Below are 57671 nucleotides of genomic sequence, written 5' to 3' on the forward strand. Positions count from 1 at the left end.
AACAGACTTATTTAGTCTAAGGGGCGGGCCAACTTCACCGATTTCTGATGTCCTCTTGCTCACACTTTCGCCTGTTACAGAACCGTTTCTACAAAACTTTCCTTGTTTCTTTAGATTCACTTCGTCGATCGGTACGATCGACTGATTGTCGGTACGATCAACTGATTGTCGGTACGATCAACTGATTGTCGGTACGATCAACTGATCATCGGTACGATCAACTGATTGTCGGTACGATCGCCCACTTGTCGGCTCGATCGCCCACTTGTCGGCTCGATCGCCCACTTGTCGGTACGATCGCCCACTTGTCGGTATGATCTAATCAATGACGTGGCAATCGCCTGACTCACTCTTTTAAGATACAAGGGGCGGGTTTTACGAGAAATATATGAAATAATTTAGTAGATTCATAAACCCGCCCTCTTCTCTTCGCGGTTCCCTAATAAAAGGCGGGTTTATCCATATCCTTCGTTACTACAAATATTTTTCGTAAAATCCGGCTGTACCAACCATATAACGATATGTGAAAATGCAGCAAAATCCGAGCCGATAGAATCTATTTTAAAAAAATGATTAATTACATTGTTAAACGTTTACTAGGACTATTCCCAGTCCTTTTCGGAATCACTCTGCTAGTATTTATATTTTTGCATTTGATACCAGGAGACCCAGCTACAGTGCTTTTGGGAGAACGGGGAACTCCCGAACAGGTGGAAATTTTGAGAGGGAGATTAGGTTTAAATCAGCCTTTGCCTTTGCAATATTTAGCTTTTTTATGGAGTTTGCTGCGCTTGGATTTGGGAAATAGCATTATTAGCGGTATTCCGATAATTGATGAAATTACAAGTCGCTGGCCTGCTACTTTTGAACTGTCTGTGGTGGCGATGTTGGTGGCACTTATTATTGGAATTCCGGCGGGGATTTTGGCGGCTGTTCGGAAAAATAGCTGGCTGGACAATCTCGCTATGAGTGGTTCGTTAATTGGCGTATCTTTGCCGGTTTATTGGTTGGGATTGATGTTGATTTATTTGTTTGCGGTTTATCTGAAATGGCTGCCTCCTAGCGGGCGGATTAGTGTAGATTTGGGGTTTGGTTTTAAGTCGATTACGGGTGTTTATGTTTTGGATTCTTTGCTGAGGTGGGATTTGGCGGCTTTTCGGGATGCGATCGCCCATATAATCCTTCCAGCTTTGACTTTAGGAACTATTCCCCTGGCTATTATAGCTCGCATCACTCGTTCTGCGATGCTGGAAGTGCTTTCTCAAGATTACATCCGCACTGCGAGGGCGAAGGGATTGCCGGAATATTGGGTGATTTTGAAACACGCTTTGAAAAATGCGTTTTTGCCGATCGTCACAACTATCGGTTTGCAGTTCGGCACTCTTTTAGGCGGCGCTATTCTGACTGAAACGATTTTCTCGTGGCCGGGAATTGGTTCTTGGATTTATAGCGGTATTCTGACGCGGGATTACCCAATTGTCCAAGGAGGAGTAATTTTTGTGTCTGTGACTTTTGTACTGATTAATCTGGCGGTTGATATTTCCTATGCTTTTTTCGATCCGAGAATTCAGTACCGTTAATTTAAAGGAAATCAGACACGAAATGCTTGTTTAACATCCGGCCGCAAGAGGTAGTAAATGCTAGCCACAGCAAAACCCAGAGTTAAAAAATTGACTGCTGTACCGCCGCTGCCAAACATTTTGGCAATTTGCGCGAGGGTGGCGATGATATGGACAATTAACGTTCCCGTCCAAGCCCAATTTTTGAGTTGAAACAAACCCCAAGTTAAGAGTAAGGAGAGGAGGCCTAAAATAAAACTGATTCCCGCAAAAATTGCAATGAAGCCCCCGATTACAGTGCCAACTTTCGCCCCGCCGACAGCCGCACCGATACCGCCAAAAATGCCAGCAAAAAGTAAGATGAACAAGCCGTCAAGGAGGCTGAAGACGCCGCTAATTAGCTGCAATATTGCCAAAACTGTTACGCTTTGAGGACGATTCATTGTTTTTATTTTCCATTTTTAACGGATTTGAAAAATATTTTAACCTGTTGTGGGGACAGGGCGGATATGTATTCAGGACTTACGCACCGCTAACCGTGAAACCGGGTTTATGAGAATTAAGTGTGTCCATACTGTGTCGTTACGAGCTTAGCACTGGCAGATCCCGCTGCGATAGCTAACACGAGTCCGCAATGACGTACTGTAGTCGATCGCCCGCTGCCCGATCGGCCTTTGTTGCTGCTGAGGAGCACGCCCCGATCTCCCAAAAATGATATTATTTATTAAAATATATTTTTATTTGCCAGCAGCCGGGAGCGATTTTGTTTAGATCCACCTCTTTTGGCTGAAAAAACTTAACATTTTTTAATAACTTGCAAAGATTAGCTATAATTGTTTACAGGTGCGGGTTGGGGAACTTTTTTGAAATCACCCGATCGGATGAGTCTGAAAGACGATGCCAAGCATCAGCAAAAATTTTACCTTTAAGGTAATCCTGAGATTAAATTAGGTGAGTCGGTATGATCGTTAGCCCTAAAAAGGAAACTGCTCAGGTCAAGGTGGAAGATACTCAGACTGTAGACACCAATCAGACTGTAGACACCAAGGCCGCAGAGACCAAAATTGCAGATAAAAAAACCGCCCAAAAGCAGTCTCCGAAGAAACCCGCGCGCAAACCGCAGCGGTGGGCGATTGGGTTGGTTGCAGCCGGGTTGCTAGCTGTACCGACCACAATATATATAGCAAAAAGTCGATCGCAGCCGAAAGTAGATGCGATCGCCACTATGACAGTGCCGGTGGAGGCGCAAAACCTCACGGTGCGGATCACCTCTAGCGGCACAGTGCAGCCGGTACAGCGCGTGAATCTCAGCCCTAAAGGCTCCGGCCGGATCGCAGAATTATTTGTCGAACAGGGCGATAAAGTCGAAGCAGGACAAATCGTGGCCCGCATGGAAAGCCGCGATGTAGAAGCTCAACTCGCTCAAGCTAAAGCCCGCGAAGCTAGCGTGCGAGCTAGACTCGCCAAAATTGAAGCCGGGAATCGATCGGAAGACATCGCCAGCGCCCGAGCGCGCTTAGATCAAGCCGAAGCCAGTCTCGCGCAAGCCCAAGCCGGCAGCCGCGTTGAAGAAGTGGCAGGAGCCAGAGCCCGCTTGCAGCAAACTCAAGCTGGCTTGCAACGACTGCGAGCCGGCAGCCGTGTTGAAGAAGTCAGCCAAGGGCGAGCTCGTTTAGCCCAAGCTCAAGCTCGTTTAGCAGACGCTCAAACTGGTAGTGTCAAACAAGAAATTGCCCAAGCACAAACGCAAATTGACTCGAGTAAAGCCCAAGCCGAACTAACAGCTCAACGGGTGGAACGCAACCGACCTTTAGTTGAAGAAGGTGCTCTGGCTAAAGATAAACTGGATGAATTAATTAAAGAAAATCGCACTGCCCAAGCTAAATTAATAGAATCTCAAAGACGCCTGCAACAACTACAAGAAAGTCGGGAGTCGCAAATTAAGCAACTGCAAGCTGCTGTGCAAGTCGAGCAGCAAGCATTGAACCAATTGCAAAACGGCACGCGCTCCGAAGAAATTGCGAGAGCCGAAGCAGAAGTTGCCGAAGCTAGAAGCAAATTAGCGCAGCTAGAAAACGGCAACCGTCCAGAAGAAATCGCCAAAGCCGAAGCAGCAGTTGCTGAAGCCAAAAGTCAATTGGCCGCACAAGAAAACGGTTCTCGCCCGGAAGAAATAGCTCAAGCTCAAGCTGAATTAGAGGAAGCTCAAGCTCAAGTCCGCTTTCAAGAAGTGCAGTTAGAAGATACGAAAGTTCGCGCTCCTTTTGCTGGAATTATTACCCAAAGATACGCCATTCAAGGAGCTTTTGTAACTCCGGCCACTTCGGCATCGGAAGCTACTTCGGCAACTTCGACATCGATTGTCGCTCTAGCTAGAGATGTGGAGGTTTTGGCGAAAGTCCCGGAGGCTGATATCAGTCAAATTAAATCGGGTCAAGAAGTTGAAATAGTGGCTGATGCTTATCCAGATAAAGTGTTTAAAGGTCGCGTTAAATTAATTGCGCCGGAAGCTGTTAAGGAACGGGATGTGACGCTATTTCAAGTGCGAGTTGCCATTGATACGGGCAAAGATTCGCTGCAATCGGGGATGAATGTAGATTTGAGATTTGTTGGTCAAAAGCTGAGCAATGCTTTAGTTGTGCCGACGGTGGCAATTGTGACTAATAAAGGTCAAACTGGTGTGCTGGTTCCTGATGAGAAACAACAGCCGCAGTTTAAGCCTGTTACGGTTGGATCGACTATTGGCAACAAGATTCAGATTTTGGAGGGTGCAAAAGCGGGCGATCGCGTTTTTACCGAACTTCCTCAAGGTAAAAAGCTGGAGGATATTATCAAGAATCAGAAATAGGGCATGGGGCATAGGGCATGGGGTATTATTTATCTCGATCGCTCTAGGGTGTTTTCTTTCCCCGGAGATCCCCCCTAACCCCCCTTAAGAAGGGGGGGACAAGAGCAGTCAAAGTCCCTCTTAAGAAGGGGGGACAACAGTATTCAAAGTCAACCCCTACTCCCCTTATTAAGGGGGATTTAGGGGGATCGAGGCTCGGCTACAAGCGAGTTTATTATGGGTTTAAATATTAAGTTGACACCAATAATCCCAATCCCAAATCCCAAATCCCAAATCTAAAATCTAAAATCGAATAATCCAATCCCAAATCTAAAATCTAAAATCTAAAATCGAATAATCCCCAATCGAAAATCTAAAATCTAAAATCTAAAATCGAATTATGGATATTGTTGAAAGCGTCAAAATGGCTGTCACAACTTTGATGGCAAACAAGCTTCGCAGCACCTTGACGATGTTAGGAATTATCATCGGCAATGCTTCTGTCATTTCGATGATCGGTATCGGCGAAGGAGCTCAAACATTTATCGAAGGACAGGTTAACTCTCTGGGTTCAAACTTGCTATTTATTATTCCCGGAAGTCCTGAAGCACAAAGCCGCCCGGTGATTCCGCCCCAGACTTTAGTAGTGGAAGATGCAGAGGCGATCGCATCTCAAGTTGCTTCTGTCGAAGAAGTCGCACCAACTCTCAATGATAGTCAACTCGTTACTTACCGCAACAAAAATGTCTCATCTTCCATTGTCGGAACTACCCCAGAGTTTCTGACAGTCAGAAGCTTTGATGTTGCCCAAGGTCGATTTTTAAACAAATTAGATTTAGAAAGACAAGAAAATGTGGTTGCTTTAGGATCGGAAGCAGCCGAACAATTGTTTGGTAATACACCGCCACTTGGTCAATACATCCGCATCAAAAACTCGACTTTTCAAGTGATTGGTGTCATGCAGGCTAAAGGCTCAAGTTTTGGCGACAATCAAGATATGAATGTTTATTTGCCGCTGACAACAATGGCAAACCGAATTGTTGGTCGCTCGTCTCCATACGGTACAAAAGTAACATTTATTTCGGTTTCCATTAAAGATGAAAGTATGATGCAAGCAGCCCAATTTCAAATAGAAAATTTGCTCAGGTTGCGTCATAAAATTACAAAAGAAGATGATTTTACTGTTCGCAACCAGAAAGATTTAATGAATACTTTGGGCAGTATTACTGGTGCTTTGACGTTGATGCTGGCTTTCGTGGCGGCAATTTCGCTGTTTGTCGGCGGCATCGGGATTATGAATATCATGCTGGTTTCGGTTACTGAACGCACGAAGGAAATTGGGCTGAGAAAGGCGATCGGAGCTTCTCAGCAAGATATCCTGATTCAGTTTATGATCGAGTCTGTGATTTTGTCAGCGGCAGGCGGGGCGATCGGCACTGGATTCGGTATCGGCGGCGTGCTTTTAGTCGCTGCTTTTACTCCTCTGCAAGCTAGTGTTTCCCCAATGGCGATCGCACTTGCAGTCGGTGTTTCCGGTAGTATCGGCTTATTTTTCGGCATCGTACCTGCAAAACAAGCTGCTAAATTAGACCCGATTGTGGCATTGAGAAGTGCTTAAGAAGTCAATAGTCATTAGTTATTAGTCATTGGTTATTTGTTGGTTTCAATTACCAATGCCCGATGCCCGATGCCCGATGCCCGATGCCCAATTCTAAATTTCCAATTCCCAATTCCCAAATTATGAATTTTATTGAAAGCGTCAAAATGGCCGGTCAAACGCTACTAGCCAACAAAACTCGCAGCAGTTTAACAATGATCGGGATGATTGTCGGCAATGCCTCAGTAATTGCGATGATTGGAATTGGAGAAGGAGCTCAAAAATTTGTAGCAGGACAAGTTCAATCCCTGGGTACAAATGTATTAATCGTGAGGCCTGGAGTTCCCAACGCGAGGCGAAGTACCATCTCAAGTGCGCCTCAAACTCTCGTACTGCCAGACGCAAAGGCGATCGCAACTCAAGTCCCATCCGTTCAAGGCGTGTCAGCAGAACTTAACAGTTCCGAAATAGTTCGCTACAGCAACAAAAATGTTTCGTCTCTAATTTTTGGCACAATTCCAGAGTTTCTAGAAGTTAGAAGCTTTGAAATGGCAAAAGGGCGGTTTTTGACCGAACTTGATGTTAAGCAAAGTAACCAAGTTGTAGTGCTCGGTTCAGAATTGGCCGAGAAACTTTTTGGCAATACAAATCCCTTGGGCGAACAAGTGCGGATCAAAAATGTCAGCGTCAAAGTAATTGGAGTATTGGCGCCCAAAGGCACATCTTTTGGTACGAATTTTGATAATTCCGCCGCTGTGCCGATCACCACAATGGCCAATCGCATAGTCGGGCGCACATCTCCCTACGGTTTGGCTGTCACATCGATATTTATTTCGATTAAAGATGAATCGCAAATGGACGCGGCGCAATTTCAGGTGGAAAACCTGCTGAGATTGCGGCACAAAATTACTACCGAAGATGATTTTACTGTCAGAAATCAGAAAGATTTAATGGCAAGAATGGGGGCCATTTCCGGCGCTTTGACTCTGATGTTAACTGCTGTTGCCAGCATTTCCCTATTAGTCGGCGGAATTGGGATTATGAACATTATGCTTGTGTCCGTTAGCGAACGCACTCAGGAAATTGGGCTCAGAAAGGCGATCGGCGCATCCCAACAAGACATCTTATTTCAATTTATTGTCGAAGCTGTAATTTTATCCGCTGCCGGAGGGATAGTCGGTACTTGCGTAGGTGTCGGCGGTATCTTGCTTGTAGGTAATTTCACGCCTTTGCAAGCTGGAATATCACCCGTGGCGATCGCCCTGGCTGTCAGTGTATCCGGTGCAGTAGGCCTCTTCTTCGGCGTTGTCCCCGCCCGCCAAGCCGCCAAACTAGACCCGATCGCAGCTTTGAGGAGTGCTTAATAAATATTTACTTACTCAGTTACACAATCCGCGCCTTTTATGCTGGTAAAAAGTATCTTGCTCTAAATATAAAAAAACTGTTTTTTTTGTGAAAAATTAGCAACCTTGCAGTATCTGAGTCAGTTTTAATGTCTGTATATTTACGGATATTCAAAGCGCAAAACTTCATAAAAAGCCCGTTAAATTTTAAATAAAGCTTGGTTGTGACGTTTACGTCTCAACCAGAAAGTTTAATATTATTAAATAAGGGGTAAACACACCTAAGCATCTACAGATGGTACGAACCTTTGCGCTTTAATCAAAATATCCAATAAATAAACATGGCATCCCTGACCCCCAGTCCTAACTTTGACTATCTTGAAGGAACCATCCAACCAGACAGATTTAACGCCTTGGATGGCAACGACATAATTTATGCCAACAGCGGAGACGACTATCTCGAAGGCGATGTCGGCAAAGACAAAATCTGCGGCGACCAAGGCAACGATACTATCATTGGCGGTGCAGACGACGACATCCTCTGGGGGGGCAAAGGCAGCGACCTAATTAGTGGCGATTCCGGCAACGATCTCATCTACGGTGGCGCAGGCAGCGATACCATGAGTGGTGGCACAGGCGATGATATATTTGCCATTGCTAAAGGCAGCGGTGGCCCAACTGTAGTCACAGCCGACTACATCGCCGACTTCGGCAACGGGAATGACAAAATTCGATTGCTAGACGGCCTGGGCTTTGAAGATTTAAACATCCAGCAAGGCACCGGAGTCAACAGCAACAGCACCGTAATTCAAGACAAACTCACGGGCGAGTATTTAGTAGTATTGGCAGGAGTCAACAGCAACACAATCAACCGCGACCAATTCACCAATCAGCTATCGGGAAACCCTGTCATTGAGTGGAACGGAGTCATGCTGAATGCAGTGCGGACAGGCAACACCGCGCCTCCCCTCGCCTCACGCAACATGGCAATGGTTCACGCAGCCATTTACGATGCTGTTAACTCGATCAGCAAAAAATACAGCCCTTACCAGGTCAACATAGATGCACCAGCAGGCACATCAGCAGAAGCTGCCACAGCCGCAGCCGCCCACCGCGTCTTAGTCAGCGTCTACCCAGCGCAAGCAGCCACATTCAACGAAGTATACGCATCATCTCTAGCAAAAATTCCCGACGGCAAAGCTAAAGAAGACGGGATTGCCCTCGGACAGCAAGTTGCCGACCAAATTATCAGTTTGCGGAATAAAGACGGCATCGCCAAAGTAGTGGAGTACAACCCCTCAAGCAACCTTGGCAGTTGGGTTCCGACTCCCCCCGCCCTTGCCGCCCCGCTGGCACCACAGTGGGGAGAAGTTACTCCCTTTGCCATGACTAGCGGTTCTCAGTTCCGCCCGCCCGGCCCGCCCGCCCTTGACAGCGCGAAGTACGCAGAGGAAGTTAACTACGTCCAAGAAATCGGCAAAAGTGACAGCCTCACACGCACCCCAGACCAAACAGTCATCGCCAAATTCTGGGCCAACGGCGCTGGGACGTTTACCCCTCCGGGTCACTGGAACCAAATCGCCGAAGAAACAGCGACTCTCACTGGTCAATCCTTAGAAGATAGCGCCCGCTTATTCGCCCTGCTGAATATTGCTCTCGCCGATGCAGCTATTAGTTGCTGGGATGCCAAGTACCAGTACAATTTATGGCGGCCGCTGACAGCTATCCGCCAAGCTGACACAGACAACAATCCCAACACGACAGCCGACCCCCTGTGGACGCCTCTGCTAACTACTCCGCCGTTCCCTGAGTATACCTCGGGCCACAGTACCTTTAGTGGTGCCGCTGATCCTGTTATGAGTGCTGTATTTGGTTCAGATTACGGCTTTGCCGATCGAGGTGATCCATCTGTCAACACTTTGCGAACCTATCAAAACTTCAGCGAAGCGGCCGACGAATCGGGTATAAGTCGAATTTACGGAGGGATTCATTTCATGAGTGCTAACGTAAATGGTTTGAGTGCGGGTAGAAATCTGGGGAATTATGTTCTCCAGAATTTCTTAACAGCCTAGGAAAGTTGGGACGGGTTTACGAGATTGCTGAGATGTTGCACCATTTTCAATAATCTTTTTAGGAACAGGCAAGATGCCTGTTCCACAAGAAATCAACTCTTTGTGGAACAGGCATCTTGCCTGTTCCTAATTATTCCAGCAGTTCTACAGTGCCGAGATACCCGTCTACTCGCACTTTTTGACCGTCTCGGAAGCGAGTTGTAGCTTCAGAAATATTCATAACTGCGGGAATTTTGTACTCGCGAGCGATTATTGCTCCGTGAGATAGTTGGCCGCCAACTTCGGCGATAATTGCTGTTGCTCCTAATAGCAGCGGTGCCCAACCTGCATCGGTGTAAGGAACTACTGCGATCGCATTTTCTCCTAAATCCGTGCTCGCGGTGCGGCAAATCTTGACAAAGCCTTCGACACTACCAATACTTGCTGGAATTCCCTGGATGATATTAGTTTCCGATGTTGCGGAGTCGATCGCCCTTCTGTGAGAATTTGGCAGCAAATTGCCGTAGACAACAGGGGGAATCGGGCGATCGCGATCGGCTTTTAACTGTTGGCGCCTTTCCCTAATTGTATCTTGAAAAGAAACACTCGCGCCGCTGCGAATCCACTGCTGAATCTCCCCAAATTCCAGATAAAAAATATCCCCGCTTTCCTGAAACACCTGCATTGCCAATCCGCAAGCTTCAATCTCCAAAAAAGTCCACCGTAAATGAGCCAACAACCGCGCGTAAATTTCGCTAATTTCGTTTTTGACAAGAGCTCTTTCTTGACATTTATCTAATCGCCACTTCTGCGAAAAAGTCAATTTTGTTTCACGCTTTTCAACTACTAAATTAGTTTCGGCTTTTTGAGCCATATTTATTAGCAACTTTTGATAAACTTCCGGTTGTTCTCGCCAAGTAGGAACCGCAATATCCGTTCCCACCTCGCTCAAATATCCGTAAATATCAAGCCACTTTTCAAAATCTGCTTGTAAAGCCGGAGTTTCCGCAAATGTCTGTGCTAAATCTGCGACTGAACCAGTTTCGTCAGGCTGCGAAACAGCAGCTTGTCGCAATTTCTGAGCCAACTGCTGTAAAGCTCGCACCGAAGCAATTTCAGGAGCGCTGTCATTAGCCAGCCAGTCATCATTAACGCGAAAAATTGCCTTGCGAATAGCCAGCCCGATCGGCCCTAATATATTGTAGTAAGTAATCGGTTTCAGCCACTCCTGAATTTGCTCCGCTCTCTCCAACAATTCCAACAAATATTGATAATCGAGCCTTGGGCATTGGGCATTGGGCATTAATATTTCTTCTTCGCTCCAACCTCTTCCTTCTTCCTTCTTCCCTCTTCCTTCTTCCTTCTCCAAACTTTGCAGTGCCGGGAGGAAAATAGAACTACGATCGCCCTTAAATTCTGCATTGAGCGCCCTTTCTCGCTGCACCAGACGCCACAAACCAGGCAAAGAAGGCAAAATCTTCCCCAAAGGCGGCTTGCCCATCTTTTGCCCTCTCAGCAAAAATTCCAAACCCTGCTCCGGCAATCCCATCATCCGAAAGATTTCGCCCAACAAAGTCGCATTAAAATAGGCGTGAGAACCCAGCAAAGTTGCCGTTTCATTAAAGTTTAAGCCACTGGCGCGATCGCCCAAAACCACCTTGAAAATCTCCCCCCAAACCCCACAAGTCAGCGGCCGGTTAATCGACCAAGTTAGCGGGCGAATTGCACCGGGAATCACTTCTGCTGCAATAGTGCGCGTCCAAAAAGGCTGCAAATTAGTAATTGGGCGGCTTTGCAAAATCCAAACTTTTTCGCCATCCCAACTCCATTCAATATCCTGCGGGACTCCGTGAAAAAATGCTTCAATAGCTTGGGCTTGTTTCACCAATTCTGCTAAAATGGATTGAGCAATAATTGAATTACTTTGAACTTCAGTTAATTTTTTTTCTAATGATTCAGGTTGACTAAAATCAATTTCTAAATGAACCGGAGTACATTGTCCGCCGACAACAGCTTCTGCTCCTCCCGGTAAAGCTTCAATAATTACCTGGGAACCGCCATCTAAAGGATTGCGACTGAACATGACTCCCGCAAATTGGCTGTCAATATAAGGCTGAATTAATACAGCCATTTTGGTGTCTGGCAATTGTCGCTGTCGGCGGTAAGCCACTGCTTCGGAAGTCCAATAAGACTGGCGGCAGCGATTAATGCCGTCGAGTAATTCTGCTTCAGTGAAAACAGGGCCAATAGTTTGATATTGTCCGGCGGCTGAACTCGTATCGCCATCTTCTCCTGCAGCAGAAGAGCGCACAATCATTCGATTTTGGATTTTGGATTTTAGATTTTGGATTACAGAATTACTGATTAACAGTCGATCGGCATTTTCCTCATTCCTGCTTCCTTCTCCCCTCTTCCTTCTTCCTTCTTCCTTCTTCCCTCTTCCTTCTTCCTTCGATGGCAATATAAAACCAGCAGGTACATTAAACCCGGCTCGTTTGAGTTGAGACAATTTAGCCGCTTTATCACCGCAGATTGCAGCATCTAACGAGTCATCAAGAGAAAACAATTGTTCTGATTTAGATAAAGCCATATCATCACCTTGACTGAAATTAATTGCTGCTAACAACAAAGCTAATCCTGCTGCTGCTAAAAATTCCGGCATTGATTGTCGCCACACCCAAACCCAGATTGGGGTACACAGACACCCGCAACGGGAAGCAAAGAGTCTCGCCCGATCGCCCTCACCCCACCACCGCTGTGCCAAACCCCACACCAGCAGCCCCCAAATGCCCGATGATACAGCCACCGGCGGCGAAAATACCAAAAGACCCCAAACAGCATTGGTCACGCCTCCACCTCCGGCGATCGCATATCTGCCCGCAACTAGAGGAATTAACAGGGCGATCGCGATCGCAGGTGCATCCGGGAAGCAAAATCGCCCCGCCAAAACCGGCAAAATACCCCTGGCAATTTCCGCCAACACCGCAGCAATTCCCGCTAATTTCCCCCCATGAATGAAAGCAGCCGACACGCCCACATTCCCCGTGCCCAGCGCCCTCAAATCTCGGCGGCTAAACACTCGCACCGCCCATCCCGTTAGCGGTAAAGCACCCAAGCTGAAACTAGCAGCCAACAGCAATGCTATTGTCCCCAACCGCATAAAATCAGCTCTCCTATTTTCAACCTCTAAACATTATGACGGCAATTCTGTCAATTTTTCTGTCTTCCGATATATCAACCAAACGGCATTAACACTTAAGATAATGTAAAAGTAGAGTAGATAAGGATTTAACTATCATGACAGATGTCAGCTTGACGACCCCAATAGCAGTTCTTGTCGCTGGCTTTATTGCCGCAGTTACGATCGGGTCGATCGCCTGGTACAACTCCAAGCGCCCACCCGGTTGGGAATCCAAAGAACGCCCTGATTTTGTACCGAAAGTTGATAAAGACGATTTGATTGCTGATGTTTCTGACTCCAAAGGTAAATAAAACAAAGTTTCTTTAGAGGAATAAAAGCAGGACTTGTGCATTAATTAATGAGAAAACTCGGTCAGTGCGAGTTTGTCATTGCCAGCCGGAGCGCTGCAATTTCAATGGTTCATTTTCCCATTTTTTGCACAAGTCCTAGAAATTTAAAATCCCCATCTAAAATATCAAATATCGGTAATGTGCGCCCTAAGCATCCTAAATATACAGGGCTTACGAAAAAAGTAAGTAGTTTTACATGATACATATAACGTAAGGTGCGCCATAAGCACCATAGATATACAGGACTTACGAAAAAAGTAATTTTAGAGGATTAATATAGGGTAAGGTGCGTCCAGCGCACCTAGAGATTCTGCGTCCAAGACAGATATAGAATTTCTGGGTAAATCTTGTGAATATAGTGTAGGGGCTATTCTGAAAAAACCCCTACAAATCGGCGATACCGCGCCAGTTATGCTAGCTTATTTTTGCAGCGGATTGAGTTTCGTAACCGAGCTTTCCTTGGCATCTTCAGCGCTATCTTGGAGGAAACCAGAAGCATCCTTAAAGGCGGCGCCTACTCTCTCTAAAATATTGGCATCGGGATCGCTGCGATCGAATACGGGTTGAGCCTTAGCCGGCTGTCCGTCTGGCGCTTCTAACAGAGTTTTATCTCCGCCGAGTTCGAGGTCGAACTTGTCAGTTTCCATCGGTGCAGAACCCGGATAAAGCAGCTTTGAGGAATTAGATTCAGCGGTAGTCGCAGCCAGGAGACGATCGCCGATAATCGCCAAATCAGCCCGATTCTTTTCTGCTTGAGCAGGGGACTGATTTACTTTAGGATCTGTGGAGGTTTTATAATTCGTGTATCCATCACCGCCACCCTTGTGAGGGTTATTCATTCCTCCAGCTTGAACGGGAGGATTCTCAGGCCGAGCTCCTCGAACATCGCCCGCATTGCAAGCGGTACTGGTAAACAGCAGCACACCTGCCATAAATACAGTCAACAATTGACTCAAAAATTGACCGATACGCAGTCTTTCAAAAAAAGCAGTTACAGTGTTCACAAAACTTTTCCAATTTTTTACTACTACTTGTTAAGAGTAAAAGTTAAGTCCCCATCCCTGCCTCTAACGGCGGTGATATTTTGGTGCCGGTTGCTATCGACTTTTTTATAACTTTAGAGGGATTTCATCAACGGCGGAGATTTTTCCAAAGCCAAGCATAATCATAGGGTGCGCCAGTTCCAATAGTTGCTGGAATTGAAGAGCTTTTTTGTTTCTGACCCACCCTACAAGCTCCTAATTAGGGAATTGTTCTACTTTCGCTTCAGCTTGCAAAGTTAGCACACCAGCTTCCACATTTAGCTGCTGAATTCGCAGGGACATTCCCTCAATTTCAAAATTTCGCAAGTTTAAAACCTCACCAGCCTTGTCCGCCAAAGCTGCTGTTAACTCCGGCGAAAATTCCTTGTTTTCGGGATACTCGACATCCTGAAGAGAAATTGCCCAACCGCCCGCTGCGATCTCAGGTTTTGCTGTAAAATAAATTTTTTCAGTTGAGGCAGTTTCCCGTACCAATACCTCAGCATTTAAAGCGATTTTTCCGGCTAGCAATTGGCACTCAATAGTTTTAACGTCTATTGTCAGCAGTTGTCCCTCAACAGTAACTTTTAAGTTTTTCAGTTTCCTGCTGATGTATTCGGAATTAAAAGCGCGGTTGATATCGCTTTCTGTTAAAACTGCGCGCGCCCCACCGAAGGCAGGCCCGTTCAGTTCAATTTTACCAAACATAGCGGTGAGGGGATTGACAGCAATATCCTTGACGTGAATTTGCAATTCTTCCACGCGCAAATCTTGTTGCATTACCAATCCTTTGCCCTCAACCGCAACGGCCTCTACTTCTCCCTGGGCTAGCTGGCCCGGATCGGTGTTAACTGTGACAGACAAAGTTTCGGATTCGTCTAATTTGCTAGCAATAGCAATCTCGGCCACTTTGTCGATCGCCTGTTCCCCTAAACTTCTATTTTGTTGAAGCACGCTCAGAATTCCTAATAATATTGTTTTCAAATAGTAGTTAATACCTAATTGAGTTAGCGTCTTCCTCTTGGGAGGTTTCTCGTCTGAAAAAAACTCAGCCAAAGACAGAGGGTTTCCAGAAAATTGCTAAAATTAATCAGGTAGTCTTCGGCGCACTCTACATTGACCGAAAGCATCCAGGATACAAGCCGCCGGATTCATTCCTTCGCAGACTCAGGACGGAGAAATAAAAAACCTGTATCCGATAAAGGAACCCCCGAACTTATCCGTGGGTCAATTCTAAAATCTAAAATCTAAAATCTAAAATCTAAAATCGATTGACTCGGTTGCGAAGCGGTAAAAACTCAAAAACTCGGATTTTTGCCAAAAGTCTTTTCGAGAAGTTCGATCGCCCGCTACAATTAAGTTAAGAGCCGGCACCGCCATTTGCAATGAATTCAGAATCAACTCTCGCTAGACTACAAGCTACACTTCCCGACGGAAAACTGCCTTCTAGCTACGGGGTATACTTCAAAAACACCCTAGTAGCCCTATGTCACGCCCTAGAAGACCACATTTTGCAAACCAGTGGCGGGGACAAGAGTGAACTCCAACCCTTAGTTTTGGTAACGTTTCAGCAGGGTAAATGGTATTTACAGGAAGCCGATCGCTACCTAGATATTGCTAATGCCTCTAGGCGCGTTGTCATCGGTGCAGTAGCCGACAGCGGTTTCGCTACCCACAAAACCGGGCAATTAGAAAATGTATCTTTAATAAATCTTGATGAGAGCGATCCCATAATTCAAGAATGGAATTTAATCATCCTCGCCCCGACATACAAAGCAATGGTGCTTTGTCGCGAACTTTCAGACCAAGAATACTTGCCAGAAGGCAAGCCTGAAGTAGATACAGAACGAAAGTTCTACGGCTTGTGGTCGTTTGACCAGTCTTTGGTGTCGGCTGCTGCTGAAATTTTTATAGAACAGACGCGATATTACAACTCTCCCTTGGCCGACAGTTTGCTGGAAATGTACCACGAAATCCTGGCAACCAAAGGCCCGCCCTTGGCCGACATTAGTGGCGTGGTATCGCGGATAGTCACTTACCTGCAAAGTTCTCAGCAGCAAATGGTAGCAATTAACCGCCAAACCCGCGAGTTGTGGGAATTGGAAGGTCAAGCTTTGCGTGTCAGTCGTAATTTGAACGCTAACAAACTTCAAGCTTTTCTGCGAATGGCCCAGCGCGTGGACGAACGCGATACCTCAAATCCTACAGCGTCCTTGCAGGTGGCGGCTTTGTCGGAAACTTTGGGTCAACTGCTGGATTTGCCGGCTTTGCAGTTGCGGAGGCTGCGGCTGGCTGGATTGCTATTTCGAGTCGGCTTAATTTCGGCCCCGAATGAGGTGTTCGATCGCACTCCCGATGCTTTTGACGAAGCAACTTTCTCGTTTTGGCGCGATCGCAGTTTCATTGGTTCCCAACTGCTGCAAGCAATGCCGGAACTAGCACCTGTAGCGGAAATTGTCAAGCATAAACTCGAATATTGGGACGGCAGCGGCAGGCCAGAGGGTTTGCGAGCCGAAGCGATACCGATGACTTCGCGGATTTTGGGGTTAGTCGCTTATTTTCAAGAACTGACTCAACCACGTGGCGATCGTCCGGCTTTGAGTTTGAGCGAAGCTTTGGAACAGTGCCGCGAACTGTCGGGCACTCGCTTCGATCCGGCTTTGCTGGAAACTCTCAGCAACGTCGTCAGAATGACAGAAATTGGTTTGATGGAGTTACCAACTCGCCCAAGCCAACTGCCTAACGTGTGGTTGGAGGAGGGCGATCGAACGACCTCGGCCGCTCCGGCATTATAAAATAACTCGACTGTTGACTGTTGACTGTTGACTGTTGACTGTTGACTGTTGACTGTTAACCAACAACTGACAACCAACAACTGACAACTGACTAATGACTAATGACCTCGAAGCCATACGCAAAGGCAAAATTTTGATGTTGGCCGGCACTGATTTAGCCGGCCAAGACTTAGCGGGAGCGGATCTCGCCGGTGCTAACTTGTCTCAAGCCAACTTGAGTGGAACTAATCTCGCCGGCGCTAACTTGCAGCGGGCCGTATTGCGAGCCAACCTCCGCGGCGCTGACTTGAGCGGCGCCAACCTGCGAGGGGCAGATTTTCGGAATGCCGATTTGCGGGGAGCTTCCTTCGCTAACGCTTTAGTCCGCGACGCCAGTTTTGGGGGTGCTTTTTTGACGGGGGCATCCATCGGCAATTTGGATTTGAGCGGTGTCGATTTGCGGGGCGCCGATTTGCGGGGCGCTGCTTTGGCTAGGGCAATTTTGCTTGGTGCCGATTTGAGCCATGCCAATTTATCCGGCGCTGATTTATCGGGAGCTGACTTGGAAGAAGCGATCCTGAATGGAGCCGTATTGCGCGGCGCTAACTTGACCGGGGCTAATTTGCTTTGCGCCATGATCGAACAAACCGTTTGGGATGGAGCTTTGCTCGATCGCGCCTGTCTCCAAGGCACCCCCCTGAGCCTTTAAATTTCAACAATGTTGTTTTGAAGACAGACAAAAAACAAGATCTGCTTATGATGTGAATAAGCACAAGCTATTTTTACATTTCTTAATATGAGGTTATAATGGCGACTGTAGATGAGCAAACGAATAAATGGTAGCAGCTTTGTTTAGCGGTACATCCTTTCAAGGTCAAAGTGGCGATCGCCTTGTTAGTAAAGTAGCAGGAGCTGCGATCGCAGCCTTATTCAAGCGTTCTGAAAAGGCCGAGGCCAACATCCGAGTCGAACCAGTAGCCAAACTCTTGCAGGGAAGCATCGACGGTTTCGACTTCGTTGGCAAAGGTATGTTGATGTACAACGGCCTTCGCATAGAAGTGATGGAACTCTATCTGCAAGCACTCTCCATTGATTTTGGGGCGATTTTTGCAGGTCAAGTGAAATTGCGGCAGCCTACCCAGGCAAATATGCGAGTAGTCTTAAGTCGATCGGATTTAACCACCTCATTCAATACACCTTTTGTAGTTGAAAAACTCCAGAAGCTGAAGTACCAAGAGCAATCTCTGCACTTTCAAAACACTGAAGTCAGCTTCGGAACCGACAAATCAATTCGGCTTCAGTCCGAAATTACCGTAGGCGAGGCCAGCGAACCGGTCAAAATAGATATTACAGCTCAATTGCAAGTAGAAGACCGACGTAAAATCCAATTTGTCAGCGTTACTTACGGCGGTGACGGGCAAGCAGTAGACTTGGGTCAAGCTATAATTGCCCACGTAAATAACTTGCTAGACTTAGACAAATTTGCCTTAGAAGGCACTCAACTGCGAGTAGACCGCTGCCGAGTTCAGAATGACGAGCTGGTTTTCTACGGTTGGGCTGGTATCGAACAGTTCCCCAAAGGCAAGCGCTAAACCTCAGCAAGCTGAGGTTTGCCCAGCCATCTAGTTTGGAAAAAGAGCATTTTTTAGTTAGCAAACAACCCGCATCGGCGGGTTTTGCTTTAGATTTTAGATGGGAGGAAAAATCTAAGATATAAAATCTCGCATCTAAAGTCGATCGACGCAAAATCAGCACTGAGGTTGATTCGATCTGGCAAATTATTTTGATAGATTTAAATAATAAATTAAACCACCCTCAAGAATAAAGATGCTCGGATTTTATTTATTTTGTATCTACGTTGCAGTCTTGTCCGTGTTGGCCGGGCCGAACCACCGCCGGTCTGAGAAATGGTGGGTAGAAATTGTCACCGATTTGCCCCACTGTACCTACTATTTTGGCCCCTTCGACACCGACAAAGAAGCTTCCAGCAATATTCCAGGCTACATCGAAGACTTGGAAAGCGAGGGAGCTAAAAGGGTTAGTATCCGCATCAAACGCTGTCAGCCTTCGCATCTTACCATTTGCGAAGAAGAATTATCAGCAAGTGTAGAGATTTAAAAAAGTTGAGTTTTGACTTAACTCAAACCTCAACAATAATATAAACACACTCTTCTTCTAGTCCTTACCTTGCGGACTTTGTATGTCTAGCAGTCACTTACCGCCACCCAGCCTAGAACTCTTCTCCACCAAAATGCTGATTTGATGCAGCACTTACTCTCAAAAATTACCTGCGTCAAATCAGCACTGAGGATGAGGCGATCGAGTTATTTGCCCGGATAAGTTGATAAGAGTAAACACTACTTAAGTATTCCCAGAGGTAAATATGTTTGAAATCTCTATGTTGGGTATGTTTTTCACGGCTTTTTGGCTACTAGCTCAACCTGCTAGCAGCACTCGACGCGACGAATGGTGGGTAGAAGTTGATACAGATTCGCCAAAGCGTACCTATTACTTCGGGCCCTATGACAGCAGACAGGAAGCTTCCGACAACTCGAACGACTACATCCGAGACTTGGAAAACAAAGGATCTAAAAAAATTAGCATCAACATCAAACAAGGTAGCCAACCTACTCAGCTAAGAGCTAGCGAAGAGTCTTGAGAAGGTGGGAAAGTGCAAATTACGGGCGAAGAAAAGTTGACTTATTAACAGGGTATTTTTCAAATGAGATCGCGCTTGCATACAGTAGGGACACAACAATGCTGTGTCCCGATGAAATAGTGAAGAAAGGGTATTATCTGCGTCCGAGAAATGCACGTTTTTTCAATTAAAACAGCAGGAGTCCCGCAGTCTAACGGTACTCCGGTGAGTGACGGGAGGAATGCGCGTGAGGCTCAAGAGCTGAACAAATTATCTATAAAAACAACAGAATTTATTCCATACGTAATACAATCTTGTCATGAAACAAGTCCTGACAGTATCTACAATTATTTATGTTATGCCTGGGAATTGTCACCCTTGATTTAAAACATCGGTTTTAACTAGATAAAGAGAAAAGCCGATCGCCAAAAGATACAATTAAAGTGCGATCGGCTAATTGCGAGATCCATTTTTCCGGTATACCAGATTCTCCGTAAAAAGCCCCCGCCAACTGTCCGTAAACCGCACCAGTTGTATCCGCATCGTCGCCCAAATTCACAGCCAACAAACAGCCTTCGGCAAAAGAAGAACTGTTGTAAAACGCCCAAAGTGCCGCCTCCAAAGACTTGACAACATAACCAGTACCTTTAATTTCAGGAGGTTGTCGCAATTTAAAAGAACCCGCCGCAATCTCATCAATCTCTGCTACCAGCGGATTTGCGGCCCAATATCCCGAAATAGGACAATATCTTTCCGACAGCAACACATCTTTAGCAACTCCATTCACCGCCCCCGCAATTAAAGCACCCAAATAACGGCAAGCATCCACACAAGTAGCAGCACCGTGAGTAGTTCTCGAACTTTCTCCAGATTTTTCTATGACTTCCAAAGGATTTGTAGCATAAAACAAAGGCACGGGAGCCAAGCGCATAATCGAACCGTTGCCAGCAGTCTGAGCATCGGTAAAACCGCAGTAAGGTTTTCTTGTATCTTCAAACTTCCAAAGAGCTTGCTGAACCGTATTGCCAATATCAAAACACTCGCCCGTACTGCTCAAATGTCCGTCTCGCCACCACCGCAAATAAGTTTCTAACTGATGGACTGGATCGAAACCTTGCTTCTCAATCAAACTTTGGGCCAAACAAAGCGCCATCGAAGTATCATCCGTCCACTCACCCGGTTGCAGTCGAAACGGGCCACCGCCAATCATATCGTTAATAGGTGTAAAAGTTCCGGGGCGACAGAACTCTAAACTTGTTCCCAAAGCATCGCCAACTGCCAAACCGAGAAGACTGCCGCGATAACGTTCAATTTGTTGCATAACGTAATTAAAAATCAATAATTAGTAAGCCCGTTATTATTGAATTATCATATAGCAATCCTTGCAGGAGTCGTGAATTTTTTACCCCTCCCCAACTCTCCCCGAACTCGCGGGGACGGAGTAAGAAATTCACAAATGATGCGAGGATTGCTATAGCTTGTCAAAACTATTTCTCTCTTCTCCTCTCTATTCTCTTTCTCTGTGTCCTCTGCGCCCTCTGCGGTTAATAAAAAAAATCTTGTTCACAAACGAAGCTGAGCCAAAAGACCGATCGAGCTAATATTGATGTTAACCTGTCCCTACCTGAACTCAGACCTGTCCATGACACCCGATGCCACCGCCGGAGCCGCTGCCGCCCCTCAATCAACACCCGAAGTCAGCTTGGAGCTGCAAGTCAGACTCAAAACCGAAGATGGACAGCTACTGTTGCTACTCCCCCCAGAAACCAATAGCGAACCCGCAACAGCCTCCGCCTCGACTTGGACTGAACTTTGGCAGCAGCTAAAAGTCAGACTGAACGCAGGAGAACGCTTTTGGCAGCCAAACGCAGAAGTACAATTGATGGGGAACGATCGACTTTTAGATATCCGCCAACTGCAAGAAATCGCCGATGCCCTCTCCGAAGTGGAACTGCAACTCAAACGAGTCCACACCAGTCGCCGCCAAACCGCCGTTGCCGCAGCTACAGCAGGCTATTGTGTAGAACAGCAGCCTCCGGTTTCTTCCCTGAATAAAGCCGCCGCTGAAAAACCGCAATCGCTGGCGGAACCTTTATATTTGCAGATGACAGTGCGATCGGGCGTAGAAATTCGCCATCCTGGCACCGTCGTACTTTTGGGAGACGTAAATCCCGGCGGCTCAGTCATCGCCGGAGGCGATATCCTAGTTTGGGGCCGTTTGCGGGGAGTCGTGCACGCCGGTGCCGGTGGCAACACCAAAAGCGTGATTATGACCTTGCAGATGGAACCGATGGTGATTAGGATTGCTAAGTATGTTGCCAGAGGCCCAGAAACCTCACCCGCTCAGTTTTTCCCGGAAGTCGCCTATGTGACGCCCCAAGGGATTCGGATCGGTAGAGCCTCTGATTTTGACAAATCGCAGTTAGTCGGGGGTAATGAGTAATCGGTAATTGGTAATTGGGAATTGGTAATGGGTAATTTGTAATACTATTTCTCTTTAAGCCTGCACTTGATAATTTTTCCCTTGGCTAAATCAGCCACTAAAGGACGATTTTAAAATTAAGCGCAGCTTCATATAGAATTAGTATTACAAGGAGAGTTTTGAGTTTTGAGTTAATTCACTGAATAACAGATTGCTGCCAAATTGCCAAATAATCGTTGCTAATCATCAACCGATAATAAGACCAATTACCCATTGCCAATTACCAATTACTAATTACCAATCACAAATCACAAATTCCCAATAAATCTAAAATCGCTTATGGCTCGCATTATTGTTGTTACATCAGGGAAAGGCGGGGTAGGAAAAACCACCTCCACAGCCAATCTCGGCATGGCTTTAGCTAAGCGGGGGCGCAACGTTGCCGTAATTGATGCCGATTTCGGTCTCAGAAATTTAGACTTGCTGCTGGGCTTAGAAAATCGGATTGTTTACACGGCATTAGAAGTTCTCGCTGGAGAGTGCCGATTAGAGCAAGCTTTGGTGAAAGATAAGCGGCAGCCGCGCTTGGTGCTGTTGCCGGCTGCCCAAACTCGGATGAAAGATGCCATCAGCGCCCAGCAAATGAAGCAGCTTGTGGGGATGTTGGGAGCAAAATACGACTATATTTTGATCGACTCTCCTGCTGGAATTGAACAAGGTTTTCAAAATGCGATCGCGCCGGCTCAAGAAGGGATAATTGTCACCACTCCCGAAATCGCTGCTGTCCGCGATGCCGATCGAGTCATCGGGCTGCTGGAAGCCAACAATGTCAAGAAAATCAACCTGATCGTCAACCGGATCAGACCCGCAATGGTGCTGGCAAATGATATGATGTCGGTGCAAGACGTGCGGGAAATCCTCGCCATTCCGCTGTTAGGCGTGGTTCCCGACGACGAGCGCGTCATCGTTTCCACCAACCGAGGCGAACCATTAGTATTGTCGGAAACGGCCTCTTTAGCTGGAACTGCCTTCGACAATATTGCCCGCCGCTTAGAAGGCGAAAAAGTTGAATTTCTAGATCTCAATCCCCATCGAGAAAACTTCTTTACTCGCCTCCGCAAGTTCTTAAATACTAAAATTATGTGATGTGCTGCAATATGGGCGATCGATCTTTAACAGCAGCGACTTCATCAAAAAAACTAGCCCAAATTTTCCCCCAGTGACACCAGTTCCCAAAAAGAATGAAACTGTAGGTCAACTTTAAACCATTAGGGAATGAGTGATTCCCCAATCGAAAATCGAAAATCGTATAACGTTTTCTATGCCTAACCCTTGACAAATCAGCCTGACCCATGATACACACACTTCTCGAACGACTTTTCCCGCGCACCCCTGACAACAGCCGCGACGAGGTAAAACGGCGCCTCAAACTGGTTCTAGCCCACGATCGCTCAGAACTCAGCCCAGAAATGGTTGAGTCGATGCGCCGAGAAATTCTAGAGGTGGTGTCTCGCTACGTGGAAATCGATACCACTGGGTCTGAGTTCTCGCTGGAGAGCGACCAGCGGGCCACAGCACTAATTGCAAATCTTCCGATCCGGCGAGTCAGGATCGAGCATCCACCGGAGAATTTGCCCAAGAATTTGCCCCCGAATCGGTCCGAAAATCGACCCGAATATGTACCGGAGTATGTAGTCGAAATTCTCCCCGACACTACGGAGTGATAGGGATTAAGATTTTATTGTCAGGCAAAGAGTTCGATTCGAGCCGATCGGCATTTAAATTAAACTATAGCAACCGCTTTCGTCGGTTAGAAAATAGACTACAATTAGTGGCCAGTTTTGCAGAGCGATCGCGCCGACTTTTGGGCCCAAACTGTACATTTATACATCCTTCATCAGGTCATCCGAGCGATCGAGTTAAATGGCATGAAGAAAATCGAAGCCGCTCAAGAGTTGGGAATCCGTCGCAACACCATCGACGCCACAAGTCGATGGTATTGCATCACAGGAGACTTCCAAGCGGAGGGCCTTGTGGAAACGGCCTGGTAATGGTCACTTGCATCACAAAACAGAGTCAAGTTCCGAGAGTTCAAAATACACAAGCACAATAACCCAAGTTGAGAATACACAACTGTGGGAGGCAGGGCATGATTACTTTGTACTCAGACCCAAAAAATAATTAAGAGTTGTCATCCCTATTGACATCTGCACAGTTAGCTAATATTCTTATTATTTAAGATTAAAAATTCTACAACTATTTCCAGCAAAAACTTAAAAAAGTTTTCAAGTCCGCGCCTCCCTCCATAACCACTTCTAATAAAGAGGAAGATTGAATCATGGCAGTATCTCTGAGCAAAGGACAACGGATATCGCTTGAGAAAATTTCACCCGGTCTCTCAGAAGTATTCATAGGACTGGGATGGGACGTTAAAGCTACAGACACGGGCTCTGACTTTGACCTAGACTCATCATTGTTCCTCTTAGGTGCTAACGAAAAATTAATTTCTGACAACCACTTCATTTTTTACAACAATCTCACAAGTCCAGATCCCGACAAATCAGTGCAGCACCTGGGAGATAATCTCACGGGGGCCGGCGAGGGGGATGATGAAGTTATCAAAATCAACCTCAAAAAAGTGCCTAATGATGTCCAAAAAATTCTTGTAACTGTAACCATCCATGAAGCACAGCAACGCCGTCAAAATTTTGGTCAGGTGCAAAATGCCTTCGTGCGGCTCGTTAATGCCCAAACACAACAGGAAGCTGTTCGCTATGACCTGGTAGAAGATTATTCCATAGAGACAGCACTGATCATGGCTGAACTCTACCGGAAAGACGGCGAGTGGCGTCTCAATGCAGTGGGCTCAGGTTATCAAGGTGGTTTACAAGCATTACTCGATCGCTATAGCTAAAAGGTAAAACACATGGGAATTAACCTACAAAAAGGACAGCGCATCTCGCTTTCCAAAGAAGCACCCGGGCTAACAAAACTGATGTGCGGATTAGGGTGGGATGTGGCGAAACGCTCCGGTGGAGGTTTGTTTGGGGCTTTTAGCAGTGCTCCCGATTATGACCTGGATGCCTCAGTGATTTGTTTAGATGGAAATGACAAAGTGAATGATATGACCAATATCGTTTATTTTGGCAATCTCTCCCACCGTTCAGGAGCTATTACGCATCTAGGTGATAATTTGACTGGAGCGGGAGAGGGAGATGACGAGCAAATTCTCGTCGATTTATCTCGAATTCCCTCGCAAATTGTCAAACTGGTTTTTACAGTTAACATTTACGATTGCATTGCACGCAAGCAAGACTTCGGACAAGTTCAAAATGCGTTTGTGCGTTTGGTTAATACGTCTAATAATCAAGAACTTGCAAAATACAACCTCTCAGGTTCTGAATACAAAGGCATGACGGGGATGCTGATGGCAGAAATCTACAAGCATAATAATGAGTGGAAAATGGCAGCCATCGGTAACGGTGTTAAGGTTAATGGGTTACAGGAACTTGTGAAAACCTATGCTTAACAACTCCTTCGGTACATAGATGCTCCTTACTTCCTGGAATCAGAAGTGGACAACAACGATGAATACCCTTTGTTTTGTTGAAATACCTGAAGTAATCAGCGTAATTTACATGAGATGAAAAATACGTTATGTTACGAGAAAAAATTCTTACACTCAGTCAATGTCGCTGTACGATCGCCTAGACTTAACCAAACACAATCGCAAGCTAAAACTCCCCCTCTCTCAACGGCTAAACCTGACTAGAACCCCCAAACTCCGCTGTCACGGCTGTCGTTCCCGTACCCAGCCTCAGTGGGAGTTTTGCCCTTCCTGTGGAAGAGTTCTAATTGATAATGATAGCGATTTTCGCCGTTGTATTTGGGTAGATTTATCAGGAATGGATGTCGCACCCGAAAATAAAGAAGCGATCTTTTCCTTACTGATGGACGCTTTCTCCAAACTCTACGGCGCATTTAGAAGCGTCAAGGTATTTTTGACCTCCGATCCCCCCGATCGCAAAGAGTGGGGCGAAGATTTTACTCATGTTTATATATTCGTTGATAGCCAGCCGGTTGACTATCTCGGCGTGGCTAGCTTCAAATCGGGAATGGTTACAGATCGGGCGATTATTCGGATTGACCAAGTATTCTATGCTTCTTACAATGCCAGCCTTAGTCTCAATCAACTATCTAACTTAATTGCAAATACCATTGCCCATGAAATAGGACATACACTAGGACTCGATCATTCTGCACTTCCGACCGATGTCATGCACAATGGACTCCTTCATACTGTTCATAGCTTAATGCCTCCCTCATTTCACGCAGAGCAAATAAACTCAATGAACAATGCTATTCGCAGATATCAAGCCTTGAATAATTGATGGGCTAGAACCAGGAAATAGCTGAATTTAGAGATCGAATTCCCCAGGATTAATGCCCACAGCATGGCAAGCTTCTTTGACAACCTTCTTTTCATCTTTGTCAAAATTACCATCCGCACCACCGATAATAATGCCAATTTGGATGACGGCACGACCTTGGTCTAGTTTTTTATTAAGTTTCCCTATCGCTTGGATAGCCTCAATTTTACCAAAATCGAAGTCCTGTGAGAGCTTCTCACAATAAAAATCAAATTTTTGCTTCAACTCCGACGCCGGAAAAATTTGGAGTGTTTCATTGGAAATTATTAGAGCCGCCGTTTTTTGTCTTTCCTCGGTATTGATAGTGCCATCAGCAGCAGCAATCAATGCACATATTGCCATTGAGGCTTCAGCAAACTCATTATTTTTAAACTTGGAAATGTTGGTTTGCAGAGAATCGTTCATTTGCGATACGTTCTGCTTTAATTTCTCCCAGAAACTCATTTTTTCTCCTATTTGGTGAATGAGATATGATGTTTGCGACCGGAGTCCGAGTAATCTAACCTGCTCTTAACTTGCCAAGCAATTGCCGGCTCCTGTAAGACGCTCAAGTTTATGGATTATACTTCTGTAGTTTATCATGTTTCTTGAGATTTTAGATTAATCAAGTCAATTTTCATAACTAATCGCTCTTTCACAGGTTTTTTCGTGGACTATCTTACTTAATAACTAATCGCTCTTTCCAGAGGATCTTGTAACTGAAGTTCTAAGGGTCGATCGGAGCGAATTTCTAAACCGGGTAACTCATGTTTGACTAACATTTTTTCGCCTGTTTCAGCAGTGGCACTCGACCAAAGTACCCAGCGACTGCCAGGGGAAAGAGTGTTTAAACTTGCAGAGTTTTGAGTCAGCCAAATTATCGGCAGTTTCGACCGATTATCGATCGCATCTTCCCCAGCATTAACCGCCGCTAAAGTTTCCAAAACTACCCGGTTCCCCGAAACAAGTCCAGTCCCGGCAGTCCAAAGTTTGACGTTTAACAGGCGCTTGCTAGCATAGAAGTAAAGAGACGCAGCTACTGTCACGGCTCGTTCAAATTCTTCTGGCTGCCACGCCGCAGCGCTGTCGAGAGCAATAATAATTTCTTGACCGCCGGCTGCAACTTCTAACTCTCTCACCCGCAGTTCTCCGTAGCGGGCGCTGGTGCGCCAGTGAATCAGGCGGGTGGGGTCTCCGTGGCGGTAAGGTCTCAGGTTGCGGGTGAGACCTTCGGTAGCAGTTTGCGATCGACTGCGATTGTAAAATTGCGGGCTGTCTTCTTGACCGATGCGATCGATCAAAGGACAAGTGCTCAACGGCAAAACCTTTGGATACACAACCGCCACCGCTTTGACTGCGCGGCTGCGTCTGCACCAAAACAACCCTAAAGGTGCCGCCGTCCTCAAGTTTATCTCTTGCCAACGATAGACGCCGCGCTGCCGGACTTCGAGATAGTATGTATCCCTGTATATACTGTTCGGCTCTATGACTTCGATCGGGCGGGCGACGGGTTCTCCCAATACAAACGGCAAGATGTCTATGACTTGTAACAGAGTCTTAGGTTGGCGGGCGCGATTTTCGATTTCTAGTTCAACGGTGATTTGATCGCCCGCACTCACCGGTTCGATCGGGCGGCGACGGACTTCCAAGGCACGGAGCGATTTTCCAGGCAAAACCGCCGCTACTCCCAACAACGCCAAACCCCCACCGCTGAGCACGTACAGCCACCCAGACATTGTATTAGTTGCTGACCCAAAAAAGAAAACCGTCATCCCCGACAGCAGCCAACCCGCGTAGGCAGGTGTAACAGCGCGATTTTCGAGCCAGTCGGCGATTTTGTGACCGATGTTCATAGGAGTTGAAATTGTTAATTACTCGATCGCCCCATCAAGCCTAATTGTAAAATATTCTCAGCATTTAACACCGAATTAGCTGCGAGCGATAAAATTAGAAATCGGGCCTTTTTTCGCAATTAATACATTGACCGCGCCCAACAACGGATACAAGCCCCAACACTCGCTTTGTGGACATACCCCAATTTTAGAGCTTAGTTCAAGCTCCCAGATTAATCTGTCGAGTAAATCTAAAATCTAAAATCTAAAATCTAAAATCGATTGACTGGAGACCAAAAAATGAACCCATTAAACAATCCTACACCCGTTCAACCAGAGGCTCAAGGCCGCCGACGAACACCGCCACCGCCCCCGCCCTTGGCTGCAACTCCCGCACCGCCTCCAGCGCCGAGTGTGCCCCCCGCAGCCCAGCAGCAGCGGCCTGTTGAGACACCCGTCAGTACGATCGAACAAATGGTCAGAGATGCCCATGCAGCGAGCGCTTCCGACATTCACATTCGAGTCGGCCAACTACCTCGATTTCGGATTCGGGGCGTGATGCAAGTAGCAACTAACCACCCCAAAGTAACCCCAGAAATTTTTGAAAATTACCTAGCCGAAATTCTCACCCCCGAACAGCGAAAACAGTTTGCAACTACCAAGGAATTAGACTCAGCAATTTTTTACCCTGGCTTCGTGCGGTGTCGGCTAAACTGTTTTGATTCTCTCAGCGGCGGTGCCATAGTATTGCGGTTGATTAGTTTGGAAATACCTACTATCGATTCCTTGAGGTTGCCAGAAGTTCTCAAAAATATCATTTTGCGATCGCAGGGATTAATATTGGTTACGGGGCCTACCGGTTCGGGGAAATCCACAACCGTAGCTGCGATGATCGACCACCTCAATCAGATGGAGCAAAAGCACGTAGTTACAATTGAAGACCCGATCGAATTCATTCATCCTTCTAAAAAATGCTTGGTCAGCCAGCGGGAAGTCGGCTTGCATACCCACGAGTTTCAGCAGGCTTTGCGCGCAGTTTTGCGGGAAGATCCCGATGTAATTCTGATCGGGGAAATGCGCGACAGAGTTACCATCAATACAGCTTTGCAAGCAGCTCAAACTGGTCACTTAGTATTGGGAACTCTCCACACTCGCAGCGCCATTAACGCTATTAATCGGTTGTTGAACCTCTACCCACCTGAAGAACAACAGGCGATGCGGCTTCAAATTTGCGATTCTTTAGTAGCGGTAATTGCCCAACTTTTGCTGCCAACAGTTGACAACCGTCGGGTAGCAGTTCACGATATTTTGGTGAATACACCTGCTATGCACGATTACTTGATGAAAGGTGCTGATGATGAAGCTTTCCGGTTGATGGAACATGATACTTACGAAGGAATGCAGATTATCAACCAAGGTCTTTACAAACTGGTGCTAGAAGGCAGAGTGACGATCGAAGAAGCAGCAAAAACTTCTCCTGAAGCCAGCGATTTAGACCGCCGCTTGCGGACAGGAGGCTACGATGTTGCCGACGCTCGCGGCTTTGAAGGCAGCAAAAAAGAACGCACCGTTCGCGCCTAGTAGCAGCACACATACAGGGGTAGGCACTGCAGGACTACCCCACCCCTCAAGTAACAAGATTTTGAGCAGACGGAAATATTTGATTAAGATTTTTGTGCGTATTTTTACTTAAACTTCACTTTCATTTAGTAACAAAAAATACATTTTAATTAAATAGTAAAGTGCTAGAATCAATGTCTAGTGTATTGTTAAGTTTTTTAAATGTAGACCCTACTTTACATAAACTTTAAAATTACGTGAAAACTCACAGGTTATTGCAAAGAAATAGTAAAGATATGTTCAGAGTATTGGCAGCAATCAGCAATTTAAGTATATAGTTGTAGTGACAAATTTTCGACAGAAAACATTCCGACTTAGCCGATATTTGCAGCTCGCAGAAGTAAGCAGGTTACAAAAGGGCTTAATAAAACTACAAGCCGAGCCGATCGCGTGTCTTTCCCATTAACTAGCTTTTCGTCGTCGAAAAAATCCTAAAACCCACCAGAATTTTAAAGATTCTGTTCCTCGAAAATTTGTTTAACAACGCGCTTATCAGCAACGGTATTTCTAGAATTTAAAGGAGAAAAAAAAGTGAAGAGTGCATTTAACCAAAGAGAAGTGTTTGAAGGTGCCAGCAAAGCGGAAATAATCGATCGCATCCAGCAGCTAGTTCGCCCCGGTTCCCCGGAACCCCAAGATCCTGAAATCCTCGCGGCATTACAAACTCTCACCGCACAGCTAATCTCCGCCTATCAAGCCGACGGACAATTAGAAAGCGAACCTTTTAGCGACGTGCGCGATCGCACTATTCACCTCTACGCATCCGCCTGCAGCAGCCAAATCAAAGGAAAAACCATCCTCATCACCGGTGGAGAAGGATGTGTCGGTCGTTTCTTAATCGAAAAACTCCTCGAATTAGGCGCAACTAAAATCATTTCCGCAGACAACGCCCGATGTCACAACCCCGAAGAAAATCTCCCGCTTTTTACCAGAGAAGGTGCTGTAACTTTCTATGCCGCCGACATTCGCAACCTCGACGCGCTCAAACACATATTTGAGGTAGAAAAACCAGCAATTGTTTTTCACCTAGCAGCCCAACGCCAACCCGGACTAGCTGAAATCAAAATCCGAGAAACAGTTACAACCAGCCTGTTAGGATGTAAACACATCATCCAACTCTGCGAAGAATACGGCGTAGAACATTGCATCTTCTCTTCTACAGGCAAAACATCTCGATATTTTACAACCGAAGTTTACGCCGCCTCGAAAAAGTTTGCCGAATGGCAATTTGCCAAAGCAGCTCAAGAAGGAGATGTCACTTACGGGATGGTTCGCTTTACCCATATGTTAGAAAATAGCTTGTTCTGCGAGCAAATGTCCAAAAAAGTAGAACAAGGTAAAACTGTCAACGTTCACGCTCCCCACCGTTACGTAACTGCTCAAAATCTGGTCGAAGCTGTACATTTATTGCTGAATTCTTTGGTTGTGTCCGTTCCCGGCAAACTGAAGTTTGTCGCAGTAAGTAATCTCGGTTGGCCGACAGAAACCTTGGAAGTAGCTCTTTATAAAATTCTTGAATCAGGCAAAAATCTGCCGATTTATTTTCAAGGACTTTTGCCGGGATATGAAGAACCGTTTTTCCTAGGACAATTTGACTGGAAAAAACCTACCGATATTCACCTTCTAATTAATGTCTTGGAAGATCCTTTTAGAAGTGTTAACGATGCTGGCGACATGGTGATTGTAGAATTAGCTCCTTTTTCTTTGCCCGTATTAGATAAACAAGTGTCGAAGCTCGAAAGCCTAATCATCGATCCAGATTTCCCCGAAGTGCAAATCAAGCACGCTCTTGTCGCAGCGGAAAAAGAAGTGATTGCTTCCTCTTTTGCGTGGAGTGCCCCTGAAGACTTGTTGAAGATTTTGCAGTGGGGAATCAATCCGAAGAAATTGCAAGGTTACGGAACAGAAATCGCTGACTATAGCGAGATTATCGAACTCCTCCTGCAAGGAATTTGCGGGCGACTTAGCCAAGAAGTCTTGCACAATGCTGGAGTTACGGCAGATGAGTTTGATGACTTAGTTGAGAGTCTTTCTACCCTGGATTCGATTCAAGCAGAAGTGGGATATTTGCGATCGATATCGAGATATCTCAGAGAATTTGCGGCCCCCGCACAGTTCACCACCAAAAAATCTGAATCTGTTGCTATCCGCGATGCAGCGTAGCTTGAACATAGTTTTGAGTTGGGAGATTACTTCCTGAGTGCCCACCCACAGGGGATGAATGAGTTATATCAATTCCGGTTGCACGAGCGAAATGATTGTTGACAGTTGACAGTTGACAGTTGACAGTTGACAGTTGACAGTTGACTCGGTGTCGAAAAACGGAATGGTTGAGTGTTAACTGTTGACTCGATTTTATTATTCCGATGCAACCGGATTTGATGTTAAACTTTGATGTTAAACATCGACTAAGTGTTTAGTTGATTAAAAATAGAACACCCGGAAACCTGGTTTATTTTAGAAACCGGGTTTCTCCAGTCTGGGCTTGTTTGAGGTTTAATTAAATTGAGTGACTTAACATTTTCAGAATAGACATGATAGGATATTGTTTGCGACCGCACGGCCGCACTCAAATTAATTTTTAGTCAGGACGATCGTCCTAGTAGTTTTAGGAGGACTAGCGTCATCACTAAAAATGTGAGAAGGGTGATTTTTTGCGGGCATGATATGATGATACTTTAGATAGCGTGGCGCAGTGAGTTAACAAAGATGCAATAAGATTAAATACACTCAATGAACGCAACAAATAAAATTAAATTAAGGTACTAGAATTGTGGAAATTAATCAGCTAATGTTCCTATTGATTGATGTTGTGCTATTGGCGATCGCCCTGATCCTTCTAATTCCCGTTGCAGTTCTATTTCTAGAATGCAGTGCAGCTTTCTTGTCCGGCGAGGGCGAGACAGCGGAAACTAAAGCGCCCCGCCCCAAAGTAGCAGTTTTAATTCCCGCTTACAACGAAGCAGCAGGAATTGCCGCCACCATCTCCACCATATTGCCACAGCTAACACCTCAAGACCGCCTGTTAGTGATTGCGGACAACTGCACGGACGCTACGGCAGAAATCGCCCGTAACTGCGGTGCAAGTGCGATCGAGCGCCAAGACACACAACGCAAGGGCAAAGGATACGCACTGGATTTTGGCTTGCAGTCGATCGAATCAGACCCCCCCGAAGTAGTCATCATGGTTGACGCCGACTGCATCTGTCAGCCAGACTCTATAGAAAAATTAGCCAGGGTTGCAGTTGCTCAACAAAGACCAGTGCAAGCAACTTATCTCATGGAACAGCCACCAAATCCTACTCCCAAAGATTCCATTTCTGCTTTAGCATTTCTTGTGAAAAACTTAGTCCGTCCCAGCGGATTAAAACAGTTAGGATTCCCATCATTACTAACAGGTACTGGCATGGCTTTTCCCTGGTCGATAATTCGATCGGTTTCCCTAGCTAGCAGCAATATTGTTGAAGATATGCAGATGAGTTTGGATTTGGCGATCGCCGGACACCCAACAGTATTCTGCCCCGAAGCCAACGTCACCGGCTGTTTGCCACAGCAGCAGCAAGCAGCTAAAAGTCAAAGAACCAGGTGGGAACACGGTCACATACAGACATTGTTAACTCAAACTCCCCGGCTGACAGCAGCTTCAGTCGAACAAAAACGTTTTGACTTATTGGCGATCGCCCTCGACTTATCCGTCCCTCCCCTATCGCTTTTAGTCGCGATCTGGCTAGCTGCTTTTGCCACCTCTTTACTAGCAGCAATTTTGGGAACATCCTCAATTCCCGCCGTCTTGTTAGCAGTACAAGGATTGCTGATTTTAGTTTCAATTGTCGGCGCTTGGGCAAAATTCGGGCGTGCCGATATTTCTGGCTCAACTCTCTTATCTGTACCTTTTTACATCCTTTGGAAAATCCCTTTGTATCTAGGTTTTCTCCTGAAGCGGCAAACTAAATGGGTGCGGACAGAACGCGATGTTTAATATTTAAATTGAGAAGTTTTAACCGCAGATATCAGCAGATAAACACAGATGAACGCAGATGAACGCAGATATAATTGTATCTGCGTTCATCGGCGTTTATCGGCGGTTAAAAAAACATATATAAAAACTTAGGGATGAGAATTAAATAAAATCCACTTTTCATGACTGTTGTGGGATGGGCGTCCCGCCCGCCCAGAAAGGACGGGCGGGACGCCCATCCCACAAGAAAAAAGGGAAATTATTTAATTGACGATCCTTACAAAAAGTTCACTGCTTCACGGGAATTTCAATCACAAACTCAGCCCCCTCACCGGGCGCGGAAAAGCACATTAGCTTCCCGCCGTGTTTCTCTACCACAATCTGATAACTGATACTCAACCCTAAACCGGTACCTTTTCCCACAGCTTTTGTAGTAAAGAAAGGGTCAAATATTCGCGATCGTACTTCCTCCGTCATCCCCCGACCATTATCAGCAATATAAATTCTCACCAAGTTTTGGTCGCATACCTCAGTCCGAATCTTAATCCTTCGCTCAAAAATTGGAGATAAAGGATTTTCTAGTTGGGCAGTTGTCTCCGGTCGCCCAACTCCTAACTCCACTGCATCAATTGCATTGCTCAAAATATTCATAAACACCTGATTTAACCCAGAAGCATAACAATTTACGTTCGGCAGTTGACCGTATTCTTTAACTACCTCAACCCCATGTCCGAGTGCATCCTTTTTCAACCTGTGCTGCAAAATTAGCAGAGTCGAATCAATCCCGGAGTGAACATCCACTGGTTTCATCTCGGCTTCATCCAGGCGTGAGAAATTCCGCAGCGACAGCACAATATTGCGAACGCGATCGACCCCAACCTGCATTGATTTTAGAATTTTAGGCAAATCTTCTTGAATAAAAGCCAGGTCAATATCTTCTGTTCTAGCAACAATCTCAGGATTAGCATTCGGGTAAGACTCCTGGTAAAGCTCAATCAATCCCAGCAGCTCCGAGCTATAATCGCTAGCATGGAGAACATTGCCATAAATGAAATTAATCGGATTATTAATTTCGTGAGCAACCCCCGCCACCAACTGTCCCAAAGAAGACATTTTTTCAGTTTGAATTAGTTGAGTCTGCGTCGAGCGTAATTGGGACAAAGTAACTTCTAATTGTGTCGCTTTTTCTCTCAATTGCCCCTCAGACAGTCGCAAAGCATCCTCCGCTAACTTGCGCTCCGTAATGTCCTGTATCGTCCCAAATAACTTAATCACCTTACCGCCATCAAAAATAGCTTGCGCCTTAAGATAAATATATCTGACAGCTCCATCAGCGCGCAAAATTCTCATCTCATACTCGCAAGGATTTCCTAATAGACTAATCTGCTCTACTGCCTCTAACCACAACTTTATGTCATCTGGATGAATTTGCTTCCTGTGTTCTAAAATAGTGGGCTCTGGTAGTTTAGGGTCAAGGCCAAAAATTCGGAATACTTCCTCCGACCAAGTTAATTTATCCCCCTCCAAATCAAATTCCCAGTTGCCGAGGTGCGCCAGTTTTTGAGCTTCTTGCAGCTTAGCTTCTTTAGTCTTTAATTCCTGCGTGCGCTCTTCTACTCTCACCTCCAGCGTCCGGGAATAATCCTCCAACTGTTCCTTAGCCTCCGACAAATTAGCAACAAGTACCGCATTTTCTAGAGAGATGGCAGCCTGGGAAGAAAGAATTTTCAAAACTTCCAACCTAGTTGGAGAAAACGCTTCAGTAGCTAAATTATTTTCCAGATAAAGGAGACCTACGAGTTTGCTTTGATTCAGAATAGGAGTACAAAGCGCAGATTTCACTTGCTGCCTTTTAATATAGGGATCGTCTGTAAATAGACCTTCTCTAGCAGCCTGACTTAAAACTACATCTAAGTGCGTTTTTTCAACATAATTAATCACGGTTATTGGCAAAACCTCTGCAGGAGATACTCTAGGGCATTGTTCAACTGCAACATCCGAAGACTCCACCGATGCCGCTGCTTCAATCCGCAATTTTCCGTCCTTGGGCATCAGGAGAAAACCTTTTTGCGCCCCAGCATTCTCGATCGCCATTTTCATTAACTTTTCTAACAACTTGTCCAACACAATTTCACTAGCTAGCGCTTGAGATGCTTTAACAACAGTTGTCAAATCCAATAAACTGCTGTGACTGCTGCTCGTGCTATAATTAGTGCTAGTAGTAGTTCGATATCCGCTGGATCTTCCTGCCGATACAGGGGGTAAAGAAATCGGATATTCTGACTCCAAATGTTTGACCTTGGCGGTTGCTCCCCAATGAATATAGCCGTAGTAAGCATCTATTAGATAACTCTGAGCCACTTTATTTCGACCGTTAGCTAGATAAAATTCTGCAGCCCGTTCATTGGCTAGGGCTTCTTCGTGGATGTATTCATTCTTCGAGGCTCCTTTCACCGCTCGATCGTAATACAGGGCAGCTTTTTCATATTGTCCCAATACTCGCGCTTTCTCTGCCTCTACCAAGTCATATTTGTGTTGATAATTTTCCGCACAGTGAAAAGCCCAATGCTTCATTTTTTTCTGAAGCGAAACAACTTTTTTTAGATATTGTTTCTGTTCGCTTTTTGAAGCTGTGGGGTATAAAGCTAAGAGCGCTAGGGAATAGTAAAAATTGTGGATAGTAACATACATCATGCTCATCACAGCGTCAGAGTAATTTGAGGCTGTTATCGCATTTTTTACAGAATTAGCATAGTCCTTAAACAAATAATGCAGCCAGGATTTATACAAATAAACTACAAATTTTACCAGATTATTTGGACTTTCTATTAAAGCTGGCAGCATAGTTTCTTCATTAAACATTTCGCCAATCAACAGGCAAGAATTAGCTGTTTTACCTTGCAAATTTAAGACCATTTGGGCCCCAACTGTGGCTTGAGAAATCGTAAATTCATTCTTGTAATTCACCAACATTTCAATATATTGACTCTGCTTGGTCACCACGGAGTCCAGAGGTTCGCCACTAAAAAATATATAGTTGCTGTAAAAACTAGCACAATAACAAGCATTGTTGACATCTCCCGTTTCTATTCCACTCTGAATTCCCTCAATGAAACCTGTAAGACTTGCTCTGATGTGCTCCGACCAGTGGCGAATAAAACCATTAAAGCTTAGTGAGATTAGAGAGTTGTGCAAGTTGGTATGAAATCGCTCTAACACTGCCTGAGCTAGTTGACCGTATCGGTATCCCGAATCCATATCACCTAACACTCCACAGTGAATCAAACCATACCCTACATACCCGAAACTAGACAGCGGCGTATTCCCGTACTTCAGAGAAAGAATAACCATTTTAAAGATGATCAGTGGGTACAGATCAGGTGCTACTATAAAAGCAGCAGGAGTCATATTCGTTAAAATCCTTATAGCCGCAATTTTATTAGGGTCAGTCATTGGCGGCAGATTCAATAAATCATCAATCTGCTTGTTTTTTAAAGCTAGTTTTGTCAGAAATAGCTCCATGAGAATATTCAGTTTTTTGGGGCTTTTAGGAATATAAATTCCCAGCATTTTCAAAGCTTCGAGAGCTATATCTATCGAATGTTGAGCTTGATTTTGATTAAAATAGAAAACTATTTTTAGCTCATAAACCTTAATTTTTTCTAGCAACTTTTGGGCGCGGAATATAATCACATCTGATAGCTGAAACGCTCGCTCAAAGTCGGTATTTATGTAGGACAATTCCAGCGCTTCGATATGGAGTTCCATGATTAAATCGTAGTGACTCTGCCAAGCTTCTTCAGCTAAAAGTCCTAGACCTACATTAAAATACTTGAGTGCCGCTTCATAGGCGGCAGAACTCTTAGCTTTATTGCCAGCTATGAGATTAAAGTTAGCTAATTCATCTCGCTTTGACTGAGTGGTGAGGAATTCCACTCCGATATTGAGTTGGTTGACAATATCAAAGATATTTTCTGCGATTTCTGACGCGGGAGTTGAATCCAGTAGCAGGAAGCCGATTTTTAAGTGGGTTTGTTTTTTCTGGGAGTCGGGAATGAGAGAATAGGCGGCTTGCTGTACGCGATCGTGCAAAAACCTGTAAGATATTGAGGATTGAGCGCGACTAGCAACTCCACCCCCATCGGATTGCCACCCGAAGTCGCTTTCTTCAACCAACGGGATTTTGTAAGCATCGCTCATTGGCAGAATTAAACCAGCTTGCAGCGCATCCCATAAATCCGCCGCCGTTTCCGAACGTGATTTTCCCCTAACAATTGCCAAATTTTCTAAACTAAAATGGTTGCCCGTGCAAGCAGCTAATTTTAATACTTGCTGCGTCTCCTCCGGCAGTTGTTGCAGATTCCGAGCAACTAATTCAACGACACTGTAATCTGCAATGCCAGCGGCGTTAATTTCCGTGATGTCCCACTGCCATGCACCAATATTGAAATCAAATGCTAGCAGCTTTTCAGAGTGCATGGTTGAGAGGAGTTGAGTTATAAAAAATGGATTTCCGCCCGTCTTACTAAAAATCAACTCTGCCAGAGACTGGAAATTTTCGGTTTCATTGCCCAAAGTATCGCGCACTAGCTGCATGACGTTGGTAAACTTTAAACATGGGAGGATAATGTTATGCACCGCTGCACCCGTCTGTTTAATTTTTTCTACAGTTTGCACCAACGGATGAGTTGAATTGACTTCGTTATCTCGATAGGCTCCTATCAGTAAAAAATATCGGCTATCCGGGTCAGTAACGAGTTCCTGAATCAATTTTAAGGAAGCTAAATCTGCCCACTGCAAATCATCCAGAAATAAAACTAAGGGGTGTTCGGCTTGGGCAAACACCTTCAGGAATTCTTTAAACACCCGAAAAAGTCGATTTTGAGATTCTGTCGGCCCCAACTGTGGAACACCAGGCTGCGAACCAATTATTAGTTCTACAGAAGGAACGACATCAATAATAATTTCACCGTTTTGACCTAGCCGCGACAAGAGCTTTTCTTTCCAAATTGCCAACTCTTCTGAACTTTTTGTGAATAACTGCTGCATCAATGACTCAAACGCTTGAGTTATTGCAGCATAAGGAATATCCCGCTTAAACTGGTCAAATTTGCCAGCAATAAAATAACCCCGCTGCCGTACAATTGGTTTTTTAATTTCACTAACAACTGAGGTTTTACCGATGCCTGAGTAACCGCTTACCAACACCATCTCTGTATTCCCAAAGCTGACTCGCTCGAATGATGCCATCAAATCAGCGACTTCTTGTGTGCGACCGTAGAGTTTTTGGGGAATCAAAAATTGACCAGATTTGTCAAGTGTGCCTGGAATAAAATTTTCAATTTTACCAGTAGTTTGTAGCTGAGTTAGACAATTTTCCAGGTCTGCTTTTACTCCAAAGGCACTTTGATATCTGTCTTCGGCATTTTTAGCTAATAGTTTCATGACAAGGGATGAAATTATCTGCGGGACTTGATTGTTTAGTTGATGGGGAGGAACTGGCGTCACCGCAATGTGGCTGTGAATTAATTCTAGCGGGTCGGTTGAATTAAAGGGCAACTCTCCTGTCAGCATTTCATAAAAGGTGATGCCTAGAGAGTACAAGTCAGTTCGGTAGTCGAGGTCTCGGTTCATCCGACCAGTTTGCTCTGGGGATATATAGGCTAGAGTGCCTTCTAGCACCATAGTATTGCTATTTTGGTGGACTTCTCTCGATAGGCGCGTCGCCATGCTAAAGTCGGTGATTTTTACTTGTTCAAAATCTGGTGTAATGATAATATTTGATGGTTTTATATCTTTATGAATAATCTGGTTGTGATGCACTTCTCCGAGAGTTTGAGCCACTTGAATAGCTAGTGGCAAAAACTTCTGAAGTTTAATACTTTTACCTGCGAGATAGTGGCTGAGAGATTGACCGCCGAAATCTTCTAAGATCAGAGCGAAACTGTTGTTATATTTTTCTAAGCTATGGGGTTTGACAATCCCTTCTAGCTTGAGATTCGAGCTAATTTTGTATTCATGTCTCAAGCGGGTAATTTCTTCTATTGTGGGATAGTCGGTATTGAGTGTTTTAACGATCGCCGATGATCGATCGGATTCCCTGACTGCGCGATAAATGATGGACTTCACACCAAGTTGAACAACTTCTGTGATTGTGTAACCGGGAAGTGTATTCATGGGTTTTATTCTATGACGAAGCTTTGGGTTAACATTGCGCTTGATATCCAGCGACTATCGGGCGGACGGTACTTAAGTATTTGTATATACTGAGTAGCTTATAATACTTAAAATATTTTAAAATATAAATAATTACTCAGGGATTTTTTAGAGAGGGAGATGCCTCAACTTTGAAATGGCATGGACGGGGGGACAGCCAAACATCTGGTTTGAACTCCGACTTAATCATGTACGGTCTGATACCTCACCCAGTTAATTGCCATATTGTAACAAATTCTGTGATGCCGATCGCACACATGACAGACAAATTTTTATATACTCAAAGTTTTGCTCAATGTTTGAGTCCGGTAACCAACAACGAAGGGGACGCCCGGGGCAGGAAAACGCAGGTTTAGGCGATCGAGAACATAATTAAACGTGATATCAAACACAACAATTATTGATTTAAATCACATTTACGTCGTGATTAAGTTACTAGCCTATAGATTCATTAATCAGGTGCATCACAATGGAAGAAGTCCTAGAATTGATTGAAAAGAAGAAGCAAGAATTTGCTAAAGCAGAGCTATTTGAGTTTATGCGAGACAAAAGTATAGACCCAAGACAACGCCTAGCTTTCGCTCCCTGCATTGCTCACTTTGCAATGAGTTTTGGTGAATTGAACCAGTCTCTTTTCCGAGAAGAACCAACCAACGATCCTCTTCAGGCAATGATTAACAATCATACTTACGAAGACGATCATCACTGGTTGTGGTTTTTGGCAGACATGGAAACACTGGGTATTAATAACAAATCCTTGAAGTTCAGCGATGCTTTGAATTTTGTCTGGAGTGAACAACTAAAAGCTTCACGGTTGGTAACATATCAAATTTTTCGATACGCTTTTGGAGCCAGTCCCATCACTAAGCTAGCAATTTTGGAAGTGGTAGAAGCATCGGGTAACGTGTTCTTGTCAGCGACAGCATCAATTGCCGAAGAACTCCGATCAATTACTAAAAAGGAGCTGATCTATTTTGGCTGTTTTCATTTGGATGTGGAAACAGGTCATACTACAGGGACGCCGGATGTGGAGCAATCGATCAAAAACATACCACTGACCATTGAGAGCCGTCAAGAGATTTTTGAGATAGTTGAGAATTTGTTTGAAATTTTCACAAAACAGATTGCTGAACTTCTGGTTTATGCAAAAACTCATAGCTTTGACCAACCTTTTACCGAACCCCGCGAGATTTTGGAACCTTTAAAAGCTGCGTAGTTTACGAGATGTAAAATTTTCAATTTTTAGAATTAGACAAGTCTTATAATAAGACAAAATTCATTACTTAAAAGGAGACGAATCATGTCAAAACTTAACAGTAACTCTTCAAATGCGATCGATGAACTAGCACCGAATCTTATCCACACTTGGACTGAGAATTTGGATATAGCTCATACTTGGACTGAAAATTTGGATATAGCTCATACTTGGACTGAAAATTTGGATATAGCTCATACTTGGACTGAAAATTTGGAGATTTCTCATACTTCTCCCATAGCTGAAGATGAGAAAGTAGCAGTGGGATAAAATCTGTTGCAAACTGAAAGGTTGCACCAATGTTAATGAGGGGCTTTTTCGTGGGTGGGGGCGGGTTTACTTAACCTGTTTGTACCATTTAAAGCGGTTGGTGAACCCGCCCATACAAGTTCTTGGGAATGGTGCAACATCTCAGATAAAACCTGTTGAAAATAACTATTCAGCCTCGCTCATTTGGAGGCTGAATAGTTAGACATTTTTCTCGTCAATGCCCAAAACTAGCATCTACTATCTCTCTTTGATATGAGCCATTACGACGTTGTAATTGTGGGCGGCGGCCCCGCTGGAAGCACTGCTGGCACTCTGATCAAGAAATACAATCCCAATCTGAGCGTGCTCATCCTAGAGAAAGAAAAATTTCCTCGCGATCATGTTGGGGAAAGTCAATTGCCTCAAATTAGTGATGTGCTTCAAGAAATGGGATGTTGGGACAAAGTAGAAGCAGCCGACTTCCCCATTAAAATCGGTGCTACCTATCGCTGGGGAAGCGATCCAAATCCTTGGGATTTTAATTTTATCAAGCCTGAACAGTTTAAAGATGAGCGGCGTCCTGCTAAATTTGAGGGACAGAGACGGCAAACTGCTTTCCAAGTTGATCGAGCAAAATATGATGAAATTTTGCTGCGTCACGCGGAAGAAATGGGATGTTTAGTAAGAGAAGAAACGCCCGTTGTTAAAGTAGATACAGAGGGCGATCGCATTACCACCCTGCACCTGCGGCAAGAACAAATAACTGCCCGCTACTACATCGACGCCTCCGGCCACATCGGCGTGTTGCGACGAGTTTTAGGAATCGAAACACACTGCCCGACGCGGTTGCAAAATATCGCTATCTGGGACTACTGGACAAACGCTGAATGGGCCGATGAAATTGGCGTTGGTGGCACCCGCGTACAGGTAATGAGTTTGAGTCACGGGTGGATTTGGTTTATTCCCTTGGGCCCTACTCGCACCAGTATCGGCTTTATTTGCCCTGCGGAACATTACAAGCAGATGAAACAGCGGCCAGAGGAGATATATTCCGAAGCACTCAAAAGCGAACCCCGCATCAGCAAGTTAATCGCTAATGCTACCAGTACGGGAAAGATTGAAACTACAAAAGATTGGTCTTTTTTGGCTGATAGAACAGTAGGAGAAAACTGGTTTTTGGTTGGAGAAGCGGCAGGTTTTGCTGATCCAATTTTAGCTGCTGGCATGACTTTAGCTCACACTGGTGCCCGTGAAGTGGCTTACACAATTTTGGAACTAGAGCAGCAGAAGCACGACGGCAACTGGCTTAAATCTCAATATGACCACAATCAGCGCAGCCGAGTTAAAAAGCACATTCGGTTCGCGGATTACTGGTACGCTGCTAATGGTCAGTTCACTGATTTACAAGAGCATTCTAGGGAAATCGCGCGGGATTCTGGGTTGAATTTAAGCCCGGAAAAAGCTTTTCAGTGGTTGGCTCAAGGCGGATTCACGAATGATATTTTGGGTCAAGCTGTGATTGCTGGATTTGATTTGGGTTCTATGAAACAGGTGATGCAACGCTTCTCGCAGCAGGAGGTTCCGTGGCTACTTTCGGCATACAATGTGTTTCAGTTAGATTTATTGGATGCGGAAGTCGAGTTTGTAGCTGTTTATGATGCTGGTCAAATTAGCAAGATCAAGTGTTATGTGAAGAACGGTCAGCGCTTGCCTGTTACAGGTTTATATGGTTTGCTGATTGACATTTTGGGCCGCACTCAGTACATTGAACAAATTTATCGGCAGTTGGTACTGCTGTTTAAGGAACGTTTTTCTGTGCAACACGCACGAGTAGCTCTTCATCAAGCCCTTGGTTGTTTGGAGGTGATGGTGAGTTCTGGTATTGTCAAGGCGATATTAAACCCGGAGTTGTCTAAGTTGAATATTTCCATACCTATGGAAGGTGAGTTAATTCACACTCACAGGGATGTGAATTAAGGCGCTACCAGAAAGCTTGACCCCAAACCATCTCAAATCTTAAAAAACAAAAAGTCTGAAGCTGGAAAATTCCAACTTCAGACTTTTACTAACTCCCCGGGTAGGATTTGAACCTACGACCAATCGGTTACACTTATCCCAACGTTTCCGAAGGGGGCGGACTATTTCATCATCCCTACAAATCATGTTTGTGATCTGTCGTCGGATGTCGGGCGCTATGAGATTTATTGGTTAGGCTCCTCATCTCTAGTCTCTGCACCTTTCCGGCTACTTGCGATCGTAACCGCTGCCTTTCGCCAGACTTGGCTCAAGATTGCCGCCACCCGAAGTGCTGCGGTTTCCTTGAATTCACCCGATTTTTCAGTATCCGTTACCGGATAGAGCTGCTATGTCACTAGGGCTTTTGGTTGATGCCAAATGCTTGCATTCATTACAGCCGACCGCTCTGCCACTGAGCTACCGAGGATTGGGGGTTTTTGTTACCCACATTTACTAACAATAGCTGAACTTCCTCGATTTGGCAAGGCCTTTGAGAAACTTTTTTTTTGTCAGACAGGGAGCGGGTTTCAGCAGCTAATGCAGCCCCATTCTCAACTTGGCGAGGCGCTGCTGGGATTCTGGATCGAGGGAACTGGCGAGAAAGCGACTGGAATTTTGTTTGCGGGATTTGTGTCGGCGCTCGCTGCGGCGGGCGGTGGATTCTACGTCAGCCGCTAGTTGTTCGGCGGACATCCATTCGGCACCGTAGCCGACTACGGTCAATTGCTGCGCTCGGTCTGAGGTGGCGACAATCATGCGGCCTTTGCCTTTGACCGATCGCAACTCGTAGCGCAAACTAGCACAAGATTTTTCAATATAAGTATCTGCTGTCTGACCGAAGTCAGTGTAGTGCACTGATAAATTTTTAGTAATAATTTCTTTAACGCCGGGAGTATCTCGATAGTGGGCGTCAAACACCAGCCGAGCCTCAAAATCTTGAACGGCGCTGTAGTTAACTAAAACCTCAATCAACTCGCGGCGAGCTGTTTCGAGTTCGTCGCGATCGCGCTTCTCTCGGAGTCGAGGCCAAAGTCCAATTATGTTATAGCCGTCTACAAGTAAAACTGCTTGTGATACATAGAGTGACATGGTTCAAGGCTGAAGAGCTCCAGCACGTATAGGACATTATTTGCATTGTTCATCAAAGCTTTTGTTCAATAATATTACCTATTGATGTGTAATTGCTAGGTTACATCGCAATAATTAAACCCCCCAGAGCCAGCTTTACCTGAGTTTTGGGGGGTTAGATTCATCTATAAATTTTCCGGATTATTCGGCAGATTCCAGTGGGACGGGCGATGGCTTACGCCCCGCTTCGCTACGTACAACTGTCGGCAGGGATATTTTCTCAACAGCAGGAGTACAACCGAGCCACTGCACCGACAACTGGGCAAACTGCTGCGGGGGGCCGCTCACGCAAAAACGAGTCGGTAGCGCCGTACCAGGATTTCGCAGCCCCAAAAGCTCCAATTCTCTGGCTGCAGCCGCCACCACCCGTACCGCAGGATCGATCAATGTCACCCCAGCAGGCAAAAGCGATCGAACCACAGGAGCCAACAGCGGATAATGAGTGCAGCCGTAAATCAGCGTATCGATGCGCTGCTGAATCAAAGGAGCCAAATATTCCCTAGCCACCTCACAAGTATAAGGATCGTGAATCCGGTTTTGCTCCACCAGTGGCACAAAAGCCGGACAGCTAACCTGCCACACCAGGCAAGAATCGTCCATCTCCAAAATCGCATTTCGATAAGCATTGCTAGCAGCCGTAGCAGGAGTTGCGATGACCCCGATCCGCTTGCCTTGCTGCACTGCTGCCTGCGCCCCCGGCAGAATTACTCCCAGCACCGGGATATCAAACTCAGCCTGCACCATCTCCATCGCCAAAGCAGAACTGGTGTTGCAGGCCATAATGACCATTTTCACATCCTGTTCCACCAACCAGGCCATAATTTCGCGGACAAACTCCACAATTTCTGACGGGGTGCGAGTGCCGTAAGGCAGCCTCGCCGTATCTCCAAAATAAAGTATCGATTCGTTGGGCAATTGTTGGTACAACTGGGTCAAAACAGTCAAACCGCCCACGCCGCTGTCAAAAATACCGATTCTTTGTTGTCCAGAGTCTGTTGTCATTTGTCAATAGTTAGTTGTCAGTTGGCAGTTGGCAGTTGTTAGTTGGCAGTTGGCAGTTGGCATTAGTCAACAGTTAACCGTCAACCGTCAACCGTCAACCGTCAACAGCCCATTATCTTTGTTGAAGATAAAGCAAAATGCCGCGAGCGATCGAAGCCGCCATTTGACTGCGGTAAGCTGGGTCAGAAAGCCTAGCAGCATCCTCAGCACCCGTCACAAAACCCACCTCCAGCAAAACAGAAGGCATAGAAGTCTTCCTCAAAACATAAAATCGCGCCTGTCGCACTCGGCGGTCATTCGCCCCCGTCCCCTCCAAAATACTGGCGTGAATCACCCTGGCCAAATCTTGGCCGTTATTGAAATAATAAGTCTCAATCCCATTGATATCCGGCCGACTCATATTAATCGCATTAGCGTGAATGCTGACAAACAAAGTAGCATTCACCCGTTCCGCCAAAGAAACTCTGGGATCCAGGTCGATTTCCCTGTCGTCAGTCCGAGTCATCACCGCCTGCACCCCTTGCTGTTCCAGCAGCCTCGCCACCTGAAGCGAGATATCCAAAACAATCTCCTTTTCCAGAATGCCCTGAATCCCGACTGCCCCCGGATCGCGGCCACCGTGACCAGGATCGATTACTATTACGGCGCGGCGGTTAGAAGCTTGGGGCAACTCATCGGTTCCGAAAGTCCTTCTCGGCAAAGGCTGCAAATTGGGAGTGCGAGTCAAAGGCTGCGCGCTAGCATTCGACGATCGCAACTGCAAAGACAGCAACTGCGGGTTTGGTCTTGTCACCCTGCCTACCTCTACCCCCGATCGCGGCTGCACCCAAATCACCACAGTCTCCGCATCTTCTTGGCTGGCACTAAACGATACAGGACTGTTGGCATCGAGCTGAGGAATTTCGCCCGTCAGCACACTAGAGGCGATCCTAATCCAGTAAGCTCTCGACCCCTGATCCCACCCGCTGCTATAGGAGACTTGGCGGTCAGTTCTGACCACCAGTTGGGTGCCGTTACTGGCTAAATCAATTGACTGAACTCTCGCTAAATTTCCTTGAGCTTGTCTAGCCGGAGGGTCTACCGTCAGGCGGCGGGGAACCGAGGGCTGTCGTACTACACTTCCAGGCAATAGCACAACCCCGCCCAAATTGCTCACTGACGCCCGCCACTGAGTATTAGGACTCTTCATCCGCAAAGTCACGCGGGTAACGGGCGGGTCTGTTGGCAGTTGCCGGACTTCAATCTTGTCAACCCCGTGCTGACCGTTCGTTTGAGGCTGTTGGTTGCTTAGGGCCGGAGCTAAACTCGCTCCTTCAATATCGAGGGTGGCGATGTCCCCAGCGCGACTTTGTTCAAAATTAATTTGGGGGCGACGGCCCTGGGTGCGGACTAAAAAACCGTCCGCCGTCACCTGAACGTTCTGAACTACAGTCGCCTGGGCTGACTCGGCTTGGGATGCTGAAGGTTCAACTGATAACCTTTCTCCCCCTGGCTCTGAAATCGGATTTTGAGTTTCTGCCCGCACCGGCGTTGGCAAATCCACTGTCCACTCGCTCGGAGAAATACCCCGGAATTTTACTTGCTGAGGGTCTATAGTAAACCCGTCTCTGATCTCGACCACAATTCTGGTCGTATTGTTGTCAAACTGCCCTACCCGCACCGATTCGATCGCTCCTGAGAGCGGTCTGCTGACCGAGGGACGACCCAGACTCGTCCCCGGCAAGTCGATTACCAACCGCATCGGGTTGAAGATCAGTTGAGCCTTGGGTTGTACTCCCCCGTCTGTTGTAATGTAAAGCCGGTTCTCTGAAGCATCAAACCGCCAAGATTGCAGTCTAGCTGCTTCGGCGGCTCCGGCGAGCAAAAATACACTTAAGAAACTCGGTAGTAGCCAGTGGAATTTCACGACAGTTTTTTCCTCGTTTGCGTTACTGCCAAAAGCTGGAAGGGCGCTGCTTGCCCTCAGAGGCTTTCAGCAGTTAGCCGCCAGCAGACCGGGGGCACGGGGGCCGTCAGTTGTTGGCTAAATTGACTTTTTATGCGTTAACAGGCTCCAAAATGCCAGATACCGGCATTTTTGAACTTTCCCGTATACTTGGGGGCGATCGGTTATAAGCAGACTGAAAGATTGTTGGCACAAGGGAAGGTATTTATTTTTAGGAGCAAGAAACAAGGTGTTTCTTGAAGCTAGAAGGTACAAGTTAGAAGGTACAAGTTAGAAGGTAGAATTTTACCGTTCTTCCAGGGAGGGGTTTCATAGCTCTTTAATGTTGGCGAAGCTCGTTGCAAGGGTTATAATCCGCTTTACACTTGCGTTTTGTTCTAACTTTTCCTAAACTACCTCAATAACTTAACAACTTACCTCGCGAACAATCCGGATTTTCAAGATTTAGGTAACTTTTCAATACCGCCAAATGTTAGTCCCAGACAAACTGACATATTCTTTGGCAAAAGCTTTTTTGCTAACACATTGACAGTTAAATACAACTACATATCGCCCCTGCTCTTTCTTTTCTGATTTTTTAAATCAGTGGTTTTCGGTGCTGCTTGAAACTTAGTGGGGCGATCGCGATCGCGCCCGCCAATTTAACACTATGATAGCTAGTCCATGTTTTCAGCAGTAACGGGAGAGTTTTGTGTGTTACTTGGGCCGGCAATGCTTTGTACTTTAGACTCTTTTTGAGTGTTCGATCGACAGCCAGAGCATTGGTTGGTTGACCTGAGAAAAAGTTTTGACCGTAGATATTGTTATCGCAGTTGTAAAGTTTGTTGGACAGCAAAGACAATCGATCGGCTTCTGGGTAAAACCTGTGATTTGGTTTAATGACTTGCCTTTCGACTAACTGCATAACTTAGATGTGTACTACCAGTTAGAGAAGATACACTATCTTGGTGATTGTGTCAATCTCTGAGCTTCTCAAAGAAGCAACCATCAATAACAGTAGATACATGACATCACAGAAAGACGGAGACTTACTTTGCTCCATGAGTCGTCCACCTAAAATGCGACAAGGGGGCGGACGCTATAACCGAGGCGGATATATCGAGCTCCGCGAGTACCGCCAACGGATTAGCGTCTGGGAAATTGTCGCCAATAAATAAGTTGCCCGACAGGGCATCCTTGTTTTTAGGACTAATATTCATAGCCATCAGCCTTATGAATAGTTGTCAGATGTTTTGGATGCACGTCAAAACATTTGTCTCTTGCGGTTAGCTTAAAACTTGGTCTAAACCGAATTGCAATTCTGCCTGTGTAGCTTCCTGCATATTTTCCAGTGAGGACGTTAGCTTTCACCAAGTCCCCAGTTTGAAAACCCATGAAGAACTTTTGGGCCGGTGCATGACGAATGGGGAACCCAAATCTGTCGGTTCCGCAGCGCTGTCTTCTTCCGTGTCCCTTAGCCTTAATTAGCAAAGGTTTCACGCTATTTAGCAGTAGTCTTTCGGGAGTTGATTCCCCGACACAAGCTGCATCAGTCCAATGCTGTTTTTCTATTCCCCTGGTTTGGCGGTTGAATTTTGTTCGTCCCCCTGAACCCAATTCCACGGGCAGTCCGGTTAACTGTAGTCTTCTGTATAGCTCCCAACGAGTAGCATTGACGGCTGCTGCATCCAGTAGAGGTGTCTTGGCTTGGGCTAGTATCCGCTGAAGGATTTCAGGTTTTTTCTTGAGAAATTCTTCAACGGGTTTACTTCCCTTGGCTTGGTTGCAGGAATGGCAACTAAGACACAGATTGCTGACCCGATTACTTCCTCCCTTAGACTTGGCGAGAATATGCTCAACCTCGAAAGGAACATTTGTCGCACCGCAATAAGCGCACTTCCTATTCCATTTTTGCAGTAAATATTCCTTAATTTCAAAACCGAATAATTCGCCCCTTTGATATTCGATTCCAGAAATTTCAGGATTCTGGAACTGTTGTAAATCGAAACGCACCAATTCTTGAGAAATGGCGGTAACGGGACAGACCTTTCTGATTCGCCTAACCCAGGTTTCAATATTGGCAACACGGCTATCAAGAGATGGTGGCAACCATCCTGTTTTACGGGTTCTGTTTAAAAAACGGGGTTGGCGGTAACGGGTCTTTCTGTTGCGACGCCCTCTTCTGAGCGTTCTGCGAGATTCGAGAGTATCTTTAATTTGTTGCCCTCGGTGAGCAATTTCTAATGCGTTCGTGACGCGACCTGTTTGCTCTTGAACCACGGCAATACCCGTAGTTTTACTACCTGGGTCAATTTTGATTCGGTGACAGTGAGTTACCGAATCTTCGAGAATCCTATCCTGTAAAACAATGGTAAACGGATAGCGTTTAAAAACCTTAGCCCTCCCTTTTTTCAATAGTTCTCTTGCCCGTGCCCGGTGGCATGGGTCAAGAGGTTTCAAGTTTTTATCTAGGACAAATGTACGCATTACTGCATCACTCAATTTCTTGGTTAAGTTTGCCTCGACGATGTTAAGACTCGGTACTATCTGAGCAACACTGGCTTTCCCTTAATCACCTGTTTAATTGCTTGGTTGTAGAGCTTGAAACTGGCACGCATTTCAAGGTACGAAGTTTAACGCTTGGTCTTAACGCCTGCTAGTCAAGAACTAGCCGTCTGGTCAACAGGCTTTTTCAAGCCCACACCAGACCCTTCGGGTTGGTGTGCGGTAGTTGACGTCTAATCAACAGTGCTGCAATTCGCTCTCGCCCATAGGTGCAAAATTCCGGCTCATCCAGTTCAAAATGGCTTGATTTACTTGTTCCGGGCATTCATCCTGGGGACAGTGGCCCGCATTGTCTAATTCAACTAGCTCTAAATAATTGGGGTTGCATTCGACAAATTGGTGGGGTCGGGCGAACCGAGGGGGAATCATCCGGTCTTGTTTGCCCCAAATTAACAGCATGGGGATTGTTAAATTTCGCATCACAATCTTGACACTGGGGCAAAATTGTGTACTCCCTACAGCTTTAAATAAAGCGCAGAAGGCGCGGGCTGCTCCCCGATCGCCCGCTGGCCCTGCTAGAATTTCAACTAATTCGTCGGTGACAGCTTCGGGGTTGGAGTAGGCAAAGCCAACCCAGCGGCGGACAAAGGAAGGCTTGCGGGCAAAATAAAACAGAGGCCTGAGTACGATCGGAGAAACAAACAAACTTTCAACGGCTTCGATCGCCGGAAGCAGCCATCCGGGCACCGCCTCGGCTCGCACAGAGGGGTCTGGGAGGCTAATCATTACCGTGCCGGCCACCATGTCCGGGTGAGCCGCCGCTACGGCCAGACAAATTAGTGAGCCGATCGAGTTTCCTGCCAATATTACTGGCTCTCTGATAAAAGTTAGCCAAAAATCATAAACTTGATCGACCCACAAAGATACAGAGTAGTCGATCGGAGCTTTTTGGGAAGCGCCAAACCCTAACAAATCCAAGGCGTAAACCGTTTGGTTTTCGGCGAGTTGGGCGAGATTTTGTCGCCAGTGTCCGATCGAAGCTCCAAACCCGTGCAGTAAAATAATCGGCGTTCCCGATGCGCGCGGGGCCATTGGTTTGGCCCCAGAATCTTGAAATTCCAGCGCGCCTTGATTTCGTACCCTATCGGGCCGCAAATAAGTGTAGCGAGTTTGCCAGCCCCGCCACATCCAGTCTCGTTGAGTTCCCACCCGTTGGTGCCACAGCAGAGAATTTGTCAATTTTGCCTCAGCTCGCAACATAAATTTACACTTGGTTATACCTATTCTACAAGGCAAATCAGGCGACTTGGGGGAGTTGCCAGACCGGGCGAGATGGGCTAGCAAAAGCGGCTGTACCTCATCCTTCAACTTTTACCCTAAATTTTTGACGGTTTTGTCATCGATCGGGCCTGGGAGCGGGCGATCGTGTGTGAAGTTAAAATAAAACTAGGCAGAAACTCAGCCAGAGTGAGTAGAATAGCAAGTATTGTAAGAATTCATTTACGATCAGTCCAAATATTCCCCAAGGCGTTAGCGGAGGGGGCACAGGGCGCGGTAGTACGTCCGGTAAGGGTAACACCTTATAAAACAGTTGGATCGTCAATCGTGAAAAATTGACCGCTCAAACCTGTAACTATCAAGAAGCTTCGCTATTAAACTACTGCTTGTAAAACCATTCATGCCTGTGATTGAAAGAAGACAAAATCGCAACCTACCCCAGATCAACGAAAATATTCGATACCCCAAAATCCGGGTAATCGATACCGACGGCGCGCAACTAGGGATATTGACACCTGCAGAAGCGCTGCGCCTCGCAGAAGAAAAAGAACTGGATCTTGTACTTGTCAGCGACAAAGCTGACCCGCCCGTATGCCGGGTAATGGACTATGGGAAGTACAAATTCGAGCAGGAAAAGAAAGCGCGAGAAGCAAAGCGGAAGCAGCACACTGCCGATGTTAAAGAAGTGAAGATGCGCTACAAAATTGAAGAACACGACTACCAAGTGCGCCTCAAACTAGCAGACCGCTTTATCAAATCTGGGGACAAAGTAAAAGCCACGATCATGTTCAGAGGTCGGGAAATCCAACACAGCAACCTAGCAGAGGACTTGCTTAAGCGCATGGCCACAGATTTGCAGGAAATCGCAGAAGTGCAGCAAGCCCCCAAAAAAGAAGGACGCAGTATGATGATGCTGCTGTCGCCAAAGAAAGTATAAATAGATAGTCATTAGTGAGCAGTCATCAGTCATAAACTGGTGACTGATAGCTGATGACTTCCGAAGTTAGTCAGGAATAAGCTACCACACAGGGAAATCAAGGCTGCATGGAAAATTTTCAAATCAGCGGTTCGGCGGGAGTAAGACAAGGAGTGCTACGATCGCTCAACCTGCGATCGGAAGAAGTAGAGCGAACCGTACTGATGTTCCTCGTCTACACTCTAACCTCCGTCGGGCTGATCTGGCTGGAACTCAGCACAGTAGGTCTTTTTCTAGATGAATTTGGTGCAGACAAAATGCCCTGGATTTATATAGCCAGCGCGTTTATCGGTTCTGGCTTGGGATTTGTCTACTCGTGGCTGCAAAAAATCCTGCCGCTAAGGCGCACCGTAGTGGTTGTTCTGGCAATGATGTCGATACCGCTATTTTTATTTCGATTCGGCATCGGCTACGAAAATACTAAGATAGCTGGCGTCAGCATCGCTTTTATTACTATTTTTTTGATGTGGCTGTGGGTAGAAGCTTGCTATGTCCTCAACGACCTTAATACTTCTATCACTTCCAACCAACTGTTTAATATTAGAGAAATCAAGCGCACCTATCCGCTAGTCAGTAGTGGCTATCTAGTAGCTGGAGTAGTCAGCGGATTTTCTCTGCCTGTTTTGCTGTACGTAGTCGGACTCAAAAACGTTACCCTCATATCGGGGTTGATGGTGGCGATCGGCTCGGTGTTGCTGTACTACCTCACGGAAAAATACAGCCAAGCATTCCCGGAAACGGCTCACTGGACGGATGATGATGATGAAGACGACGACCAAGAAGAATTTACCGCCCGCAAAGTTACAGGCCCACTTCAAAAATACGCCGTACCTCTAGTCAGTTTTTTCATCCTCGCAGAAGTCGTCTACGTGCTGGTAGATTTCCAATTCTACAGCCAGCTAGAATACCAAAACCCGGGGGACGGAGCTAGCTGGATCGCTAGCTTCTTGGGCATTTATGAAGGCATACAAGGCCTGTTTCAAGTGGCGACTCAGTGGTTCGCTTCGAGCCGGTTGGTGGAAAGAATCGGTGTATTCGTGACGGCGATGATTTTGCCGGCGGGCATCGCTATACTCGGAGTGCTGACCATAGGAGCCTCTCTCGGCCAGCTAGTATCTGTGTTCATCGGGCTAATATTGCTGAGATTTTTAGACGAACTGCTGCACTACACGCTTTTGGAAACTGTTAGCCCGGTTTTATTTCAACCGATTCCCGACAATATTCGATCGGGAATTCAAACTTTGGTCAACGGTGTGGGCGAACCTTTGTCCTGCGGAGCTACAGGAGTAGGCATCCTGATTATGCTGTGGGTGACAGGCAAGATACTCCCCCAGCAAGACGAAAATGTATTTCACGACCAGCAAAGCTTGATATTTATTGGCGTGATCGTCATATTGGCACTGTTGTGGGTGTTTGTCGTATGGTTGATCCGCTCTCAATACGTGGGTTTGTTGGTCAAAAGTGCGGAGCGGGGGCGCTTGGGCGTCACAGACGTTGACCTCAAAGCTCTCAAGCGCGCAGTGGTGGAAACTCTACAAAAGCCGGGGGGCGAAGATGAAAAGCGCTCTTGCATAGAACTCCTGACGCAAATTGACCCCAAAAATGTCGGAGAAGTTCTGGCTCCCATCCTCGATTCCCTGTCCCCTAGTTTGCAGCGCCAGAGCTTGGAAACGATGCTGCAACACCCGAACCCCGCCTATTTAGAATCAGTCCGCGCACTCTCGCAGCAATCCTTGCCGCCGGAGGTTCTGGCCTTGGCTTTGCGCTACATCTGGCTGACGGAAGCTGAACCGAATATTGAGAGCTTGCGGCCTTACTTGCAGCCGACGGTCGATCCGGTGGTGCGGGGTACGGCGGCTGCTTTAATTATGAGAAGGGGCGATCGCCTGCAAAAGGCAGAGGCTACTAACACGCTTCGCCAAATGCTGACGCACAAACAAGAGCGGGAACGTGTTATGGGGACGCGGGCTCTGGGAGAAGCTGATTATTTGCAAGGACTGCGGCTGCATATCCCCAATCTGTTGCAAGATGAATCTCTGCGAGTGCGCTGCGCTCTGTTAGACGTGATTTCGTCTACTCATTCGGAAGAATATTATCCTTCGCTGCTGCGCGGACTTGGTTACAAATCGACTAGGGAAGCGGCTTTGCAGGCTATAGTCAAACTTCACAACGATGCCATTCCTTTGCTCGTTTATTTGGCTGAGGATATCCACAAGTCGGATTTGGTCAGGTTGCAAGCTTGGACGGCTCTGGGTCAAATTGGGACAAATGAGGCGATCGACATTTTGGTGAGCAATTTGATGACGGCTTGGGGAACGACGAGGCGCAATATCCTCCGCATCCTGTTGAAAATGCCTTCGGAAGCGGGGATAGAAGGGGTTCTAGACCGCATCGGCCGTAGCGGCTTGGAAACTCTTATCGAACAGGAGTTAATGTTTATCGGTCAAATTTATGCAGCTATAGTAGATTTTTCTGGGGTAACAACCTACGGCAATTTCTCGGATCGGGAAGCCAACAGCACCGGGACACCGGGGAACGATACGGCTCAATTGTTGCAGCGGGCTCTGGTGGGGTTGGAAGCTGATGCTAGGGATCGGTGTTTTTTGCTGATGAAGTTTCTTTATCCGCTGGACACGGTACAAGCCGCTGCTTTCAACATCGCTTCTGGCCAACCTTCTTTGGTTGCGAGGGGATTGGAAATTCTCGATAATACTGTGGATATAGCTAGGAAGCGATCGCTCATCAATTTGTTAGATCAACACTCGGAAAGAGAAAAATTGAGCAACCTCTCGGAATTGATGGTTTACAAACCTCTAGCGCCTAGCGATCGTCTGCGCCGCTTGCTAGAATTGCGCCACTTCCTTTCGGATTGGGCTTTGGCCTGCTGCTTTCACTTGGCGAGGGAAGCGCGCTGGAGTCTTACGGCTCAACAAACTCTTGTCTGTCTGCAGCACCCGACGGGTTTTGTCCGCGAAGCAGTGTTAGCCTATTTGAAAATAGCCTCGCCACGGGCTTTGGTCGAATTGTTGCCCAGGCTGCAAAATGACCCCGATAATTTGGTATCCGCTCAAGTTGAAGAGATGATGGCAGAGTTGGGTGCTGGGGGAAAAAGGTAACATTAGTCAGTTGTCAGTTGGCAGTTGTTATTGTCAGTCAACCGTTAACCGTTAACCGTCAACCGTTTTTATTCCCCTTCTCCTTCCCCTTTTTAAGTTTAAATTAATCACTGCATCTCATTATGTTAACAAGCGTCGAACGCCTATTGTTTGTGAGGGAGGTTCCGATTTTTAAGGAACTGCGGGATGATTTTCTCGTGCGTCTAGCATCGGTAATGGATGAACTTTCGTTTCCTTCCAAGCACAGGATTTTTACGGAAGGACAAGAAGGGCGGTCTCTCTATATTTTGGTATCGGGAACGGTGCGCGTGCATATAGGCGATCGGGATTTGGCACAGTTGAAAGCGGGGGCTTGTTTCGGGGAAATGTCGCTGTTTGATGCGGAACCTCGATCGGCTTCTATTTCTACTCTCGAACAATCCGAGTGTTTGATGCTGACTCAAATGCAGCTTTATGATGCGATTGATGAAACGCCGGGAATTGCGGTGAATATTATTCGCTTGCTGTCGCGCCGGATTCGGGAGTTGAATCAAAAGTTGAATGCTAAAGAAGCCATGATGCCTCCTACAGAGACTGTGAGAGTTCCTGAAATGCGATGAAATTGGGGAATTGGGAATTGTGTTTTTAGTCGAGCGGTAATTATGCACGATTTATCTTCTGTAAGGTGCCAATAGCGCACAATTTCTCTGGCTAGTGTCCGCTATTGGCACCTTATACTATATTTACAAAAAAAATGTAACTATAGACAACCCCCAAACCCGAATATTCATCAGTCATAGCCAATCTAAAATCTAAAATCTAAAATCTAAAATCTAAAATTTAAAATCTAAAATCTAAAATGGCATGACTATCGCCAATAAGGCCGGCCCTTCCAAAAAACTCCCACAGTAACTCCTATTAGTGCAGCTTCCGATAAACTTGCTAATAAAGGAGGGATGGGTAGGAATGACTTTAACACCAAACCCAAGAGCACGCAGAAAACTAAAACCCACAAACTAATTCGGTTGAGCAAAAATTGTTGTTGCCAATACTCTAAAAAGTACACTGCTAAAGCTCCCATTCCCAGTGCAGCAACGAAAGGTATCAATGTCCCGAGGGATGGGCCGTAAAGAAGCGTCACGACGTTGCGGATTGGCCGCGATTGCGTGAAACCCCAGGCTAAAAATAACTCCAATCCAATCACGATTGAGTTGACGAGGGCGGAAATTTGCAGCATTTCTCGCCAAGGTAAAAGTTTTAAGCGCCGCAGAAAATTGTTCACGATCGGCAGATTAGGTAGGTTGCTTTGATTTTATAACAGTTTTGCCCTGGCGATCGACCTTTGATGACAATTTGTGAAGTAAAATAAAGATATAGAGCAGTCTCTTGACAAATTCACCCAGAGTACCTGCCTATTAGTTGTTGGAACCGTGAAAGGAAAAAAGTTATGGTGGAGAACACTGTCGATTGTGCTGTAGCTTGCGTCAATGGCTGCATTCTGGGCGACAAGTGCCCGAAGCGGGAATACGCAGAAGCAACGTCCAACTTTATTGAAAATACTTCTCTGGATAAAATGCTAGAAATAGCAGAGGAAGCGGTGAGAAGGAAACGGACGGAACCCCCCAAATGGGTAATTCCTGATTTTCCCGAATAGAATTAACATCCCCATTAAAAAGCGATCGCCCTTTTGAAAAGGGCGATCGCTTTTTGTATTCCCAATGAAATAGCTGCTCAGAATCAATATATTTCCTGGGATAGAAGCTAAAAGCTTAAATAGCAATTACAATGTCATTTAATGATAGCCATTGGCAATTACTAAAAATAATTCAGCTCAAGCGAAATTCGGACATTTTTAATTTAATTGAGTTCAAAAACAAACAGGAGCAAGTCTCGTGGCACAGCAAAAGGAACGCAACGCAAAAACAACAAGAGATGGTGATAATTTGGGCGAATTGCCTCAAGAAATTACCGAATCTTACGGTACCGGCGTCATCGCTCAACCGGGATTGAGCGAAGACGACATAACAACCCTGCAGGACAGCAGTTCCGAATACTCTTCCACTTCCCAAATCGGCGGCGAGGATGGCGATCCGGCTGCGGAACAAGAAAGTGCCACGGGCGAGCAATCTGTGGGCGGAACCGCGCCTACTCCAGACCTGGATATGGTTGATGAACTCGGAGCCGCTGCGGGCATAGAAATGCCCGATGGGGCTATTTTGCACACAACAGATATGCTTGAACATCGAGATGAAAGTCGGTGGGAATTAGACCCTAGTTCTGCGGAAGATTATCAGGAACGACCGGATTTATAGGTCTATTTGGTACAAAAAAATAGGTAGTATAATAGGAGCGGGTTCACCAGTATCCATACTTCATATCCCAAGTATTTGTAAATCCGCCCCTCCTCACTTTTGCTCTCGCAACACGTATCCAACTCCCCGAAC

General features: G+C 46.0%; 46 protein-coding genes (1 of these 46 running past the window's edge). 29 read left to right on the forward strand and 17 right to left on the reverse strand.

Annotated features, from left to right (window positions below):
- Positions 1-197: 197 nt before the first annotated feature.
- Positions 198-326: a hypothetical protein gene (locus QUB20_RS08110; RefSeq protein ID WP_333245449.1), complete on the reverse strand. Its 129-nt coding sequence runs from the start codon at positions 324-326 to the stop codon at positions 198-200.
- 243 nt (positions 327-569) lie between these two features.
- Here QUB20_RS08110 and QUB20_RS08115 point away from each other — a divergent pair, with 243 nt between their 5' ends.
- A complete protein-coding gene (locus tag QUB20_RS08115) occupies positions 570-1580 on the forward strand; it encodes an ABC transporter permease (RefSeq protein WP_333245452.1) in 1011 nt (336 codons plus the stop codon).
- 11 nt (positions 1581-1591) lie between these two features.
- Here QUB20_RS08115 and QUB20_RS08120 read toward each other — a convergent pair whose 3' ends face one another.
- Positions 1592-2002 carry a hypothetical protein gene (locus QUB20_RS08120; protein WP_333241423.1) on the reverse strand — a complete coding sequence of 137 codons (411 nt, stop codon included), beginning with the start codon at positions 2000-2002 and terminating at the stop codon, positions 1592-1594.
- Between the two features lie 518 nt (positions 2003-2520).
- Between QUB20_RS08120 and QUB20_RS08125 the strand changes: the two genes are divergently transcribed.
- The 4 genes from QUB20_RS08125 to QUB20_RS08140 all read left to right on the forward strand — a co-directional run bounded on the left by QUB20_RS08125 (position 2521) and on the right by QUB20_RS08140 (position 9398).
- Entirely contained in the window at positions 2521-4407 is a 1887-nt protein-coding gene (locus QUB20_RS08125; RefSeq protein ID WP_333245455.1) for an efflux RND transporter periplasmic adaptor subunit, read from the forward strand.
- Positions 4408-4786: 379 nt separating this feature from the next.
- A complete protein-coding gene (locus tag QUB20_RS08130) occupies positions 4787-6004 on the forward strand; it encodes an ABC transporter permease (RefSeq protein ID WP_333056064.1) in 1218 nt (405 codons plus the stop codon).
- A gap of 122 nt (positions 6005-6126) precedes the next feature.
- Positions 6127-7347: an ABC transporter permease gene (locus QUB20_RS08135; RefSeq protein WP_333241486.1), complete on the forward strand. Its 1221-nt coding sequence runs from the start codon at positions 6127-6129 to the stop codon at positions 7345-7347.
- Between the two features lie 320 nt (positions 7348-7667).
- Complete coding sequence (locus QUB20_RS08140) at positions 7668-9398, forward strand: chemotaxis protein CheB (protein ID WP_333245458.1); 1731 nt, start codon at positions 7668-7670, stop codon at positions 9396-9398.
- Positions 9399-9528: 130 nt separating this feature from the next.
- Here QUB20_RS08140 and QUB20_RS08145 read toward each other — a convergent pair whose 3' ends face one another.
- Positions 9529-12537 (reverse strand): glycerol-3-phosphate acyltransferase, encoded by a 3009-nt coding sequence (locus QUB20_RS08145; RefSeq protein WP_333245461.1) that lies wholly within the window; start codon positions 12535-12537, stop codon positions 9529-9531.
- Positions 12538-12674: 137 nt separating this feature from the next.
- Between QUB20_RS08145 and psb35 the strand changes: the two genes are divergently transcribed.
- The gene (psb35, locus tag QUB20_RS08150) at positions 12675-12869 is read left to right on the forward strand and encodes a photosystem II assembly protein Psb35 (RefSeq protein WP_333157259.1); all 195 of its coding nucleotides are present in this window, start codon (positions 12675-12677) and stop codon (positions 12867-12869) included.
- A gap of 458 nt (positions 12870-13327) precedes the next feature.
- On the opposite strand, the gene QUB20_RS08155 is transcribed toward psb35, so the two are convergent.
- Positions 13328-13912, reverse strand: coding sequence for a DUF6658 family protein (locus QUB20_RS08155; RefSeq protein WP_333245465.1), 585 nt, complete (start codon positions 13910-13912; stop codon positions 13328-13330).
- Between the two features lie 234 nt (positions 13913-14146).
- On the reverse strand, positions 14147-14884 hold the full coding sequence (locus tag QUB20_RS08160) for a DUF2993 domain-containing protein (protein WP_333245469.1): 738 nt from the start codon (positions 14882-14884) through the stop codon (positions 14147-14149).
- Positions 14885-15315: 431 nt separating this feature from the next.
- On the opposite strand from QUB20_RS08160, the gene QUB20_RS08165 reads away from it, so the two are divergent.
- The 5 genes from QUB20_RS08165 to QUB20_RS08185 all read left to right on the forward strand — a co-directional run bounded on the left by QUB20_RS08165 (position 15316) and on the right by QUB20_RS08185 (position 19363).
- On the forward strand, positions 15316-16725 hold the full coding sequence (locus tag QUB20_RS08165; RefSeq protein WP_333245472.1) for an HD domain-containing phosphohydrolase: 1410 nt from the start codon (positions 15316-15318) through the stop codon (positions 16723-16725).
- A 94-nt stretch (positions 16726-16819) separates the two neighbouring features.
- A complete protein-coding gene (locus QUB20_RS08170) occupies positions 16820-17413 on the forward strand; it encodes a pentapeptide repeat-containing protein (protein WP_333241443.1) in 594 nt (197 codons plus the stop codon).
- Positions 17414-17540: 127 nt separating this feature from the next.
- Positions 17541-18296, forward strand: a complete 756-nt coding sequence (locus tag QUB20_RS08175) for a DUF2993 domain-containing protein (protein ID WP_333245476.1) — start codon at positions 17541-17543, stop codon at positions 18294-18296.
- 235 nt (positions 18297-18531) lie between these two features.
- On the forward strand, positions 18532-18822 hold the full coding sequence (locus tag QUB20_RS08180) for a DUF1816 domain-containing protein (RefSeq protein WP_333241444.1): 291 nt from the start codon (positions 18532-18534) through the stop codon (positions 18820-18822).
- A gap of 265 nt (positions 18823-19087) precedes the next feature.
- A complete protein-coding gene (locus QUB20_RS08185; protein WP_333157253.1) occupies positions 19088-19363 on the forward strand; it encodes a DUF1816 domain-containing protein in 276 nt (91 codons plus the stop codon).
- A 376-nt stretch (positions 19364-19739) separates the two neighbouring features.
- On the opposite strand, the gene QUB20_RS08190 is transcribed toward QUB20_RS08185, so the two are convergent.
- Positions 19740-20663: an ADP-ribosylglycohydrolase family protein gene (locus QUB20_RS08190; RefSeq protein ID WP_333245479.1), complete on the reverse strand. Its 924-nt coding sequence runs from the start codon at positions 20661-20663 to the stop codon at positions 19740-19742.
- A gap of 321 nt (positions 20664-20984) precedes the next feature.
- Here QUB20_RS08190 and minC point away from each other — a divergent pair, with 321 nt between their 5' ends.
- The 7 genes from minC to QUB20_RS08225 all read left to right on the forward strand — a co-directional run bounded on the left by minC (position 20985) and on the right by QUB20_RS08225 (position 26155).
- On the forward strand, positions 20985-21785 hold the full coding sequence (gene minC, locus QUB20_RS08195; protein ID WP_333056111.1) for a septum site-determining protein MinC: 801 nt from the start codon (positions 20985-20987) through the stop codon (positions 21783-21785).
- Positions 21786-22103: 318 nt separating this feature from the next.
- Positions 22104-22910: a septum site-determining protein MinD gene (gene minD, locus QUB20_RS08200; protein ID WP_333241448.1), complete on the forward strand. Its 807-nt coding sequence runs from the start codon at positions 22104-22106 to the stop codon at positions 22908-22910.
- 206 nt (positions 22911-23116) lie between these two features.
- The gene (gene minE / locus QUB20_RS08205; protein ID WP_333245482.1) at positions 23117-23488 is read left to right on the forward strand and encodes a cell division topological specificity factor MinE; all 372 of its coding nucleotides are present in this window, start codon (positions 23117-23119) and stop codon (positions 23486-23488) included.
- Between the two features lie 117 nt (positions 23489-23605).
- Positions 23606-23815 carry a hypothetical protein gene (locus QUB20_RS08210; RefSeq protein WP_333291286.1) on the forward strand — a complete coding sequence of 70 codons (210 nt, stop codon included), beginning with the start codon at positions 23606-23608 and terminating at the stop codon, positions 23813-23815.
- Between the two features lie 287 nt (positions 23816-24102).
- Positions 24103-24678: a TerD family protein gene (locus tag QUB20_RS08215; RefSeq protein WP_333056080.1), complete on the forward strand. Its 576-nt coding sequence runs from the start codon at positions 24103-24105 to the stop codon at positions 24676-24678.
- A 12-nt stretch (positions 24679-24690) separates the two neighbouring features.
- Positions 24691-25293: a TerD family protein gene (locus tag QUB20_RS08220; protein ID WP_333056081.1), complete on the forward strand. Its 603-nt coding sequence runs from the start codon at positions 24691-24693 to the stop codon at positions 25291-25293.
- 160 nt (positions 25294-25453) lie between these two features.
- Entirely contained in the window at positions 25454-26155 is a 702-nt protein-coding gene (locus QUB20_RS08225; protein ID WP_333245485.1) for a zinc-dependent metalloprotease family protein, read from the forward strand.
- Between the two features lie 27 nt (positions 26156-26182).
- On the opposite strand, the gene QUB20_RS08230 is transcribed toward QUB20_RS08225, so the two are convergent.
- The gene (locus tag QUB20_RS08230; protein WP_333209493.1) at positions 26183-26638 is read right to left on the reverse strand and encodes a TerB family tellurite resistance protein; all 456 of its coding nucleotides are present in this window, start codon (positions 26636-26638) and stop codon (positions 26183-26185) included.
- 218 nt (positions 26639-26856) lie between these two features.
- Positions 26857-28026, reverse strand: coding sequence for a DUF58 domain-containing protein (locus QUB20_RS08235; RefSeq protein WP_333245487.1), 1170 nt, complete (start codon positions 28024-28026; stop codon positions 26857-26859).
- 279 nt (positions 28027-28305) lie between these two features.
- Between QUB20_RS08235 and QUB20_RS08240 the strand changes: the two genes are divergently transcribed.
- The 3 genes from QUB20_RS08240 to QUB20_RS08250 all read left to right on the forward strand — a co-directional run bounded on the left by QUB20_RS08240 (position 28306) and on the right by QUB20_RS08250 (position 33604).
- Positions 28306-29586 (forward strand): PilT/PilU family type 4a pilus ATPase, encoded by a 1281-nt coding sequence (locus QUB20_RS08240; protein ID WP_333056086.1) that lies wholly within the window; start codon positions 28306-28308, stop codon positions 29584-29586.
- Positions 29587-30156: 570 nt separating this feature from the next.
- Positions 30157-31788 carry a polysaccharide biosynthesis protein gene (locus QUB20_RS08245; RefSeq protein ID WP_333245490.1) on the forward strand — a complete coding sequence of 544 codons (1632 nt, stop codon included), beginning with the start codon at positions 30157-30159 and terminating at the stop codon, positions 31786-31788.
- Between the two features lie 628 nt (positions 31789-32416).
- Positions 32417-33604: a glycosyltransferase family 2 protein gene (locus tag QUB20_RS08250; protein WP_333245493.1), complete on the forward strand. Its 1188-nt coding sequence runs from the start codon at positions 32417-32419 to the stop codon at positions 33602-33604.
- A 267-nt stretch (positions 33605-33871) separates the two neighbouring features.
- Here the strand turns inward: QUB20_RS08250 and QUB20_RS08255 are convergent, their stop codons facing one another.
- On the reverse strand, positions 33872-39760 hold the full coding sequence (locus tag QUB20_RS08255; protein ID WP_333245496.1) for an AAA family ATPase: 5889 nt from the start codon (positions 39758-39760) through the stop codon (positions 33872-33874).
- Between the two features lie 508 nt (positions 39761-40268).
- Between QUB20_RS08255 and QUB20_RS08260 the strand changes: the two genes are divergently transcribed.
- The 3 genes from QUB20_RS08260 to QUB20_RS08270 all read left to right on the forward strand — a co-directional run bounded on the left by QUB20_RS08260 (position 40269) and on the right by QUB20_RS08270 (position 43280).
- Positions 40269-41015: a hypothetical protein gene (locus QUB20_RS08260; protein WP_333245498.1), complete on the forward strand. Its 747-nt coding sequence runs from the start codon at positions 40269-40271 to the stop codon at positions 41013-41015.
- 84 nt (positions 41016-41099) lie between these two features.
- The gene (locus QUB20_RS08265) at positions 41100-41324 is read left to right on the forward strand and encodes a hypothetical protein (RefSeq protein ID WP_333245501.1); all 225 of its coding nucleotides are present in this window, start codon (positions 41100-41102) and stop codon (positions 41322-41324) included.
- 252 nt (positions 41325-41576) lie between these two features.
- The gene (locus tag QUB20_RS08270) at positions 41577-43280 is read left to right on the forward strand and encodes an NAD(P)/FAD-dependent oxidoreductase (RefSeq protein ID WP_333245504.1); all 1704 of its coding nucleotides are present in this window, start codon (positions 41577-41579) and stop codon (positions 43278-43280) included.
- A 573-nt stretch (positions 43281-43853) separates the two neighbouring features.
- Here the strand turns inward: QUB20_RS08270 and QUB20_RS08275 are convergent.
- From QUB20_RS08275 to QUB20_RS08300, 6 genes are all read right to left on the reverse strand, one after another.
- A complete protein-coding gene (locus QUB20_RS08275) occupies positions 43854-44408 on the reverse strand; it encodes an NYN domain-containing protein (protein ID WP_015176151.1) in 555 nt (184 codons plus the stop codon).
- A gap of 180 nt (positions 44409-44588) precedes the next feature.
- Positions 44589-45449 carry a glutamate racemase gene (gene murI / locus QUB20_RS08280; RefSeq protein WP_333056093.1) on the reverse strand — a complete coding sequence of 287 codons (861 nt, stop codon included), beginning with the start codon at positions 45447-45449 and terminating at the stop codon, positions 44589-44591.
- Between the two features lie 112 nt (positions 45450-45561).
- Positions 45562-47355, reverse strand: coding sequence for an N-acetylmuramoyl-L-alanine amidase (locus QUB20_RS08285; RefSeq protein ID WP_333245507.1), 1794 nt, complete (start codon positions 47353-47355; stop codon positions 45562-45564).
- A 616-nt stretch (positions 47356-47971) separates the two neighbouring features.
- On the reverse strand, positions 47972-48298 hold the full coding sequence (locus QUB20_RS08290; protein ID WP_333245510.1) for a hypothetical protein: 327 nt from the start codon (positions 48296-48298) through the stop codon (positions 47972-47974).
- A gap of 284 nt (positions 48299-48582) precedes the next feature.
- Entirely contained in the window at positions 48583-49860 is a 1278-nt protein-coding gene (iscB, locus tag QUB20_RS08295; RefSeq protein WP_333142905.1) for an RNA-guided endonuclease IscB, read from the reverse strand.
- A gap of 255 nt (positions 49861-50115) precedes the next feature.
- The gene (locus QUB20_RS08300; RefSeq protein ID WP_333245513.1) at positions 50116-51138 is read right to left on the reverse strand and encodes an alpha/beta fold hydrolase; all 1023 of its coding nucleotides are present in this window, start codon (positions 51136-51138) and stop codon (positions 50116-50118) included.
- Between the two features lie 418 nt (positions 51139-51556).
- Between QUB20_RS08300 and infC the strand changes: the two genes are divergently transcribed.
- From infC to QUB20_RS08315, 3 genes are all read left to right on the forward strand, one after another.
- Positions 51557-52093 (forward strand): translation initiation factor IF-3, encoded by a 537-nt coding sequence (gene infC, locus QUB20_RS08305; protein ID WP_006635262.1) that lies wholly within the window; start codon positions 51557-51559, stop codon positions 52091-52093.
- 107 nt (positions 52094-52200) lie between these two features.
- Positions 52201-55248, forward strand: a complete 3048-nt coding sequence (locus QUB20_RS08310) for a HEAT repeat domain-containing protein (protein WP_333245516.1) — start codon at positions 52201-52203, stop codon at positions 55246-55248.
- 122 nt (positions 55249-55370) lie between these two features.
- The gene (locus QUB20_RS08315) at positions 55371-55847 is read left to right on the forward strand and encodes a Crp/Fnr family transcriptional regulator (protein WP_190660410.1); all 477 of its coding nucleotides are present in this window, start codon (positions 55371-55373) and stop codon (positions 55845-55847) included.
- Between the two features lie 248 nt (positions 55848-56095).
- Here QUB20_RS08315 and QUB20_RS08320 read toward each other — a convergent pair whose 3' ends face one another.
- On the reverse strand, positions 56096-56509 hold the full coding sequence (locus QUB20_RS08320; protein WP_333241480.1) for a peptide chain release factor 1: 414 nt from the start codon (positions 56507-56509) through the stop codon (positions 56096-56098).
- Positions 56510-56674: 165 nt separating this feature from the next.
- Between QUB20_RS08320 and QUB20_RS08325 the strand changes: the two genes are divergently transcribed.
- Positions 56675-56881, forward strand: a complete 207-nt coding sequence (locus QUB20_RS08325) for a hypothetical protein (protein WP_333056102.1) — start codon at positions 56675-56677, stop codon at positions 56879-56881.
- 238 nt (positions 56882-57119) lie between these two features.
- Positions 57120-57539, forward strand: a complete 420-nt coding sequence (locus QUB20_RS08330; protein ID WP_333245519.1) for a DUF6335 family protein — start codon at positions 57120-57122, stop codon at positions 57537-57539.
- 93 nt (positions 57540-57632) lie between these two features.
- Here QUB20_RS08330 and QUB20_RS08335 read toward each other — a convergent pair whose 3' ends face one another.
- Positions 57633-57671 carry the 3' end of a response regulator transcription factor gene (locus tag QUB20_RS08335; protein WP_333245522.1) on the reverse strand. It continues 642 nt past the right edge of the window, so 39 of the gene's 681 nt are visible here — the last part of the coding sequence; its start codon lies beyond the right edge, outside the window; the stop codon is at positions 57633-57635.

It is taken from the genome of Microcoleus sp. B4-C2, from assembly GCF_036705265.1.
Lineage (GTDB): Bacteria > Cyanobacteriota > Cyanobacteriia > Cyanobacteriales > Microcoleaceae > Microcoleus.

Excerpts from the sequence above, each read along its gene's own strand:
- QUB20_RS08180 (WP_333241444.1), top strand. The coding sequence starts at position 18,532 with ATGCTCGGATTTTATTTATTTTGTATCTACGTTGCAGTCTTGTCCGTG.
- murI (WP_333056093.1), bottom strand. The coding sequence starts at position 45,449 with ATGACAACAGACTCTGGACAACAAAGAATCGGTATTTTTGACAGCGGC.
- QUB20_RS08140 (WP_333245458.1), top strand. The coding sequence starts at position 7,668 with ATGGCATCCCTGACCCCCAGTCCTAACTTTGACTATCTTGAAGGAACC.
- QUB20_RS08250 (WP_333245493.1), top strand. The coding sequence starts at position 32,417 with ATGTTCCTATTGATTGATGTTGTGCTATTGGCGATCGCCCTGATCCTT.
- QUB20_RS08300 (WP_333245513.1), bottom strand. The coding sequence starts at position 51,138 with ATGTTGCGAGCTGAGGCAAAATTGACAAATTCTCTGCTGTGGCACCAA.
- iscB (WP_333142905.1), bottom strand. The coding sequence starts at position 49,860 with ATGCGTACATTTGTCCTAGATAAAAACTTGAAACCTCTTGACCCATGC.
- minD (WP_333241448.1), top strand. The coding sequence starts at position 22,104 with ATGGCTCGCATTATTGTTGTTACATCAGGGAAAGGCGGGGTAGGAAAA.
- QUB20_RS08325 (WP_333056102.1), top strand. The coding sequence starts at position 56,675 with ATGGTGGAGAACACTGTCGATTGTGCTGTAGCTTGCGTCAATGGCTGC.
- QUB20_RS08115 (WP_333245452.1), top strand. The coding sequence starts at position 570 with ATGATTAATTACATTGTTAAACGTTTACTAGGACTATTCCCAGTCCTT.
- QUB20_RS08120 (WP_333241423.1), bottom strand. The coding sequence starts at position 2,002 with ATGAATCGTCCTCAAAGCGTAACAGTTTTGGCAATATTGCAGCTAATT.
- QUB20_RS08270 (WP_333245504.1), top strand. The coding sequence starts at position 41,577 with ATGAGCCATTACGACGTTGTAATTGTGGGCGGCGGCCCCGCTGGAAGC.
- minC (WP_333056111.1), top strand. The coding sequence starts at position 20,985 with ATGACACCCGATGCCACCGCCGGAGCCGCTGCCGCCCCTCAATCAACA.
- QUB20_RS08170 (WP_333241443.1), top strand. The coding sequence starts at position 16,820 with ATGACTAATGACCTCGAAGCCATACGCAAAGGCAAAATTTTGATGTTG.
- QUB20_RS08275 (WP_015176151.1), bottom strand. The coding sequence starts at position 44,408 with ATGTCACTCTATGTATCACAAGCAGTTTTACTTGTAGACGGCTATAAC.
- QUB20_RS08255 (WP_333245496.1), bottom strand. The coding sequence starts at position 39,760 with ATGAATACACTTCCCGGTTACACAATCACAGAAGTTGTTCAACTTGGT.
- minE (WP_333245482.1), top strand. The coding sequence starts at position 23,117 with ATGATACACACACTTCTCGAACGACTTTTCCCGCGCACCCCTGACAAC.
- QUB20_RS08125 (WP_333245455.1), top strand. The coding sequence starts at position 2,521 with ATGATCGTTAGCCCTAAAAAGGAAACTGCTCAGGTCAAGGTGGAAGAT.
- QUB20_RS08185 (WP_333157253.1), top strand. The coding sequence starts at position 19,088 with ATGTTTGAAATCTCTATGTTGGGTATGTTTTTCACGGCTTTTTGGCTA.
- QUB20_RS08215 (WP_333056080.1), top strand. The coding sequence starts at position 24,103 with ATGGCAGTATCTCTGAGCAAAGGACAACGGATATCGCTTGAGAAAATT.
- QUB20_RS08260 (WP_333245498.1), top strand. The coding sequence starts at position 40,269 with ATGGAAGAAGTCCTAGAATTGATTGAAAAGAAGAAGCAAGAATTTGCT.
- QUB20_RS08130 (WP_333056064.1), top strand. The coding sequence starts at position 4,787 with ATGGATATTGTTGAAAGCGTCAAAATGGCTGTCACAACTTTGATGGCA.
- QUB20_RS08230 (WP_333209493.1), bottom strand. The coding sequence starts at position 26,638 with ATGAGTTTCTGGGAGAAATTAAAGCAGAACGTATCGCAAATGAACGAT.
- QUB20_RS08225 (WP_333245485.1), top strand. The coding sequence starts at position 25,454 with ATGTCGCTGTACGATCGCCTAGACTTAACCAAACACAATCGCAAGCTA.
- QUB20_RS08190 (WP_333245479.1), bottom strand. The coding sequence starts at position 20,663 with ATGCAACAAATTGAACGTTATCGCGGCAGTCTTCTCGGTTTGGCAGTT.
- QUB20_RS08265 (WP_333245501.1), top strand. The coding sequence starts at position 41,100 with ATGTCAAAACTTAACAGTAACTCTTCAAATGCGATCGATGAACTAGCA.
- QUB20_RS08175 (WP_333245476.1), top strand. The coding sequence starts at position 17,541 with ATGGTAGCAGCTTTGTTTAGCGGTACATCCTTTCAAGGTCAAAGTGGC.
- QUB20_RS08315 (WP_190660410.1), top strand. The coding sequence starts at position 55,371 with ATGTTAACAAGCGTCGAACGCCTATTGTTTGTGAGGGAGGTTCCGATT.
- psb35 (WP_333157259.1), top strand. The coding sequence starts at position 12,675 with ATGACAGATGTCAGCTTGACGACCCCAATAGCAGTTCTTGTCGCTGGC.
- QUB20_RS08240 (WP_333056086.1), top strand. The coding sequence starts at position 28,306 with ATGAACCCATTAAACAATCCTACACCCGTTCAACCAGAGGCTCAAGGC.
- QUB20_RS08235 (WP_333245487.1), bottom strand. The coding sequence starts at position 28,026 with ATGAACATCGGTCACAAAATCGCCGACTGGCTCGAAAATCGCGCTGTT.
- QUB20_RS08165 (WP_333245472.1), top strand. The coding sequence starts at position 15,316 with ATGAATTCAGAATCAACTCTCGCTAGACTACAAGCTACACTTCCCGAC.
- QUB20_RS08220 (WP_333056081.1), top strand. The coding sequence starts at position 24,691 with ATGGGAATTAACCTACAAAAAGGACAGCGCATCTCGCTTTCCAAAGAA.
- infC (WP_006635262.1), top strand. The coding sequence starts at position 51,557 with ATGCCTGTGATTGAAAGAAGACAAAATCGCAACCTACCCCAGATCAAC.
- QUB20_RS08310 (WP_333245516.1), top strand. The coding sequence starts at position 52,201 with ATGGAAAATTTTCAAATCAGCGGTTCGGCGGGAGTAAGACAAGGAGTG.
- QUB20_RS08135 (WP_333241486.1), top strand. The coding sequence starts at position 6,127 with ATGAATTTTATTGAAAGCGTCAAAATGGCCGGTCAAACGCTACTAGCC.
- QUB20_RS08145 (WP_333245461.1), bottom strand. The coding sequence starts at position 12,537 with ATGCGGTTGGGGACAATAGCATTGCTGTTGGCTGCTAGTTTCAGCTTG.
- QUB20_RS08290 (WP_333245510.1), bottom strand. The coding sequence starts at position 48,298 with ATGCAGTTAGTCGAAAGGCAAGTCATTAAACCAAATCACAGGTTTTAC.